Origin of the sequence: Undibacterium sp. Ji42W, assembly GCF_049340405.1 — a bacterium.
Lineage (GTDB): Bacteria > Pseudomonadota > Gammaproteobacteria > Burkholderiales > Burkholderiaceae_D > Undibacterium.
On sequence record NZ_JBMPOV010000010.1, the window covers coordinates 57,672 to 115,342 of the forward strand.

At 49.4% G+C, this 57,671-nt stretch carries 47 protein-coding genes and 1 pseudogene (2 of these 48 cut by a window edge); 20 read left to right on the top strand and 28 right to left on the bottom strand.

The genetic code is table 11. From position 1 onward, the window contains the following. The 8 genes and pseudogenes from ACO0LG_RS21220 to ACO0LG_RS21255 form a co-directional block, all read right to left on the bottom strand. Nucleotides 1–356: the 5' portion of an ADP-ribosylglycohydrolase family protein gene (locus tag ACO0LG_RS21220; RefSeq protein ID WP_423029555.1), read on the bottom strand. Its footprint begins 124 nt before the window's first position; 356 of the gene's 480 nt are visible here — the first part of the coding sequence; its start codon is at nt 354–356; its stop codon lies beyond the left edge, outside the window. Between the two features lie 93 nt (nt 357–449). Beyond that, complete coding sequence (locus tag ACO0LG_RS21225; RefSeq protein ID WP_423029556.1) at nt 450–1,016, bottom strand: hypothetical protein; 567 nt, start codon at nt 1,014–1,016, stop codon at nt 450–452. Nucleotides 1,017–1,179: 163 nt separating this feature from the next. Further along, a pseudogene (locus ACO0LG_RS21230) lies at nt 1,180–1,559 on the bottom strand (DUF6713 family protein). Nucleotides 1,560–1,697: 138 nt separating this feature from the next. After that, nucleotides 1,698–2,087 carry a hypothetical protein gene (locus tag ACO0LG_RS21235; RefSeq protein ID WP_423029557.1) on the bottom strand — a complete coding sequence of 130 codons (390 nt, stop codon included), beginning with the start codon at nt 2,085–2,087 and terminating at the stop codon, nt 1,698–1,700. Then, nucleotides 2,084–2,692 (bottom strand): glutathione S-transferase family protein, encoded by a 609-nt coding sequence (locus tag ACO0LG_RS21240; RefSeq protein ID WP_423029558.1) that lies wholly within the window; start codon nt 2,690–2,692, stop codon nt 2,084–2,086. Before ACO0LG_RS21240 ends, ACO0LG_RS21235 begins: the two co-directional genes overlap by 4 nt. A 206-nt stretch (nt 2,693–2,898) precedes the next feature. Next, on the bottom strand, nt 2,899–5,691 hold the full coding sequence (locus tag ACO0LG_RS21245) for an Ig-like domain-containing protein (protein WP_423029559.1): 2,793 nt from the start codon (nt 5,689–5,691) through the stop codon (nt 2,899–2,901). A gap of 523 nt (nt 5,692–6,214) precedes the next feature. Next, nucleotides 6,215–6,718, bottom strand: a complete 504-nt coding sequence (locus ACO0LG_RS21250; protein WP_423029560.1) for a protein-tyrosine phosphatase family protein — start codon at nt 6,716–6,718, stop codon at nt 6,215–6,217. A gap of 33 nt (nt 6,719–6,751) precedes the next feature. Then, entirely contained in the window at nt 6,752–8,539 is a 1,788-nt protein-coding gene (locus ACO0LG_RS21255; RefSeq protein ID WP_423029561.1) for a DUF885 domain-containing protein, read from the bottom strand. 213 nt (nt 8,540–8,752) lie between these two features. Here ACO0LG_RS21255 and ACO0LG_RS21260 point away from each other — a divergent pair, with 213 nt between their 5' ends. From ACO0LG_RS21260 to dut, 7 genes are all read left to right on the top strand, one after another. After that, the gene (locus tag ACO0LG_RS21260; RefSeq protein WP_423029562.1) at nt 8,753–9,901 is read left to right on the top strand and encodes a methyltransferase; all 1,149 of its coding nucleotides are present in this window, start codon (nt 8,753–8,755) and stop codon (nt 9,899–9,901) included. Nucleotides 9,902–9,975: 74 nt separating this feature from the next. Then, complete coding sequence (locus ACO0LG_RS21265) at nt 9,976–10,191, top strand: hypothetical protein (protein WP_110257360.1); 216 nt, start codon at nt 9,976–9,978, stop codon at nt 10,189–10,191. A 138-nt stretch (nt 10,192–10,329) separates the two neighbouring features. After that, complete coding sequence (locus ACO0LG_RS21270; protein WP_423029563.1) at nt 10,330–11,307, top strand: bifunctional riboflavin kinase/FAD synthetase; 978 nt, start codon at nt 10,330–10,332, stop codon at nt 11,305–11,307. A 64-nt stretch (nt 11,308–11,371) separates the two neighbouring features. Further along, on the top strand, nt 11,372–14,236 hold the full coding sequence (gene ileS, locus ACO0LG_RS21275; protein WP_423029564.1) for an isoleucine--tRNA ligase: 2,865 nt from the start codon (nt 11,372–11,374) through the stop codon (nt 14,234–14,236). Between the two features lie 93 nt (nt 14,237–14,329). Beyond that, entirely contained in the window at nt 14,330–14,857 is a 528-nt protein-coding gene (gene lspA / locus ACO0LG_RS21280; protein WP_423029565.1) for a signal peptidase II, read from the top strand. Between the two features lie 17 nt (nt 14,858–14,874). Next, nucleotides 14,875–16,080, top strand: coding sequence for a bifunctional phosphopantothenoylcysteine decarboxylase/phosphopantothenate--cysteine ligase CoaBC (gene coaBC / locus ACO0LG_RS21285; protein ID WP_423029726.1), 1,206 nt, complete (start codon nt 14,875–14,877; stop codon nt 16,078–16,080). A gap of 67 nt (nt 16,081–16,147) precedes the next feature. After that, the gene (gene dut, locus ACO0LG_RS21290; RefSeq protein ID WP_162040755.1) at nt 16,148–16,597 is read left to right on the top strand and encodes a dUTP diphosphatase; all 450 of its coding nucleotides are present in this window, start codon (nt 16,148–16,150) and stop codon (nt 16,595–16,597) included. A gap of 149 nt (nt 16,598–16,746) precedes the next feature. On the opposite strand, the gene ACO0LG_RS21295 is transcribed toward dut, so the two are convergent. Next, on the bottom strand, nt 16,747–17,271 hold the full coding sequence (locus tag ACO0LG_RS21295; RefSeq protein ID WP_423029566.1) for an NADPH-dependent FMN reductase: 525 nt from the start codon (nt 17,269–17,271) through the stop codon (nt 16,747–16,749). 274 nt (nt 17,272–17,545) lie between these two features. Here ACO0LG_RS21295 and ACO0LG_RS21300 point away from each other — a divergent pair, with 274 nt between their 5' ends. Together ACO0LG_RS21300 and ACO0LG_RS21305 are read left to right on the top strand one after the other, a co-directional pair. Further along, nucleotides 17,546–18,412: a pirin family protein gene (locus ACO0LG_RS21300; protein WP_423029567.1), complete on the top strand. Its 867-nt coding sequence runs from the start codon at nt 17,546–17,548 to the stop codon at nt 18,410–18,412. Between the two features lie 9 nt (nt 18,413–18,421). Further along, complete coding sequence (locus tag ACO0LG_RS21305; RefSeq protein WP_423029568.1) at nt 18,422–18,826, top strand: OsmC family protein; 405 nt, start codon at nt 18,422–18,424, stop codon at nt 18,824–18,826. Nucleotides 18,827–18,879: 53 nt separating this feature from the next. Here the strand turns inward: ACO0LG_RS21305 and ACO0LG_RS21310 are convergent, their stop codons facing one another. The 3 genes from ACO0LG_RS21310 to clpS form a co-directional block, all read right to left on the bottom strand. Continuing rightward, the gene (locus tag ACO0LG_RS21310) at nt 18,880–19,146 is read right to left on the bottom strand and encodes a hypothetical protein (protein WP_423029569.1); all 267 of its coding nucleotides are present in this window, start codon (nt 19,144–19,146) and stop codon (nt 18,880–18,882) included. A gap of 75 nt (nt 19,147–19,221) precedes the next feature. Further along, entirely contained in the window at nt 19,222–21,522 is a 2,301-nt protein-coding gene (clpA, locus tag ACO0LG_RS21315) for an ATP-dependent Clp protease ATP-binding subunit ClpA (RefSeq protein WP_423029570.1), read from the bottom strand. After that, nucleotides 21,519–21,827: an ATP-dependent Clp protease adapter ClpS gene (gene clpS, locus ACO0LG_RS21320; RefSeq protein ID WP_422942422.1), complete on the bottom strand. Its 309-nt coding sequence runs from the start codon at nt 21,825–21,827 to the stop codon at nt 21,519–21,521. Before clpS ends, clpA begins: the two co-directional genes overlap by 4 nt. A 397-nt stretch (nt 21,828–22,224) precedes the next feature. On the opposite strand from clpS, the gene ACO0LG_RS21325 reads away from it, so the two are divergent. The 3 genes from ACO0LG_RS21325 (at nt 22,225) to ACO0LG_RS21335 (ending at nt 24,649) form a co-directional block, all read left to right on the top strand. Next, the gene (locus ACO0LG_RS21325) at nt 22,225–22,428 is read left to right on the top strand and encodes a cold-shock protein (RefSeq protein WP_110257373.1); all 204 of its coding nucleotides are present in this window, start codon (nt 22,225–22,227) and stop codon (nt 22,426–22,428) included. Nucleotides 22,429–22,607: 179 nt separating this feature from the next. Next, entirely contained in the window at nt 22,608–23,975 is a 1,368-nt protein-coding gene (locus ACO0LG_RS21330) for a cache domain-containing protein (protein WP_423029571.1), read from the top strand. Next, entirely contained in the window at nt 23,972–24,649 is a 678-nt protein-coding gene (locus ACO0LG_RS21335) for a response regulator transcription factor (RefSeq protein ID WP_423029572.1), read from the top strand. The genes ACO0LG_RS21330 and ACO0LG_RS21335 overlap by 4 nt, the downstream gene beginning before the upstream one ends. A 175-nt stretch (nt 24,650–24,824) precedes the next feature. On the opposite strand, the gene ACO0LG_RS21340 is transcribed toward ACO0LG_RS21335, so the two are convergent. From ACO0LG_RS21340 to icd, 3 genes are all read right to left on the bottom strand, one after another. Further along, nucleotides 24,825–26,033 carry a hypothetical protein gene (locus ACO0LG_RS21340; protein WP_423029573.1) on the bottom strand — a complete coding sequence of 403 codons (1,209 nt, stop codon included), beginning with the start codon at nt 26,031–26,033 and terminating at the stop codon, nt 24,825–24,827. Between the two features lie 62 nt (nt 26,034–26,095). Continuing rightward, a complete protein-coding gene (locus ACO0LG_RS21345; RefSeq protein ID WP_423029574.1) occupies nt 26,096–28,966 on the bottom strand; it encodes a DUF3857 domain-containing protein in 2,871 nt (956 codons plus the stop codon). 358 nt (nt 28,967–29,324) lie between these two features. Beyond that, nucleotides 29,325–30,578: an NADP-dependent isocitrate dehydrogenase gene (icd, locus tag ACO0LG_RS21350; protein WP_423029575.1), complete on the bottom strand. Its 1,254-nt coding sequence runs from the start codon at nt 30,576–30,578 to the stop codon at nt 29,325–29,327. A gap of 385 nt (nt 30,579–30,963) precedes the next feature. On the opposite strand from icd, the gene ACO0LG_RS21355 reads away from it, so the two are divergent. After that, on the top strand, nt 30,964–31,509 hold the full coding sequence (locus ACO0LG_RS21355; protein WP_423029576.1) for a pseudouridine synthase: 546 nt from the start codon (nt 30,964–30,966) through the stop codon (nt 31,507–31,509). An 87-nt stretch (nt 31,510–31,596) separates the two neighbouring features. Here ACO0LG_RS21355 and ACO0LG_RS21360 read toward each other — a convergent pair whose 3' ends face one another. After that, nucleotides 31,597–31,827, bottom strand: a complete 231-nt coding sequence (locus ACO0LG_RS21360) for a hypothetical protein (RefSeq protein ID WP_423029577.1) — start codon at nt 31,825–31,827, stop codon at nt 31,597–31,599. Between the two features lie 234 nt (nt 31,828–32,061). Beyond that, entirely contained in the window at nt 32,062–32,325 is a 264-nt protein-coding gene (gene rpsT / locus ACO0LG_RS21365) for a 30S ribosomal protein S20 (RefSeq protein WP_423029578.1), read from the bottom strand. Between the two features lie 323 nt (nt 32,326–32,648). Here rpsT and ACO0LG_RS21370 point away from each other — a divergent pair, with 323 nt between their 5' ends. Then, the gene (locus ACO0LG_RS21370; RefSeq protein WP_423029579.1) at nt 32,649–33,218 is read left to right on the top strand and encodes a GNAT family N-acetyltransferase; all 570 of its coding nucleotides are present in this window, start codon (nt 32,649–32,651) and stop codon (nt 33,216–33,218) included. Between the two features lie 41 nt (nt 33,219–33,259). Next, the gene (locus ACO0LG_RS21375; RefSeq protein WP_423029580.1) at nt 33,260–34,429 is read left to right on the top strand and encodes a vWA domain-containing protein; all 1,170 of its coding nucleotides are present in this window, start codon (nt 33,260–33,262) and stop codon (nt 34,427–34,429) included. A gap of 106 nt (nt 34,430–34,535) precedes the next feature. On the opposite strand, the gene ACO0LG_RS21380 is transcribed toward ACO0LG_RS21375, so the two are convergent. Next, the gene (locus ACO0LG_RS21380; protein ID WP_423029581.1) at nt 34,536–35,363 is read right to left on the bottom strand and encodes a response regulator; all 828 of its coding nucleotides are present in this window, start codon (nt 35,361–35,363) and stop codon (nt 34,536–34,538) included. A 150-nt stretch (nt 35,364–35,513) separates the two neighbouring features. On the opposite strand from ACO0LG_RS21380, the gene ACO0LG_RS21385 reads away from it, so the two are divergent. Together ACO0LG_RS21385 and parC are read left to right on the top strand one after the other, a co-directional pair. Continuing rightward, the gene (locus ACO0LG_RS21385; RefSeq protein ID WP_423029582.1) at nt 35,514–37,505 is read left to right on the top strand and encodes a DNA topoisomerase IV subunit B; all 1,992 of its coding nucleotides are present in this window, start codon (nt 35,514–35,516) and stop codon (nt 37,503–37,505) included. A 51-nt stretch (nt 37,506–37,556) separates the two neighbouring features. After that, a complete protein-coding gene (gene parC, locus ACO0LG_RS21390) occupies nt 37,557–39,884 on the top strand; it encodes a DNA topoisomerase IV subunit A (RefSeq protein ID WP_423029583.1) in 2,328 nt (775 codons plus the stop codon). Between the two features lie 226 nt (nt 39,885–40,110). Here the strand turns inward: parC and ACO0LG_RS21395 are convergent, their stop codons facing one another. Both ACO0LG_RS21395 and ACO0LG_RS21400 read right to left on the bottom strand, forming a co-directional pair. Next, on the bottom strand, nt 40,111–40,842 hold the full coding sequence (locus tag ACO0LG_RS21395) for an SDR family NAD(P)-dependent oxidoreductase (protein ID WP_423029584.1): 732 nt from the start codon (nt 40,840–40,842) through the stop codon (nt 40,111–40,113). 2 nt (nt 40,843–40,844) lie between these two features. After that, nucleotides 40,845–41,942 carry a patatin-like phospholipase family protein gene (locus tag ACO0LG_RS21400; protein ID WP_423029585.1) on the bottom strand — a complete coding sequence of 366 codons (1,098 nt, stop codon included), beginning with the start codon at nt 41,940–41,942 and terminating at the stop codon, nt 40,845–40,847. 41 nt (nt 41,943–41,983) lie between these two features. On the opposite strand from ACO0LG_RS21400, the gene ACO0LG_RS21405 reads away from it, so the two are divergent. Together ACO0LG_RS21405 and ACO0LG_RS21410 are read left to right on the top strand one after the other, a co-directional pair. After that, the gene (locus ACO0LG_RS21405) at nt 41,984–43,177 is read left to right on the top strand and encodes a phosphatase PAP2 family protein (protein ID WP_423029586.1); all 1,194 of its coding nucleotides are present in this window, start codon (nt 41,984–41,986) and stop codon (nt 43,175–43,177) included. Then, complete coding sequence (locus ACO0LG_RS21410; RefSeq protein ID WP_423029587.1) at nt 43,174–43,794, top strand: CDP-alcohol phosphatidyltransferase family protein; 621 nt, start codon at nt 43,174–43,176, stop codon at nt 43,792–43,794. Before ACO0LG_RS21405 ends, ACO0LG_RS21410 begins: the two co-directional genes overlap by 4 nt. Here ACO0LG_RS21410 and ACO0LG_RS21415 read toward each other — a convergent pair. The 4 genes from ACO0LG_RS21415 to ACO0LG_RS21430 all read right to left on the bottom strand — a co-directional run bounded on the left by ACO0LG_RS21415 (nt 43,742) and on the right by ACO0LG_RS21430 (nt 48,664). Continuing rightward, nucleotides 43,742–45,544, bottom strand: coding sequence for a bifunctional alpha/beta hydrolase/class I SAM-dependent methyltransferase (locus tag ACO0LG_RS21415; protein WP_423029588.1), 1,803 nt, complete (start codon nt 45,542–45,544; stop codon nt 43,742–43,744). The genes ACO0LG_RS21410 and ACO0LG_RS21415 overlap by 53 nt on opposite strands. Nucleotides 45,545–45,570: 26 nt before the next feature. Further along, nucleotides 45,571–46,452, bottom strand: a complete 882-nt coding sequence (locus ACO0LG_RS21420; RefSeq protein ID WP_423029589.1) for a phosphatidate cytidylyltransferase — start codon at nt 46,450–46,452, stop codon at nt 45,571–45,573. A 175-nt stretch (nt 46,453–46,627) separates the two neighbouring features. Next, the gene (locus ACO0LG_RS21425; RefSeq protein WP_423029590.1) at nt 46,628–48,271 is read right to left on the bottom strand and encodes a diguanylate cyclase; all 1,644 of its coding nucleotides are present in this window, start codon (nt 48,269–48,271) and stop codon (nt 46,628–46,630) included. Then, nucleotides 48,272–48,664 (bottom strand): response regulator, encoded by a 393-nt coding sequence (locus ACO0LG_RS21430; protein WP_422951193.1) that lies wholly within the window; start codon nt 48,662–48,664, stop codon nt 48,272–48,274. It abuts the gene before it with no gap. Between the two features lie 438 nt (nt 48,665–49,102). On the opposite strand from ACO0LG_RS21430, the gene ACO0LG_RS21435 reads away from it, so the two are divergent. Continuing rightward, a complete protein-coding gene (locus tag ACO0LG_RS21435) occupies nt 49,103–50,770 on the top strand; it encodes a M28 family peptidase (RefSeq protein ID WP_423029591.1) in 1,668 nt (555 codons plus the stop codon). 123 nt (nt 50,771–50,893) lie between these two features. Here ACO0LG_RS21435 and ACO0LG_RS21440 read toward each other — a convergent pair whose 3' ends face one another. From ACO0LG_RS21440 to hutH, 4 genes are all read right to left on the bottom strand, one after another. Then, complete coding sequence (locus ACO0LG_RS21440; RefSeq protein WP_423029592.1) at nt 50,894–54,697, bottom strand: DUF748 domain-containing protein; 3,804 nt, start codon at nt 54,695–54,697, stop codon at nt 50,894–50,896. Between the two features lie 130 nt (nt 54,698–54,827). After that, nucleotides 54,828–56,051: an imidazolonepropionase gene (hutI, locus tag ACO0LG_RS21445; protein ID WP_423029593.1), complete on the bottom strand. Its 1,224-nt coding sequence runs from the start codon at nt 56,049–56,051 to the stop codon at nt 54,828–54,830. Beyond that, nucleotides 56,051–56,659, bottom strand: coding sequence for a HutD family protein (locus ACO0LG_RS21450; protein ID WP_423029594.1), 609 nt, complete (start codon nt 56,657–56,659; stop codon nt 56,051–56,053). The genes hutI and ACO0LG_RS21450 overlap by 1 nt, the downstream gene beginning before the upstream one ends. A gap of 91 nt (nt 56,660–56,750) precedes the next feature. Then, a protein-coding gene (gene hutH / locus ACO0LG_RS21455) for a histidine ammonia-lyase (protein ID WP_423029595.1) crosses the window boundary here: on the bottom strand, nt 56,751–57,671 show its 3' portion. Its footprint extends 621 nt past the window's final position; the window shows 921 of its 1,542 coding nt (coding positions 622–1,542); its start codon lies beyond the right edge, outside the window; it ends in the stop codon at nt 56,751–56,753.

Sequence of the window (57,671 nt, forward strand, 5' to 3'; positions counted from 1 at the left end):
CCATTACCATAAGACCCCTGCCCTTCAAAAGCACTGGCAACCACCTCTTGCCATGCCTCACCTGCGTCAATACGTGCCAGGACTCTGTGCATGGATGGACCATAGGCACGGTCATCGCTATAGTGCTTCGCAAAGCTTTTTGCGAGTATATCCTGATCAATTTCACCGTGATTACGCAATACACGTACGATGGACAAAGTCATCTCTGTATCATCAGTAAAATACCAGGGAGCATCAGGTAATTGTTTGCCATCAGCAAGCAGCAACTGATTTTCTGTCTGAAAAAAACACTGGCCAAAAGCATCGCCGATGGATAAACCTTCCAGTGACATCAGTGCGCGTTCTAATGATTTCATTATTCAAGTATTTTTTAATTGATGCGAAACAAAACTCAACATTAGCCTTTCATCTCGCACGTTTGTCATGCCAAGGGATAAGAATAAAAGAGGCTAGTCTTTGCAATTTCCCAGTACTTTGCGAATTCCCTCGACAAATTGTTCCACATCACGTTTGCCTTGGACATCAGTTTTCAGATGACTCATACGTAATTTGACAAAATTATTATTCAATCCTGTCAAATAAGTGTAAGACGATAATACCTTGTCCCCCATATCCAATTCATACGCTCGCCACATGAATTGTGGCCCGCATCCTTTCAAACTTGAAATAGTGCTACCACCCACTGCCATATTGACTGCCTTGACTTGGCCCATTGCTGCTAGCTGCTTGACTTCATCAATGACCTGGGCGAAGTGTTTATGAACGATAGGCGAACCAACACCAGTGGGAATTTGGCCAAGTCCAGCGTTATAAATATAAATCGATCCGATAACAGGGCCACTGCTCTGATAGCGGATATTCACTCCCAGTTCTTTCTTTGGAAACTCTTTCTTTTCACTGAAAGTCAGTGTCGCCACTTTATCGGGAAAAGTGACATTAATTGAATTTTCATAGACACTTGCCACAGCATTGGTAGCCGCGCAAAACAGTGCGAAAGAGAATAAATAACGATACATGATCTGACTCCCTTAATGAGAACATCTTGTTTGAAATATTGATTGAACTATTTCTTGCTTGGAAAACACTGGTCAAAAGCGTCACCGATAGGCTACCAAAACCACAAGACAGTAACAAGGAAATATGAATTACGCATGAATGTCTCAAAATTAAGGATGAAGCCTAGTCGCGGGCAACAATGTGAAGCTGGAAAAGTTGAGCGCTAGAAAACAAGCTCGTTGCAGTCAACAAGGCAATCGACACAGGCTGCAGGAATGCTTCATTCCCGGCAATAAAGAAAGCACCATGAATCGCCGCCGTTAGAAAACCCGGGCATGCAATGAGCTTGTAGTAAAAACAGAGCTTTTCGTATTCATTGCTACCCGCCCTTGTGCATATAATACCAGGGCGATAATGGGCAAATTCAATAGCAGGTTGAGCTGATTTCCTCCTGGAATATGAAATAGTTCCCACTCGTGCCAGTAAGCAGCGTCAATCTGATGGGTGATCAATACGGTGGCGTTGAGCATGAAGAAAATTTGCAGCCGGGGTGTCAGTAGCATTGCAGGTATATTCCAGAGTGTTTTACTAAAAAGCAAATAACATTTGGTCTAGCGCAGGCATCAGAATCACAGCGACCATACTGCACAGCACTGCCCTGACAGATATGCATTTGCATGAGCACAAGCATCATATTGATTTCAGATTTCTTGATCCTTGATGCTACATCCCGCAAGTTTCAAAATCGGCAGGCCGTCTTTTATAGTGAGTGTCTGGCGCGAAGCTTTCCAGCCTTGTTCCATGCCATCGAGAATCAGCAAACGCGCAAAGCTGGGGAGATGTAAATTGATTTTACCGATTCCAGATGTAAGCCAATTACCCGCCATTGCCGCACTGCTGTGAAAGTGGATATGAAGAGCAGTGGTCTTATATGCTTCAAGAAAGGCAGTGAATTTCACATGCACTGGATAGTCAATCATGATGGCTGCACGCGGCAGGTATGAGTCTTTTACAGTCCAGAGAAAACTGTCATTCCTATCTTCAATCGTCGTAATTTGGATTACGCCATACGCTTGCTTATAGTGACTCATGACACAACAGGGCAACTAAGTCTGATTGATTCATGACTCATTAAAAATTTCCAATAGTGTTCGTACTCAGGCAAATCACTGATTATCACCCCAAGGTCCACTGCCTTGCGATAGATGATACTGACAAAAATATCAGCCTGCGTGAATTGCGTACCAACCGCAAACTGACTGCCCAGCCATAAACGTGATTGCAATTTCTGCAGATTCATCGACAACCACTTTGCCCGTACCGGGCGCATCTGGTCCCTGCTCCAGTCTGGATGGAAAAATCGCACCGTGCTGCCGTTTTGCTGTGGATGGATGGATGAGTTAACAGCCTCGCAAACTTCACGCACCTGGGCGCGAGCAAAGGCTGCTTCGTATTGCAAAGGTGGATTGGGAGCGATCTCTTCTATAAATTCTGCCATGGCCATGGATTCGCTTAAGGCGACGCCATCAACTTCCATCAGTGGTACGCGGGCAAAGGGACTCAGCAACCTGACCTGTTCACCGACGTCGCCCAAGCCGACATCAATACGCTCGTAATCGACTTTTTTATAGTCAAGTATCCACAACAAGCGTTCGCAGCAATTTGCATCTGGTGCGTGATAAAACCTGATCTTCATTTTGATCCCCGGCATTCGTTAGGAAGATGGGATATCTTACCGCGAATTAAAGAAGCAAATTACAGACTCCAATTATCACCACTCTTTTTTGTCGCATGTCCGAGGCAATTCAGCAAACTCAGGGCAAGTAAAGGCAAAACACAAATGAAAAACCCGCCAGACTCGGCGGGTTTTCTCGTTTCTAATACTACACCACCTGACCGCGTTTATTGGGATATCAGCGATATATCGTCAAGCAGGAAAGATGTCGCTGTCACACTACCTTCAACGCCAACAAAGTACACGCGTATGGTCTGGCCTTTATAGCTGCTCAGATCAAAGGTTTTATTGACATAAGCTGTCCCTTTATTCAGGTTCGAATATGTCGCCAGTGTTGCCAATACCGTGCCACTGCTGTTTTGTATTTGCAGTTTAAGAGTATCGTAAGCCTGGGTAGTCGTGGTTTCATCCGAACTGACCTTCAACCAGAAACTCAGGCTGGCGGATGTTGCTGCGGCAGGGATAGTCACTTGTTGATACAGGGTGTCAGTGTGGGCACTGCCATAGCCATTGAGCCAGGCTTTGTAGCTGCCTGTGCGCGATGCTTCAGAGCCACCGGTACTGATAACGCCCGAACTGGCAGTCCATGAACTGGCACCACTCTCGAAGCCACCATTGGTAATCAACTGTGTGGATGTACTGTTGTTGACAGTAAAGCTCACTGCAGATGATGTACCAATATTATTGGCAGCATCATAGGCTTTGGCGACCAGGCTATGTGTCCCATTTGACAGCGTGGTTGAATTCAATGTTGTTGAATACGGAGAGGTCGTGCTGCTTGCCTTCAACGTACCGTCAACATAAAACTCAACTTTGGTCACACCCACATTATCTGTCGCTGTCGCTGACAGAGTTATGTTACCGCTAGTGCCACTTTCACTGGCCGACACGGTAGGTGCAATCGTATCGCTGACAGGGTTATTGATGGTGAAGCTGACGGCAGATGAAGTGCCGACATTATTGGCAGCATCATAGGCTTTGGCGACCAGGCTGTGGCTGGCGTTAGTCAGGCTCGTCGAATTCAGTGTCATGCTGTAAGGCGTGCTGGTGGATGTGCCTTTGAGTGCATTGTCGACATAAAACTCAACCTTGCTGACACCGACGTTATCTGTCGCATTGGCAGATAATGTGATGGTACCACTCGTGCCTGATTCACCTGCACTGACTGTCGGTGGCGTGGTATCGACGCTGTTTGACTGCGTCACCCAGATCGGTGCAGACCACAGAATATTTCCGTCATCCTGAGTGATCTTTGCATAATAAAAATGCTCGCCTACTGCCGGGGTAATTGTCGTCGTTGCAGTGCTGGACAATTGCGTGACTGTGCCATTGCGGCCTGGAACGCCTTCATAGATCACCACGGTAGAAACAGTACGGCCACTGGTGCTGGCAAAATTGCTGACCAGGGTCAATGGGCCACTATTGGTGAAACGCTCACCCATGATATGGCCATTCGCAGTCAGGATGATTTGCGAAGTTTTGTCCATCGTAGCAAAGATGCGGCGCGCCTTCATCGCATCGACGAAATTTGCATTATTCAGAGCAGCGCCGTTTGCCAATAAGATACCGGTGCGGTTGGTATAAGACGCACCCCAGTTGGCACAGTGATTATCCTGGTCGGTCGTAAATGCAACGTGGAAACCGGCTTCCAGTGCTTTATTACAGGCACCTTCATAGGTGCTGCGGCTGGTTTCTGTCTCTGTGGTATTGGTCGAGAAAGCTGAAGTATTCAAGACTTCGCAGGCGACCATGGCCTGATCACCATCTGCAGTGTAACCCAGGGCAGTACCATTGACGATGAACTGACCACTGCTCGATGGATGATTGAACTGCCCTATCCAGCCACGCTGGCGCATCAGGGTGTACAAGCCGGCATAATCATTCTTGGCCGTCAGTGTGTCTGCGATCAACTGATTGCTGCTATTGTATTCCCACCCCAATAATTCACTGGTGTTGAAAATATTCATGTGGCCGCCATTGTTGATAACGCCCCATTCCAAACCGTAAATCGCCAGGAAGCCAGCATGGCCAGAATTAAAACTGCTCGCTGCGGTCAGGCCAGATTGAAAAAGGTTTTTAGCAGTGACTGGATTAGCTGACGCATTGGTACTGTCAGAACCATCATACATATGGTTGTGCTCAGACGTCATCAGGAAATCCAGGCCCTTGTTCAAAGCAAACTGATAAGCATCTGTAGGGCCATAGGCAGCTGATTGTGGGTTTTGCGCACCTGTACATGAAGTCAGTTCACCACCACCATCACTGTGATTGGTCTGGCTGTGCAGATTGCCGTAATAGATAGTGTAAGGCAATGAACCTGTCGCCGCTGCTGGCGGCGGTGCCATGCCTGCTACAAATTTGGCTGAGGATTTAGTAGCAAGTGCCTTGCTGGCCTTGGTCGGCAAGGCGGCAAAGCTTGGCATTTTTGGCGTAGCAAGCTTACCGACTTGCAGCGGCCAGCTTTGTGTAATGATTTCTGTGTCGTGGACAGCCAATGCGCGCTCTACCGTGCTGGCAACATCAGTTGCCGGTGCAGCTTGCAGAGCAGATGTGTCCGTCGCCTTGGCAGTCAACCTGACTTGATAGACGCCATCTTTCAATGCCGCGCCAGTTGGGCCGCGGCCACTCCAGAACATTTGTGCGGTGACAGTTTTCTTGAACAGTTTTTCTGTGCCATACCAGCGGTCAACGACCTTGCCATCGCTGCCCAGCAACTCCAGGCGCCATGTGATGGTCTGTTCTTTGGTCACGTATGGGTATTCGAACTCCATCGTGAAGTAACGGGATTCGGCACCGGCTTTTGCATCCGAGCGATATGGCACATGCAAACTTGCGTCAAACTCATGATGATCGGGGATAGACGCGTAGGCTGCGCCCATACCTGCAAAACTGACTGTGAAGATAAGACCGAGTTGCAACGCCAGCACTTTTAGCTTGCCGGCTTTTTGTAGACCTTGCATAAAAATATTCCCCCTGAATGATTGTTCATTAGTATTGATCTATGTGGCCTTCTCACACATATCTTCATTCAGATGAAAGCATCAAAGCAGAGTCCAACTTTGCCTGCACGTATCCCATCAGGAACACGCCCCCCTCGCTTCTTTTTCTTCAGCCTTTTGTTCAGATATCCGTAAGCAGCCATTCTTGTACAGCTTTACTATTCTTCTTACCACCATGCTGTCTGCAGCTTTCCAGAAACGAGATTTAACGACAGTTATATTAAGCAATCGTTTGCGCAAACGATTACTAGATTAACATCCGCTTATGTCAGTTTTGTTACCAAGGTTTGACTTTTTTTAACAAATTTGTGAAAAAACCACTCTTGCTTATCTGTTTTGTGCATTTCTATGACTTTTGCACCACAATTTTTGGTGGCGCACCAAAACAGACAAGTGAATGTTTTTCCCGAGGGAAATTTAAATTCCACAGTGGAATATTTATCGACAAAGATGAATAGCAAAATCTGCGCAGAGCAGAATTTTGCTATTTCATGCACGCAATGCGGCCTGATACTTGTTCAGCCAAATCGATTTGTTCTTCGGTATCGGGAACGGTAACAGCGCCTGCCTTGCTGATCATTGCCAGCGCAGCATTAGCAGCAAGCCCGTATCTTATCAATACTGCTGCGGCAAGCAGGCCAATCCGCCCTATCCCGGCGCGGCAATGAATGACGTTATTATTTCCATGGAGAATGTCATCATGCAATTGCACCACCAGTCTCTGCGTGACAGAAAAAGACGATGGCAAGCCTCTGTCCTTGATGGGGTAATGCATGAATTTAATTTGATTTCCAGCGCATAAATCTGGCGCGGTCAGCAACCCCAGATCACGTACTTCATGGGTTTCCAGCAGCGAGACCATCCCGCTAATGCCGAATTGCGCAATCCCGCGAAATTCATCTTCTATCCATTCGCCCGCAACAGGCTCGGCCATGACGGCCAGGAAACCCTGGCCGATTTGGGTAACTTTATAAATATCAGGGCGCATGGATAGAATTTCTTACTATAAACAGCTCAGTTTCTATTTTGCGGCATCCTTCAACATCAGCTTCTTGATCATCCCCACAGGCGCACTACCATAGCTCAGGAATTGCTCATGGAATTGCTTGAGTTTGAATTTATCGCCCCGGTCTTTCTTAAGCTGTTCGCGGAATTCAAGTATCTCGCTATAACCACTGAAATAACTGGTGAGCTGCACGGATGTATATTGCACGCGCAGCCATTTCCCATCAGCCTCTGCCTTGGTCTGGAAAGCCTGATTCATCAAGAAGTCTTTGGCCTCTGCCTCTGTCATGCCAAGTACGTGCACCTGATAATCAAGGATGGTATTGCAGACCGCACGCAAGTTCCATTTGTAATACATAAGCCAGATCTCGGGCGTATTGCCACCGTAGCCTGACTCCAGCATCATGCGTTCGCTATACACGGCCCAGCCTTCTACCATTGCGCCATTGCCAAACAGGGTCTTGATGACTGAAGGGGATTTATTCGCATGCTGCAGTTGCGTGTAATGGCCTGGAATGGCTTCGTGGATGTTCAATATCTGCAAGACCCAGTAATTGTATTCACGCAGCGTGCTTTCGATTTGCTCAACAGGTTGTCCATCAAAAGGGGTAACATTGTAATAGGTTTTATCGTTGGGCCTGAAGATACCCGGTGCTTCGATAGAGGCAAGGCTGACGCCGCGTTGATATTCTGGCGTCTCGCGCACGATCAGTGGCTTTTTCAGATCCAGGCTGACCAGGTCATGCTCACGTATCCATTTTTCCAACTGTGGCAATTGTTTGCGGATTTCAGGATACAAGTCTTTTGCATCTACATGTTTTTCAGAAAGCTTGTCGATGACCATCGCAATCTTCTTGACACGGTCAGCAGGCTTGGCTTGCGCGCCCATGGTTTTATCCCATAGCTGATCTGCCAGTTTCTCCATATTATTGTGCGCTTCATCCCTGGCGGTCAGTGCGCGCTGGTAAGTTTGTTCGGCACTTAATGAGGACTGAATGTCGGCAGTAAATTTGCCTTCATATAAGTCCTTACCTATGCGAAAAGAGCGGGCCGTTGCCGGATCAAGTTTCTTTTCCAGATTTTCCAGAAATTGCACATAGTCATTGACCGCAGCACGGGCATTTTTCAAGCCTTCTTCCAGCGTCTGCTTGTCTTTTGTTGCGAGCCTTTCCTGCGATGCTGCTTTCTCCAGATCAGTCAACACCGAAATCGCGCCTGCACTTTGCTTGATCGCCAGATGGGTGTGCTCGGGCGTAGGGTTTTTGATGCTGGCTTTGGCTGCTGCATAATAGGCAGGCACTGCTTGCAGGCGCTGCATTGCTACCTGCACCCGTTTTGCTTTCGGCGCGAAGTCCGTATTGAGAATGGCATCAAAACTGCCCGCAATGTTATGCTGGGTAGGGTTCCATTCAAATTCGCGGAACTGCGTCAAATACCATCGCGTGCCATTCAGATAATTGCGTATCAGCGCCAGGTCAGTCTGTTCTTTGGCGGACAAAGCCTCTGCACTCACCTTGTTCAACTGCGCCAGCCAGTTATCGGTGAATGCGACATAGGCATCGCGGGTAGCCTGATCTGGCAACACCAGTTTATTGGCATCCGCGTAACGGCCTGCTGCCATCGCCATATCCGGGTCCTGTTGCCACAATGCGCTGAGGAAGGCTGTCTTGATCTGTGCAAAACCCAGGTCTGCCTTCTTGCTTTCGACTACGGTCGAGGGAATGGCAGCCAGGCTGAGAGGAGCAGCAATAATCAATGACGACAACAAAGTCGCAAGCACAACAGGACGAAATTGGATAGGCATAGTGAATATCTCGCAATCTTAATATATTAAGAAGCATGAGGTTAACATAAGATTGTGCTTACCAGCTGTATTTTTTACTTTATCCCACAAAGGGAAATTCGCTTGCAAAACACTGTACATCCTCACAGAGCCCTCATCCAGTCGGCATTCTTTGTTACACTCCAGCCTTGGCCAGCTACTGGCAAACCCGGCACTATCAACAAAAAGAAAAATATGAACACCCCCGATCCCGCTCTGCAATTGCACTGGACAGAAAACGACGAAGCGCGCTCATGCCGCTGGCATTCCGAGAGTGGCGCTCCAGCACCCAAGCGCGTCCAGATTGCGGATGACCGCATGAACGTCGAAACCGCCTACAAGCTGGCCTGTGAAGGTACAGCCCTGCTATGGCGTGGTGATTACCACAATGCCAAGCAGCTATTGCAGGCACTGGCACGCCGCATAGATAAAAAACCAGCCAGGGCCAGCAAAAAAGCGAAGGTGCCTGAATCTGCGAAAGAAGCATTCAACCTGCATCGCCAGGCGCAATCGCAAAGAGCGCGCGTTCTGGCCATGCTCTTGATACCCTTTGACGCTGATTACCGCATCACCCTGCGCCGTGCACCAGATGTAACGCAAGCCTGCAAGGAAGTCTATGGCGAACCAAGCACTGCCTTTGTGGCTTCCCTGCGTGAATTGCTGGGTTTGATAGGTGCCCACGAATGGCGCAAGAATGGCGTAGAGATCGCCGCTCTGGGTGCGAAAATTCATCCTTACTACGGTGTGTTCTCACCTGTACGTGGTGAATACATCGACTTGTTGGCAAAAGCCCCGCTGCCATCGACGACACTGGCTTTTGATATCGGTGTGGGCACTGGCGTCTTGTCAGCCTTGCTGGCAAAACGTGGCGTCAAAAAGATAGTCGCGACGGACCAGGACGCACGCGCCCTCGCCTGCGCCCGTGAAAACATAGACAGACTGGGTTTGGCTGGTCAGATTGAATTGGTGCACGCAGACCTGTTCCCGCCTGGCCGTGCACCCCTGATAGTGTGTAACCCGCCATGGTTGCCGGCACGCCCCAACTCGCCAATAGAATATGCAGTGTATGACCCTGACAGCCGCATGCTGCGTGGTTTTTTGGCTGGTGTCGCAGAACACCTGGAACCTCAGGGAGAAGCCTGGCTGGTCATGTCCGACTTTGCCGAACATCTAGGCCTGCGTACTGCGGCAGAATTGCAAGGCTGGATAGATGCAGGTGGCCTGGCAGTAGCTGGCAAGATGGAGATCAAACCGCGCCATCCCAAATCCACCGATGAAAACGATCCCTTGCATGCAGCCCGCGTCAAAGAAGTTACTTCGTTATGGCGTTTGAAATTAAAATAGTATCTGTATTTGTGGTCAGTAGCTGCCAAGGTGCTGACCACCAGAATTGATTAATCGTTTAGAAAATTAGCATCATGATCAATAAACCCGCCCGCATCCTGACTTTTAAATGCAAAAACTGCAGCAAGTCCGTCCAGGTCTTCCTGCAAAAAGTTTCTGCCTGCTCGCATATCCAGCCTTACCAGGGCATATGTAATTGCGGCGAAATCATGAAACATGCGACTGGCAACAAGGAAGCTGTTCAGTCTTATCTGAGTTCCAATGATGTTTTGTGGTCACATCATCATTGATTTATGCGTCAAATGCTGAGAAATGAGATGATTTCACAAATTAATCCCTTGTGAAATTTGCATTTCCACCTCAGATCAGGTCTATAGCCAGAAGAAAGCATTTATAATCTACGGCTTTGCAGCAGTTTTCTGGAAACAATGAAGGTATTTCGCGGACTTCCAAATGCAGCCTCCCGTGCACCCTGTGCGCTGGCGATAGGCAATTTTGACGGCGTACATCTGGGCCATCAGACTTTGCTTGCCCGTTTGCGGGATGCTGCCACACGTCTGGGCATAGAAGCTGCCGTGATGACATTTGAACCACACCCGCGTGCATTCTTTGCCCAGATGATGGGCGACTTGTCGAAAGCACCTACCCGTATCGCCAATTTGCGTGACAATATGGCATCGCTTCAGGCTGCTGGCGTTGACCGCGTCATCGTTGAACATTTCAACGCCCATTTCGCCGCATTGTCACCCCAGGATTTCATCGAAAAAGTGTTGGTTGATGGCTTGCATGTGAAATGGGTCATGGTCGGTGAAGATTTTCGCTTTGGTGCCAAACGTGCTGGCGATGTCGCTACCCTGACCGAAGCAGGCTTGCGCCATGGTTTTACCGTAGAGACGCTGCCCTCAGTACAAAACAAGGGCGTGCGCATATCCTCGTCTGCAGTGCGCCTGGCCCTGGCCAACGGTGACTTTGATGAGGCAGAAGCCTTGCTCGGCCACCCTTACCGTATCTCCGGCCATGTAGTGCACGGCCAAAAACTGGGCCGCACCATCGGTTTCCCGACACTGAACCTGCGTATTGCCCATCATCGCCCTGCCCTGCATGGCATCTTCATCGTGCAGGTACATGGCCTGTCTGATCAGCCTTTGCCTGCCGTTGCCAGCCTGGGCGTGCGCCCTACTGTCGATGACAGTGGCCGCGTGCTGCTGGAAACCCATGTATTCGATTACAGCGGCCATGCTTACGGCAAAGTCGTGCAGATAGAATTTTTGAAGAAGCTGCGCGACGAAGAAAAATACATAGACCTGCCTACCCTGACTGCGGCCATCAACAAGGACGCTGAACAGGCTCGTGCCTATTTTGCTGACAGCCATCGCCCTGCCCGCTCTGCCACTGACCGAATTTGAAGCTTACACATTGTTGTAATCGCTTGTGTGACTTCATCCCGATTTTAAAAATAGAAAACTCATTATGTCTGAAAACAAAGCGGCAAAAACTGCCAGTAAATACCCGGTCAACATGACCGAAACAGCTTTCCCCATGCGTGGCGATCTGGCCAAGCGCGAACCCAAGTGGGTCAAGGAATGGCAAGACAAAAAAGTGTATGAGCGTGTTCGCAAAGCATCTGCCGGCCGTCCTAAATTCATCCTGCATGACGGCCCACCGTATGCCAATGGTGATATCCATCTGGGTCATGCCGTCAACAAGATCTTGAAAGACATGATCGTCAAAGCCCGCACCATGGCTGGCTTTGATGCGCCGTATGTGCCAGGCTGGGATTGCCATGGCATGCCTATCGAAATCCAGGTAGAAAAACTGTTTGGCAAAAACCTGCCCGTGGCCGAAGTGCATGCCAAGGCACGCGTGTATGCAAATGAACAGATAGAAAAACAAAAAGCCGGCTTTATCCGTTTGGGTGTTTTGGGTGAATGGGATAATCCCTACAAAACCATGGCCTTTGGCAATGAAGCAGATGAATTGCGTGCACTCGGCAAATTGCTGGAAAAAGGTTATGTCTATCGCGGCCTGAAACCGGTCAACTGGTGTTTTGACTGCGGCTCTGCCCTGGCAGAAGCTGAGGTCGAATATGAAAACAAGCGCGATCCATCCATCGATGTCGGTTTCCCGTTTGCTGAACCAGAAAAATTGGCAGCCGCCTTCAAGCTCGACAAACTGCCACTGGACAAAGGCTATTGCGTCATCTGGACCACAACGCCATGGACCATCCCGTCCAACCAGGCGCTGAACATGCACCCTGAAATCACTTACGCACTGGTCAAGACCCAGCGCGATGGTGAAGACATCCTGCTGATATTGGCTCAAGACCTGGTTGAAGCCAGCCTCACCAACTACGGTTTGACAGGCGAAGTTATCGCGACTTGCCTGGGTGCGGAGTTGTCTGAAATCAAATTCAAACATCCACTGTCAGCACTGGATGCGGGCTATGACCGTTTTTCTCCAGTGTACCTGGGTGAATACGTCAGTACAGAAACCGGCACTGGCGTGGTCCACTCTGCGCCAGCCTACGGCATAGAAGATTTCCAGTCATGCAAGGCGCATGGCATGAAGGACGATGACATCATCGCCCCAGTCATGGGTGACGGCAAGTTTGCGTCCAGCCTGCCCTTCTTTGCCGGCATGACAATCTGGGAAGCATCAAAGCCTATCTGCGACAAGCTGCGTGAAGCAGGCACCCTGTTCGCGTTCAAGATGTTTGAGCATAGCTACATGCATTGCTGGCGTCATAAAACACCGATCATCTACCGCGCCACTTCACAGTGGTTTGCCAGCATGGACAATACGCCCAAAGCGGGCGGCGACAGTTTGCGCCAGACAGCATTGAAAGCCATCGACGACACCGCCTTCTTCCCGGCATGGGGCAAGGCCCGTTTGCATGGCATGATCGCCAACCGTCCTGACTGGACCTTGTCGCGCCAGCGTCAATGGGGTGTGCCTATGGCCTTCTTCCTGCATAAGGAAACTGGCCAATTGCATCCACGTACGCCAGAGCTGCTGGAACAAATCGCCCTGCGCATAGAAAAAGAAGGCATAGAAGCCTGGCAAAAAATCGAAGTCGCTGATTTGCTCGGCGATGAAGCTGCCATGTATGTGAAAAACCGCGATACGCTGGACGTGTGGTTTGATTCTGGTGTGACGCATCAGACTGTCTTGCGCGGCTCGCACAAGCAACAACTGCAGTTCCCGGCAGATTTGTATCTGGAAGGTTCCGACCAGCATCGTGGCTGGTTCCACTCTTCGCTGTTGACAGCGTCCATGCTGGATGGCCGTGCACCTTACAAAGCCTTGCTGACACATGGTTTTGTCGTCGATGGTCAAGGCCGCAAAATGTCCAAGTCCTTGAAAAATGGTATGGAGCCGCAAGAAATCTCCAGCACCTTGGGTGCTGACATCCTGCGTCTGTGGGTGGCGTCGTCTGATTATTCAGGTGAACTGTCGATCTCTGACGAAATCCTGAAACGTGTGACGGAAGCTTATCGCCGTATCCGCAACACCCTGCGCTTCCTGCTGGCTAACACCTCTGATTTTGATGCAGCAAAAGATGCCGTTGCGATCAATGAGTTGCTAGAGATAGACCGCTATGCCATCGCCAATATGGCAGCATTGCAAAAAGATATCCTGGCACATTTTGAGGCATTTGAATTCCATCCTGTGGTCAGCAAATTGCAGTCATTCTGTTCAGAAGATCTCGGTGGCTTCTACCTCGACATCCTGAAAGACCGTCTGTACACCAGCGGCGCCACTTCGCATGCGCGCCGTTCTGCACAAACGGCGATCTGGCATATCACGCAATCATTGCTGCGCCTGATGGCACCGATGTTGTCTTTCACGGCAGAAGAAGCATGGCAATTCTTTGCAGCTGCCGATGCCTACAAAGACAGCGATGAAACCATCTTCACGCAAACCTATTACAACTTGCCAGAAATCGTCGATGCAGAAGCCTTGCTGACCAAGTATGCCGCCTTGCGCGCAGTGCGCACGGATGTGACCAAGCAACTGGAAGAAGTGCGCGTGGCCGGTGGCATAGGTTCATCCTTGCAGGCAGAAGTGACGATCAAGGCAAGCGGCAGCAAATTCGATGTACTGAACAGCTTTGCCGATGACTTGAAATTCACCCTGATCACTTCAGCAGCAGGTGTGGAACAGGTTGCCAGCGAAGCAGAAGAAACTGTTGTCGTCACGCCATCCAAATACGAAAAATGCGAGCGTTGCTGGCATTATCGCGCGGATGTGGGCAGTAATGCTGAACACGCTGGCCTGTGTGGCCGCTGTGTCAGCAATCTGTTTGGCGCTGGTGAAGCACGTCGCTTTGCATAGTAAAAATGTAGTTGTAATGTAGTTGCGAGTATGGAGCAGGTGCAAACCTGCTCCTTCTTGCATTAATCAAGACTTCACAAGAGTTCAATATCCATGGCGACAAAAAAACGTCCTGCTGCATCAAATAATTCTTCAGGCGCCAAGTCATCTGGTTCTAGCCTGATACCCTGGCTGGGTCTGGCCGCCATCATTATCTTGCTGGATCAGGTCACAAAAATCACGATCAGCAAGGCCTTTGCCTATGCCGAAACCCTGAAAATTACCTCATTTTTCAACCTGACACTGGTGTACAACAAGGGAGCCGCTTTCAGCTTCCTGGCCGCAGAAGCAGGCTGGCAGCGTTATTTTTTTACTGCCATCGGTTTGATCGCAGCCGCCTATATCACTTACTTGCTGAAGCGCCATGCAGGACAAAAACTGTTTTGTACTGCACTGGCGCTGATCATGGGTGGTGCGCTCGGTAATGTCATTGACAGGGTGCTGTATGGCCATGTCATTGATTTTCTGGATTTTCATTACCTGGAAATTTACCATTTCCCGGCATTTAACATCGCTGACAGCGCGATTTGCGTAGGTGCGGCATTATTCATATTAGATGAATTACGCCGCGTCAAAAAATAAGGAATAGCATCATGAGTCTGCGACTGGCTGGTAAAAAGATTGTTCTGGGCCTGACTGGCGGCGTCGCCTGTTACAAAATTGCAGAACTGACGCGCGCACTCGGCAAAGCTGGGGCCGATGTACAGGTGGTGATGACAGAATCTGCCACCCATTTCATCACGCCAGTGACCATGCAAGCCCTGTCTGGCAATACGGTCTATACCGACCAATGGGATGCGCGCGTCAATAACAATATGCCGCACATAGACCTGACGCGGGATGCAGATGCCATCGTCATCGCGCCTTGCAGTACAGACTTTATCTTCAAGCTGGCGCATGGTGCCTGCAATGATTTATTATCGACCTTGTGCGTTGCCCGCCCAGCTCACTTGCCGTTGCTTATCGCTCCGGCAATGAATGTGGAGATGTGGCAAAACCCTGCCACGCAACGCAATGTGCAACAGATCAAGGCGGATGGCATACATCTGCTGGGTCCGGCTGCCGGTGACCAGGCTTGTGGTGAAACCGGCATGGGTCGCATGCTGGAACCCGAGCAGTTACTGACAGAAATCATTGCCTCTTTCCAGGCCAAGACATTGGCCGGCAAACATGTACTGATCACTGCCGGCCCTACGTTTGAACCGATAGACCCGGTACGCGGCGTCACCAATCTGTCGTCCGGCAAGATGGGTTATGCGATTGCGCAAGCCGCCTGGGAGGCTGGTGCCATTGTCACGCTGGTGTCTGGCCCAACCGCGCTGGATGCGCCGCATGGGGTGCGACGCGTCGATGTACAAACTGCGCAGCAAATGTTTGATGCGGTAGTGGCTCAACTGAAGCAGCACAAGCAGGATGTGTTTGTCGCCGTTGCCGCTGTCGCCGACTGGCGTGTTGCAAATGCCAGCACGCAGAAACTGAAAAAGACCAATGAAGGCGATGCGCCGCAACTGCAATTTGCGCAAAACCCTGACATATTGGCCAGCGTTGCCGCCATGCCGAATGCACCTTATTGCGTAGGCTTTGCCGCAGAATCAGAAAACCTTTTGCAATACGGCGCAGCCAAACGCCAAAAGAAAGACGTGCCCCTGCTAGTCGGCAATATCGGTCACCATACCTTTGGCAAGGATGAGAACGAGCTGGTGCTGTTTGACGTACATGGTCACACTGTACTGCCGCGTGCCAACAAACAAGCGCTGGCTCAACAACTCGTGGCAGAAATCGCCTTGCGCTCCAGCCTGATTTAAATCTTCCATTCATGCCCAGTGGCGAAAGCTTCTTGGGCATTATTTTTTGCTTTTTTTGCACAAGCCCATGAAAAACATAGACCTGAAAATTCTTGACAGCCGCATGAAAGACATGCTGCCAGCCTACGGCACACCAGGCAGCGCCGGCCTCGACCTACGCGCCTGCATAGATGAAGCAATTACCATACAACCCGGCCAGACAGTGTTGATCCCTACCGGCCTGGCGATACACATAGCTGACCCAGGCTACGCCGCCATGATCTTGCCGCGCAGCGGCATGGGCCACAAAAACGGTATCGTGTTGGGTAACCTGGTTGGTCTGATTGATTCCGACTATCAAGGTCAGCTTATGGTATCGACCTGGAACCGTGGTCAGTCAGAGTTCACGCTACAACCGATGGAGAGACTGGCGCAACTGATCATCGTTCCAGTGTTGCAAGTAGGCTTTAATATCGTCGATGAGTTTGGTCAGAGTGAGCGTGGCGAGGGTGGGTTTGGGAGTACGGGGAAGCATTAAAAACATTTGCCTGACGGTGAATGCCCTTTTCAGTCAATCTACGGCAATCACCGCTTCGTCGTTCCAGCCTGCGCTGGAGCGACGAAGCTAAGCCTACCGTAATTCAACTGCTGTGCACATCAAGTAATCAGTGTTGCAGTTGTCGCAATTTAGGCTAAGGTGGCCAATGCTGCCAGCAATTTAGCTTTCAACTCCTCATTCTTCAATTCTTGCTTCTCCACATCAAAATTCTCATAAAACGTCGGCACTGACAAGCTGGCCTTCAATTCCGCACCAAAAAATGGAGCAGATCCTGTTGCTGTGGCCAATACACTGGCACCACCACGCGCGCCTGGCGAAGTGGACAGCATGACCACAGGCTTGCCCTGGAACACCTTGCCATTGGCGCGTGAGCACCAGTCAAACAGGTTTTTATAAGCAGCGCTGTAAGAACCATTGTGTTCAGCAAAAGAAATCAGGAGGGCATCGCTGGCCGCGATCTTGTTCAGAAACGTCAGCGCCAGTGCAGGTTTGCCAAGTTCAGCTTCTCTATCTACGCTGAATAATGGCAATTCATAGTCATTCAAATCCAGCACGTCAATTTCTGCACCTGCCACCAGATTCGCAGCGTAAGTGACGAGTTGCTTGTTAACGGATTTTTTGCTGCTACTGGCGGCAAAGGCGAGTAATTTCATGATGATATCCCTGGTTAAAAAATTTGATGCAGATTGCGCATAAATCCGCTTGTCATATTGTAAATCAACTCATTACCTGACTCTATGATAAAACTAGATCAGCATGGGTAAAACTATAATCAACGATCTGGATTAAAATGCGAACCATAGCATCACTCAAACAGCATAATCACAATGTTAGTGTTTCATATTCCTTGGACATCCTTCACTGCCTCGAATACTGAATTGTTATTGCGATTGAAGTCTTTGCGCAAATCTCCATAGAAAGACAATTATGAGCGTCATCAGCCTGACCATCTCCGCACGTACGAAAGACCTTGGCGGTTTTACTGTCGGTCGCATTTTGCCATTTGCCAAACGGCATCTGGTTGGCCCTTTCATTTTTCTTGACCATATGGGTCCGGCACAATTCGAGGCCGGGCAAGGCATGGATGTGCGCCCACATCCGCATATAGGCTTAGCGACCGTCACTTATCTGTTTGAAGGCAGCATGTACCATCGGGACAGCCTGGGGTCAGAACAAGAGATACTGGCGGGTGCAGTCAACTGGATGACTGCCGGTAGCGGCATTACTCACTCAGAACGCAATAGCGATTTGCAGCGGGCGCAGACACGTACTGTGCATGGCCTGCAAAGCTGGGTAGCCTTGCCGAAAGAATTTGAAGAGGTTGAACCTTCATTTCATCATTATGCGGCTGAAAGCCTGCCTGTATTTGAGATAGACCAGGTGGCACTGAAGCTGATTGCTGGCTCTGCCTATGGGCACACCGCTCCCGTCAAAATTTTCAGCCCGCTGTTCTATGTAGAAGCAAAAATGCCTGCGGGTACACAGTTGCAAGTACCGGCAGAATATGCGGAACGTGCTTTGTATCTGATATCCGGCCAAGTGAGAATAGGTGAAGAGCTTGTACAGGAACGCACCATGCCTGTTTTTGTCGAGGGTGCAGACGTGACTATTACGGCGACCAGCGATGTCCATCTGGTGTTATTGGGCGGTGCAACATTGCCTGAACAGCGCTATATTTTCTGGAATTTTGTCTCCACTTCAGAAGCACGCATAGGGCAGGCAAAAGCGGAATGGAAGGCTGGGCGTTTTGCCAAAGTACCGGGCGACGACGAATTTATTCCATTACCAGAATAGGACCACAGTATGTCAGATAAAATCATTTCCGCCCACGTTGTAGAAACAGGCGAAAACGCCTTTGCCGTGGACATCAATGTTTCCGGCCATGTCATCAAAGGTGACGAACCGCTAGATGCTGGTGGCGGCAATCTTGGGCCCGCCCCTTTTGACTTATTGACGGCAGCGCTAGGTGAATGCACAGCCATGACAGTGCGCTGGTATGCCAGCCAGCATCAATGGCCTTTGGATAAGGTGGAAGTCAAATTGACGCATCACAAGGAAGGCGTGCAGGATATCTTCAAGAAGCAGGTTATCCTGCATGGTGACGACTTAACTGAAGAACAGCGTGCCAGACTTATCGCCATCGCAGCGAAATGCCCTGTACATAAGACCATCACCAGCTCGCCCATCATAGAAACCAGCGCTGGCTGAAAAAGCAAAAGCCCGGTTCAATGCTATCTGATCCGGGCTTTTTATTTGTACAACTACTTTTTCAGTTTGCGGCTGCGCCCCGCAGATTCACGCAGGATAGTGTAATTCCAGTCGTCATCATGAGAACCTACCGAGACGCGGAACATATCACTGTCGCCTTTCAGTCGCTTGCCAAGTGCGACATGCTTCTTGCTGACATCGCTACGTTCATAGACATCAACCTCGACTTCACTTCCTTCCAGGGCGGCCTGGGACAGCACTGCGTCTATGGTCTTGGTTGTATATTCAAGTACATATGTGGGAAGTGTCAGGCCTGCCATACTTGTCTCCATCACGCAAAAATATACAAAATTAATGAAAAACCCCGGCCGTAGCCGGGGCAGACAAGGGTGGAATTATTCTACTTCTACCACCTCTTGAGATGCCTCAGGTGGGGTGGCATCGCCTTCAGAAAATTCCAGTTTGACCTGGTCTTTATCATCAAGATCGACAATCACACGTCCGCCTGTCACCAGCTTACCGAATAAGAGCTCATCCGCCAAGGCTTTACGTATCATATCCTGTATCAGGCGTGCCATAGGGCGGGCACCCATCAAAGGATCAAAGCCTTTTTTGCCGAGGAACTTGCGCAGGTTTTCAGTAAATGTGGCTTCAACTTTTTTCTCATGCAATTGCTCTTCAAGTTGCATGAGGAACTTGTCGACCACACGCAAGATGATCTCTTCGTCGAGTGCACGGAAGCTGATAATGGCATCCAGACGGTTACGGAACTCGGGCGTAAACATGCGTTTGATATCTGCCATTTCATCGCCAGCTTCTTTGCTGTCGTTGAAACCGATAGAACGTTTTTGCAAACTTTCAGCGCCCGCATTTGTCGTCATGATAATAATGACATTGCGGAAATCTGCCTTGCGACCGTTGTTATCTGTTAACGTGCCATGATCCATCACCTGCAACAAGATGTTGAAAACATCAGGATGGGCTTTTTCAATTTCATCCAGCAACAACACGGCATGTGGTTTTTTGGTGATGGCCTCAGTCATCAAACCACCCTGGTCAAAGCCCACATAACCCGGGGGCGCACCGATCAAACGGCTGACGGCATGACGCTCCATGTATTCAGACATGTCAAAGCGGATCAGCTCTATACCCAGGGTAAAGGCCAATTGCTTGGCAACCTCGGTTTTACCAACACCGGTAGGACCGGAGAACAGGAAGGAACCGATAGGTTTGTCTGTCTTGCCCAAACCAGCACGCGCCATCTTGATTGAAGACGCCAGCGCCTCAATTGCAGGCTCCTGACCAAACACGACATTTTTGAGGTCGCGTTCTATGGTTTGCAACTTGCTGCGGTCATCCTGATTAACGGTTTGCGGCGGAATACGGGCGATTTTCGAAATGATGTCTTCGATATCGGCCTTGCCTATGGTTTTCTTTTGCTTGGACTTGGGCAAAATACGCTGCGCAGCACCAGCCTCGTCGATGACATCAATCGCCTTGTCGGGCAAATGACGGTCATTGATAAAGCGTGCTGACAGCTCAGCCGCAGTCGTCAGCGCCGAGGCTGAATACTTGACATTATGATGCTCTTCAAACTTGGATTTCAAGCCGCGCAAAATTTGCACCGTTTGCTCAACCGTTGGTTCATTGACATCAATCTTCTGGAAGCGACGTGCCAGCGCATGGTCTTTTTCAAAGACGCCACGGTATTCTGTGTAAGTGGTTGCGCCTATGCACTTCAGTTGTCCGCTGGACAAGGCCGGTTTCAACAGGTTGGACGCATCCAGCGTACCGCCCGATGCTGAGCCAGCACCGATAATGGTATGGATTTCATCAATGAACAAGATGCCGTTGGGCGTGTCTTTCAACTGCTTGAGCACACCTTTGAGACGCAACTCGAAATCACCCCGGTATTTGGTACCAGCCAGCAAAGCGCCCATGTCCAATGAATAGACGACGGCATTATTCAAAATATCCGGTACATCATTTTGGGTGATGCGCCATGCCAGACCCTCGGCGATGGCTGTTTTGCCAACACCGGCCTCACCTACCAGCAAAGGATTGTTTTTGCGGCGGCGGCAGAGAATCTGGATCACGCGCTCTACTTCGTTGTCGCGGCCAATCAGCGGATCTATCTTGCCTTCAGCAGCAGCCTTGTTGAGATTCTGGGTAAACTGATCAAGCGGATTTTCCTTGGCTTGCGCTTCCGCCTGGTTTTCTTCCGTGCCTTCGGGCGCTTTTTGTGGCTCGTTATGACTGTCTTTCCGCACACCGTGCGAAATAAAGTTGACCACGTCAAGACGCGTCACACCCTGCTGATGTAAATAATACACAGCATGCGAATCTTTTTCACCGAAGATAGCGACCAGCACATTTGCGCCAGTCACCTCTTTCTTGCCATTCGATGCCGACTGCACATGCATGATGGCGCGCTGTATCACACGCTGGAAGCCAAGTGTAGGCTGAGTATCAACCTCATTGGTACCAGGTACGGTAGGGGTATTATCAGTAATGAAATTACCCAGGGTTTTGCGCAAATCCTCAATATTCACTGCGCAGGCTCTCAACACCTCCGCAGCAGAAGGGTTATCCAGCAAGGCAAGCAACAGATGCTCAACCGTGATGAATTCATAACGAGCCTGCCTGGCCTCGACAAAGGCCATATGCAAACTAACTTCCAGTTCTTGCGCAATCATACTTCCTCCATCACACATTGCAGGGGGTGTCCTGCCTTACGGGCGTGCGTTAAAACGAGTTCCACTTTGGTCAGCGCAATATCCTTGGAATAAACACCACATATCCCTTTGCCATCCCTGTGTACCTTGAGCATGATCTGCATGGCAGTCTCACGATCCTTGTTAAAATATTCCTGAACGATCGCCACCACAAACTCCATAGGAGTGTAGTCGTCGTTGAGTAAAATTACCTGATACATGGAAGGCGGTTTTAACTTCTGCGCCTGCTTTTCCAGTATCGTACCGTTTTCTTGCTTGTTTCCCATACGTATATTCTAGTACGTTGATTCATTTCAGAGACAAATAATAAGCGAATAAAAACGGCTTAGTTCTCTCGCTAGTCAATGTTACGCGTTTTCTGCTTTCCTCGCAGATGGTGATCAATTCCTTTAGATCAAGTTTCAACAGCAAAACTATTTCTCTATGCCAAATACAACAGTATTTTCTTGTCATTAAGTAAAAATACAACAGTACTGCAAAACTAGGCCATATGTAACCAGAAGTTTCTTGACTTTAGCTTTTTTTCCGCCAAGAATGATATTTATTGACAAATAAAGTAGTAAATCGTCAATATGAAGTGAGCAGGTCAAGGGGGAGGTAGCGTAGTGCTAGGTTTCTTGCTTTTACGGCTCGTGTGATTAGTTTTTATTTGAAAGATGCATTATGGCAACAGGTACCGTCAAGTGGTTCAATGATTCCAAAGGTTTCGGCTTTATCACTCCGGATGACGGTGGTGAGGATTTGTTCGCCCACTTTTCCGCAATCCAGATGAACGGCTTCAAGACCCTGAAAGAAGGTCAAAAAGTTTCGTTCGAAGTCACGCAAGGCCCTAAAGGCAAGCAAGCTTCTAACATCCAAAACCCTTAATCTTAGATTCGTCACTGATTTTGGTTTTTTAAAAAGCCCCGCAATTGCGGGGCTTTTTTTCATCCTTCTCGATTTTGCCCTTCCCGCCATTCCTCATCCATCAAATTATTAAATTTTGCTTTCAGTGAGTTCAAGGCTACAGTAGATGCCTTTAGAGAACGCAGGCCCAGATTTTCCACATGAAGCTCAGGCATAAAATCATCTTGTTGGCGGTTGCTCCCCTGCTATTGGCATTCGCCGGTATTGCATTGGCGGTGTTTTATCAAGCCACTTTTTTGGCCAAGCAACAAAGAAGCACGGTAGAGCAAGCCTACATCGCCAGCAAGGAAGCCGAACTGAAGCATTATGTCACGCTGGGCGCAGCGGCGATTTCCCATCTGTATAACGGCAAACAGCAAAGCCCTGCCACGCTGGAAGAGGCAAAAAAAATCCTGGCTGCCCTGGATTTTGGTGATGATGGTTATTTTTACATCTACGACATGCAAGGCAAAAACCTTATGCACCCACGCCAGACTGACCTGGTCGGCAAGAATTTATGGGGCATGACAGACCCACAGGGCAATTTCACCATTCAGGATCTGATCAATAAAGCCAAATCAGGTGGCGGTGCCATACGCTATATGTGGGAAAAACCATCGATGCAAAAGGTCATGCCAAAACTGGGTTATGTCATACAGTTAGAGAAATGGGGCTGGATGATGGGTACCGGCATTTACCTTGATGATGTTGATAGTGCCCTCAATAAAATTGACATACAAGTGGCGAAAAACATACAAAGCACGATGTCATGGATCGCTGGCATCGCCATCATCAGTGCGCTACTGATCGCCTTGTCTGGTCTGGCCCTGAATATCACTGAATCACGTCTGGCCGAAGCCAAGCTCAAGGTACTCGCGCAAAGCATAGTCAGCTCACAGGAAGATGAACGAGCCAGGCTATCGCGTGACTTGCATGATGGTCTGAGTCAATTGCTGGTCTCGGTCAAACTGCAAATAGAATCTGGGATGGTCAAACTCAGCCAGGCATCGGCAGGGCCCGAGGCAGCCAAACTGTCCTTTGCCCGCGCTACTGATCAATTGAATAAAGCACTCAGCGAAGTCAGACGTATCTCGCACAACCTGCGCCCCGCCCTGCTGGATGACCTGGGCCTGGTTGCTGCCTTTGAGCATCTGGCAGATGAATTTGAAAATGCCAGCGGCTTGCCAGTCAGCTTCCATGCCGCCGGAGATTTTCATGTACTGGATGAAATCAGCAACACGGTCTTGTTCCGGGTAGCGCAAGAAGCACTGACAAATATCCATAAGCATGCCCAGCAAGTCAGCCATGTCCGCGTGCAATTACTCAGCGATGCCGAATCTGTCAATCTCGTTATCGCGGACGATGGCGGCGGATTCGACATCAAGGGAGTGGCCAACCACCCGCACCGCGGCATAGGGATGAGCAATATGCGCGAACGCCTGGCAGCGATCAATGGCAGTTTGGAATTACAATCAGGTACCAGCGGCACCACAGTGACAGCGCGCATACCCAACGGAGACAACAAATGATTGATCATATGACTGATCAGGTGGTCGATCACGTCACCGATCAACTCCCGGTCCAGCCAACGCGGCAAATACATTTATTACTGGTGGATGATCACCCGCTGGTCAGGGACGGGCTCAGGGCAAGGCTGGAAACCATCGCCAGCATCAAAATCGCTGGTGAGGCGGGCACCACAGAGGAAGCACTGGCAATCGCCGCCAGCAAGCCTGTAGACCTCATCCTGATGGATATCAACCTCGGCACAGGAAATGGCATCAGCCTCACAGCCAGATTCAAAAACGATTACCCCGACATTGCCGTCATCATGTTGTCCATGCACGAAAAAACTGAATACGTGAACCAGTCCATGCAGGCAGGGGCCCGTGCTTATGTACTAAAAGATGCACCTGCAGTAGAAATTATCGAGGCAATTGATAACGTTGTCGCTGGCGGGACCTATTTCAGTTCTGGCTTGAAAAAACAAACCACGATCAACGAAAGCCATGAGGTACTGACGCAACGAGAAAAATCTATCTTGTCATGCATCGCCACCGGCAAGTCCAACAAGCATATCGCCAAGGAACTGGGCCTTAGTGTCAGGACTGTGGAAACACACAGGCTCAATATCAAACGCAAGCTCAATATTGAAGGTCAGGCTGATTTAATACGTTATGCATTAAATAATGTGATTGCATAAAAATTAGCCCATCGCAGCAAACAATCTGGCTGCACCTGGTAAAAAGCCAGCAGGCTGGCTTTTTGTCTTTAGGACTTACGCAAAACTGCCCAAGCTGCGTTGCGGCTCCTCGCCTTACTAAAGTACTGTCTTCGTCGCTACGCTTTGCTGGAGCAATTTTGTGTGAGTCCTGGTCTTATTTCTTCTTGAAAGTTTCCAATGAACGATTGCGATAATCCCAATCCTCTTTGTCTAAATCGTGTAAGGCTCCAATTTCAATATTGATTTGCTTAATCATTGCATTATATTGATTCATGTCCTGATCATTTTCAAACATCAATGAATTCGCTTCAAACTTGATTTTTCCAAAGCGATTTTCACAAAGGCTCAAGATTTGCTTGACCAATTCAATGTAGGTTCGCAAGTGCTCGTTACGTCGCAACCGAAAATCAAGAATTCTTTCCATGGAATTCCGGTTACTTATTGCAAGCTCTTCTCTTTTTTGAGCGGGCATGGCAATTTTTTCGAGTGCCGTTGTATATGCTGCCCGCAAACTATCAAAACGCTTGGAATTATTATCAAACATCGTCTCTGTTGCCAGAATCGATAAATTGCTATTCTCCAGTCCCTGACGAGTAGTCAAACTCAGTGGTAACAAAACCTTGTCAAGCTGCAGTGTTTTCAACTCTTCAGAAAATTGCAAATTCTGTTTGAGGTTTGCCCTGAGATAATTCAGTGTCAGGCGTGATTCCTGGTCAAATGAGCGTAGGCCCGTGAGTGGAATACGGTCTGACAAATTAAGGTTATCAGGATTTTCTTCTTTTTCAGCTTTTAACCCGCGCTCCATTAATTCGGCAATCACTTTGCGCGCAGACTGTACCCGGCCCTGCAATTCTTCTCTTGACCAGTTACCCAGCATTTCCTTGCGTTCTTCCAGACTATTAGTCAGCGCATTGAGCAAACTCAGGTAAGTCGGCGAAGTGCGGAATTCATTGACAGATTTTTGATCTGCCGGGCTCAGTTTCTTGAATTCTCGCCTTGCCACATCTGTGTTCTGGTTCATTTCAAACTGGGCGATACGCGTAGAATTTCTGCCCGCAGGCTTGGGTAATTCTTTCAAAAGCTTTTGCGCATAGTCGTTTGACAAATATTTCGCCATGACTGTAGAGACATGGAGATTGATTGCATCAACAGTAAACGGGCGCATAAATACGTCCACATCCAGATACGCTTCTGGTTTGGTGGTGTTGGTATTTTCAACATCCCGGCGAATTGCAGTTTGTATACTTTGATCAAAACCGATGATACGCACGATTTGCTGCATGTCATCCACTTTCGCGGGGTTGCTTATCGGTATCCCCGCAGCACCCGCTACTAAAGTCACACCTGCCAGCAGCAGGGCCATCAAAAATCGAACCACAAACATTTACTACTCCCTCATTCAATTTATATTTTTTATTTGATTTTTTATTTGATTTTTTTCAAACGCTCTACTTCGTACTCCGCCAGGGGACGATATTCCCCGGTCAAAATATTTTTTTCAACTGAACGCTGCGTGTAGACCAGGGTTTTGAGCTTGTTTCCATTCACAACATTTAATTGTCCAATATAGAAATAAGCTTCTGCCAAAGCTGCATCAAGTTCGTCTCCGGTATGCTTATGCACCTGCTGCAAAACCTGCTCTTCAGGTTTGCCGCTTATCATGGTCGCTGCGAGCATGGCATTGAGCCAGTCGTCACCATCATAAATTGCAGCTGGCAAGCTGGCTTGCGGATTTTGGCGCCTGAGTGCGAGGTGACGCATGATGCTGGCGCGTAATTTAAGTTCTGTGGAGCTGCTTTGCTCTGCGGAAGAAGTAAAGCTTTCAGCAGCTTCGCGCCATTTACCCAAGGCGTATAAAGACATGCCACGCAGCATCGACACATCGCTATCAGTCCTGCCCTGGGCCAGAAACCGGGCACTTTCACTTTCACTATTCTTGAAGTCGCCAATGGCGAAGTAGATTTTTGCCCGGCAACGCAGATACTCCTGGGTATCCATACCCTCTTTTTGAATAGCCTGCAGATCTGTGCTGGCTTCAGACTTGCGCCCCAGCTTTGCATACGCCAGGCCGCGCTCACACAAAGCGACACCGGGATGATTGCCGTTTGCCCGCGCTTCATTGATTTGCCTGGATTTGTTGCGGATACTATCTTCAAGTTGCTCTTTGATTTTTTGCCTGACAGGCAGTGCCACATCCGGCTGTTTGCGGTCAGCAAGCACCTTCACATCAGTGCTGCGTATTTGCACAGAACCTTCCAGCATGGCACTGACCTTACGCGTGTCAGCCATAAAATCAACTACTTCTTGTGGCTGGACACGGTCTTTCAAACTACGTAGTTCAACAGAAGCCCTGAAGACATTTTTCTTGAAAGTTAGCACTTCATTTGCCTGGAATGCAGCGTTCTCGATTTTAGCCGTCGATGGGTTATAGTTGGCATTTACCTCTTCTGGCAAAATAACTTCCAGCTCATAGCGTAGTAGTGGCGGTTGCGTAGGTGTTGTCAAAGGCTGCTTACGCTTGGGATTTTCTGGCAAGAAGAAACGCTCACGCATATTTGAAGCCTGATAACGCATTTGCCAGCCTATGGAATTCTTGGTCAGCATCGCCGGTATCTGAAAATTCAATTCAATATTAAGCGTATTTGCCTGGCGATTGTCGGTGACGGTTGGGCCAGACTTCAGCTCTGCGTTTGGGTAGCGTCGCAAGACCGATGCAATATAGTTATTCTTTAACTGCTCCTTACTTTGTCTGGCGAGATAAAAACGCGCATGCTCTGCATCTATCCCTGCATATTGATGGGTCACCTGAAACTCCGCCACGCCATCCAGTTTTTCCAAACGTACTGTCTCCAACCGGCCTGTCACTGTGGGTGTGCCGTCTTCGTTCTTTGGGATGCCTGTCAGATCGTACGTGTCCTTTTGGATGACGAGTACTTGCGCCCCCTCATGTGCCTGTCCCATATTCACCAGTGGGCCATATTGGGCTGCCCTGGTAGGATCGAGATAATATAATTTGCCATTGACCTTTGCCCTGACAATTGCATGATCAAATGCCATAGGCGTTGGCAACATTTTTGTCGGCATTGCTGGATTAGATGCAGAAATTAATACAGGGGAAGCTTCTATACCCAGTTTGCGTAAAAGCGTGGCCAGCAGTAAAGACTTATCCTTGCAATCACCATACCGTCGCGCCAACACTACTTCAGGCGCAAAAGGTTTATGAGAATTCTCACCGATTGAAATCGACAGGTAGCGTATCTCGGACTGCACATAGGCCAAAGCCCGCTGGACAGTTTCATCTGTGTTGGCAACACCACGCAAACTGGCTACCACCTTGTCGACCTCAACACTCGCGGTATTCACATCGAACAGGGATTGTGCCCACTGATTGACTTGACTCCATTGTGAAAATTCAGAAAACTGTACGAATCTGAACTGGAATACATCACGGGGAACATAGGGTTCAAATTCTATGGCTTTTAATTGTTCCGCCGAAAAAGTAATCATTTTCCGGCCTGCGGCCTGCTCTTCTTTGATCTGGATATTGCCATCACCCTGACCGAGAAGGCGGTATTTGATGGGCCTGCTGATAGGAGAACTAAGACGTATGCGCTTGCGTAAAACGGGATAGACATTGTCCCATACCATCGACTGGAAAAAATTTCCGTCAAAAACCGGGTTCTGGCCTGTCGTAGAATAGGCAACATCAACAATGTCACCAACACGGATATCTTCAATAACGATGGACGCAGTGACTGAACCGGTGAAGATACCTGAATCCAGTTCGCTTTCCATTTGCAGATAGCGGATATCTGCTGTATTGGTCTTGTCAAATATCTGGCTACCCCGTATCACCTTGATACTGTGCAAACCCACTTTTTGATATTCAGGGTGAAATGAAATTTCAATCCGGCCCACTTGCGTCAGCATTGATGCTTCATTCGCTTGCATCATGCGATGCACATACGTCGTTGCTTGTTTGTCGACAAAAATCTGAACGTCAGATAGACGCACGACTATGGGCGCGGCAGTATTGGTATCGGCGATTTGCCGGCCATTATCCTGATCCACCCAGGCAGGCACCGCCTCGCTACGCGTCAGGTTTTTTTCAAATCGCTGGAAGTCTTGTAATTTGACATTTGCCTGTCCCTCTGCTTGGTCAGCGGATGCAGAACTGCAACACATCCAGGCTAACAAAAACAGACAAATGTGCACGAGGAAGGTGCTGTCATATTTTTTAGTCAGTCTGATCAATTTGATCAACTCAGATGGGGCTTGTGTCGTAAATGGCGTCATAAATATGCAAAGAAGGTATCACTCGCTTGAATTCATGATCAAGAAAGTGAATAGCATCCTTCCATCAAAAGCCATGTGAACACAGACCAGAACGGTCGTATCCGGGTCTCGAAGCAATGATCCAACACACTATCCTGCCTTGAAAATCAACTTCGAGATTTGTTTTTCTTCTTGATTTTATCAGAATGAAATGTCTCTTTGGTAAAACTCTACAGAAGAAACGCTTCGAAATTGCCGAGTTGCACAACAAAAAATAGCCCCGTCACAAAAGAAAAAGCCCCCTGTCTTAAAACAGAGGGCTTTAACTGTCTCTTTGTATCTGACTAAATTTCTTTAAGCCAGAATAAAAGAATCAAATTTACATGTTTTCAATCATGACATCGCCAAAACCAGAGCAAGACACTTGTGTAGCGCCTTCCATCAAACGAGCGAAGTCATAAGTAACTTTCTTGGCTGTGATGGCTTTTTCTGTTGCGCTGATCAACAGATCAGCAGCTTCCAGCCAGCCCATGTGGCGCAACATCATTTCTGCGGACAAGATCAGGGAACCTGGGTTCACATAATCTTTACCAGCATACTTAGGTGCCGTACCGTGAGTTGCTTCAAACATCGCGATAGAGTCAGACAAGTTAGCACCTGGAGCAATACCGATACCACCAACCTGAGCTGCCAGCGCGTCAGAGATATAGTCGCCGTTCAGGTTCAGTGTAGCGATAACGCTGTATTCTGCCGGACGCAACAGGATTTGCTGCAAGAATGCATCAGCGATAGAATCCTTGACGGTGATTTCTTTACCTGTTCTTGGATTCTTGAATTTGCACCATGGGCCACCGTCGATCAGTTCAGCGCCGAATTCTTTTTGCGCCAAAGCATATGCCCAATCGCGGAAGCCGCCTTCGGTGTACTTCATGATGTTGCCTTTGTGGACGATAGTCACAGATGGCTTGTCATTGTCGATTGCGTACTGGATGGCTTTGCGTACCAGACGTTCTGTACCTTCGCGGGACACTGGTTTGACGCCGATACCAGAAGTTTCTGGGAAACGGATTTTCTTGACGCCCATTTCTTCAGTCAGGAACTTGATCAGTTTTTTAACCTGCTCAGAGCCTTCAGCGAATTCGATACCAGCATAGATATCTTCAGAATTTTCACGGAAGATGACCATGTCTGTTTTTTCTGGCTCACGCACTGGAGATGGCACGCCTTTGAAATAACGCACTGGGCGCAGGCAAACATACAAATCCAACTCTTGACGCAAGGCCACGTTCAAGGAACGGATGCCGCCACCAACTGGCGTAGTCAACGGACCTTTGATGGAAACTACGTAGTCTTTCAAGACTTTCAGTGTTTCTTCTGGCAACCAGACATCAGGGCCATATACTTTCGTCGATTTTTCGCCCGCATAGATTTCCATCCAGCTGATTTTGCGTTTGCCGCCATAGGCTTTTGCTACGGCCGCATCAACGACCTTGATCATGACCGGGCTGATATCAACGCCAGTACCATCACCTTCGATGAATGGGATGATAGGATTGTCAGGAACATTCAATGAAAAATCAGCATTGACGGTAATTTGTTTACCTTCAGCAGGTACTTGAATATGTTGATACATCGTTTTCTCCGTAGTTGGGCGATCAAGCGGGTCACGCTTTTCTCATCATCTGCCTTGCGTGTTTATATTTTGTAGAGTAATCACTCTTCTATAAGACACAAGACCATCTTTTCGTATTATGCACTACTATTTTACCGTATGCCATCAGTTTGTCAGCTTTGCTGGCCTCTTACAGGCTTCGGTTCTCACGTACTACACTATTAAAAATACAAAATGGCAAGCTTCACGACAATCCCGCCCATGAAGCTTGCAGCCTGGCGGGATTAAAAGCATTTCATCAGCCATTTCTTTCAGCGTGACGAGGTGTCAGTCAGAGCGGGCCTGGCTACCGGACAATCCTCAGCAAACTCCTCATTTCATTGTATTTTACGGTTACCATATTGCCATGAAACTGATTTTACTTAACAAACCATTTAATGTGATGTGCCAGTTTTCGGCACATCCCAGCCGCCCGACCCTGGCTGACCATATCAAGATACCGCATATCTATCCCGCTGGCAGGCTTGATGCAGATAGTGAGGGACTGATATTACTGACTGATGACGGCCAGCTACAAAACCGTATCAGCCATCCCGGTCACAAACAGCCAAAAACTTATCTGGTGCAAGTCGAGGGCACACCCACACGCGAAGCACTGGAAAAACTGCGTCAGCCTTTGGACCTGGGTGATTTCGTGACCCAACCCTGCGTCGCCAAACACATATATCCACCTGAATGGCTGTGGCCGCGCAATCCGCCAGTGCGTGACAGGGCCACGATACCAACGAGCTGGTTAAGTCTGACTTTGTCAGAAGGGAAGAATCGCCAGGTCAGGCGCATGACGGCAGCAGTTGGTTTGCCAACCTTGCGCCTGGTGCGCATCAGCATAGGTGGGTATTCGTTGGAAACCCACCCTTTACTACCCGGTGAATGGCAAGAAGTTAAAATTTAAATAATGTTTGCACAGAAATTCAGAAAAAAATCCATAAACCTTATAAATTAATTAGAATTCTTGTCAACGCGCCATTCCCTGGCCGCGTTATTTGCCTTGATTCAACTGAATCGCTCTTAACCAATACTTTATGAAGGACACCAAAATGAAAAAATTGATCGCCGCTCTGGTCGTAGGTCTGTTTGCTTCTGCTGCTTTCGCCCAGGCACCTGCTCCTTCAGCATCCGCTGCTGCTTCTACTGAAGCTTCCAAACCAGCTAAAAAAGCGAAGAAAGCTAAAAAAGCTAAAGCCGCATCTGCATCCGCTTCTGCATCCATGTAATTCTGCCCCTTTCCAGGACAGGATCAAGGCAGGCTTACCACCTGCCTTTTTTTACGTCCAAAATTATCTGCCCCCAGTTTTATTTACGCCAAGCCGCAATGTAAATTTACAGAAGCATTTACAGGATAGACAGGATAGAAAAAAAACAAAAGCCGCAATAAATTGCGGCTTTTTTCACTTCAGGCTTCAGTACAATAATACTGAATTACAGCTTTAGAAGCCGGCTTAAATTAAGCCAGTGCTTTCAAAGCAGATGCCAGGCGGCTCTTATGGCGAGCTGCCTTGTTTTTGTGAATGATTTTCTTGTCAGCGATACGGTCGATAACCGATACGGAGGTTTGGAAAATTGTTGCTGCAGCAGCTTTATCACCAGCTTCGATTGCTTTACGAACAGCTTTGATCGCTGTGCGCAGCGTAGAGCGCTGGCTGGAGTTGTGTGCATTCAGTTTAACTGCTTGACGAGCACGTTTGCGTGCTTGTGCGGTATTTGCCATGAGATTTCCTAAACGTGGTCAAAGCGACGAGGTCAAAACATTTGATTCAAATGCCACGCCGCAAAATTCTATACAGCTTTGCAGTATAACCGGATTTATTTTTGATAGCAAGCTTTCCTGTTGATTCTTGCAACAGGCAGATATATTTCTGCTGTTTCATCGAAATTTACGCAACTGTCATGCTCAAAATCTGCAGGACTGTATCTATGCGCCTGAGCGTGGGGATGCAAAACTAGCCAATATTCAGATTGTACTACCAATGCCATTTCTCTGCCGACACCACAATTACAAGGATGAACATGCACTGTAACGCTATTACTTTAATGGGAAAACACGTCACTCTGGAGCCGCTGCAACAGCATCACCTGGCAGATATCCAGGCCGCCGCAGTTGATGGTGACTTATGGAAGCTATTTTTTACCTCAGTCCCCTCTCCCGATAATACCCAGAACTGGCTACATATCGCCCTGGACATGCAACAACAGCAAAAAGCTCTCCCTTTTGTCGTCCGTGAAAATGCAACTGGCCAGATAGTCGGCGCCACCAGATACTGTAATATGGATATCAATAACAAACGTCTGGAAATTGGCTACACCTGGTATGCGCAGCGTGTGCAGCGCAGCCCGGTGAACACCGAGTGCAAGTTGCTGTTACTGGGCCATGCCTTTGAAGAATTTGGCTGCATCGCCGTTGAGTTCCGCACAGACTGGTTCAACCGCCGCTCACAAGCAGCGATAGAACGTCTCGGCGCCAAGCGTGACGGCGTCTTGCGCAATCACATGATTTTGCCTGATGGCCGCATCCGTGATACGGTGGTATACAGCATCCTTCATTCTGAATGGGCGGGTGTGAAAAAGAATTTGCAATATATGCAGACCAAATACGAAGCGTAATGTACGAAGCGCAATACTAGTAAGCGAATGGAGAATGACAAGTGCTGATCGATTTTTTCTTTACCCTGAAAGACGCCAAGATCCCGGTATCCATCAAGGAATTCCTGATGCTGCTGGAAGCCATGGAAAAAGGCTTGATCAGCATGTCACTTGACGACTTTTATTTTTTATCGCGCACCATCATGGTCAAGGATGAAGCGCATTACGACAAATTCGACAAAGCCTTTGGCCTGTACTTCAAAGGCATAGACACGATTTTTGAAAAGCGCCCTGACATTCCGCTGGACTGGCTCATGAAGCGCATAGAGCGTGATTTGAGCGATGAACAAAAAGCCGCCATAGAGAAATTTGGCTATGACAAGCTGATGGACAGATTACAAGAATTACTCAAAGAACAAAAAGAACGCCACGAAGGTGGCAGTAAATGGATAGGCACAGGCGGCACCTCCCCCTTTGGCAATGGCGGCACCAACCCCGAAGGCATACGCATAGGTGGCAAAGGCGGTGGCCGCAGCGCTGTCAAGGTGTGGGAAGCACGCGCCTTCCGCGACTATGACGCCGAGCGCGAACTTGGCACCCGTAACATCAAAGTCGCCCTGCGCCGCTTGCGCAAGTTCGCACGTCATGGTGCAGAAGAAGAATTGGCACTCGATGCTACCATCAAGGCCACCGCGAACAATGCCGGCTACCTCGACATCAAGATGCAACCTGAACGCAAGAATAATATCAAAGTACTCATGCTGCTGGACGTAGGCGGCACCATGGACGACCACATCGCCCAGACTGAAGAATTATTCTCTGCGGCCAAGACAGAATTCAAAAACATGGAATTCTTTTATTTCCACAATTGTGTCTATGACTACCTTTGGAAAAACAACCGCCGCCGCCATGCAGAAAAATTCCCGACTTGGGATGTCTTGCGCAAATACACACCTGACACCAAGGTCATCTTCGTCGGCGACGCCACTATGAGTCCCTATGAAATACTGCAGGCTGGTGGTTCTGTCGAATACAACAATGAAGAAGCTGGGGCGACCTGGCTGCAACGCTTTACCTCTGCTTTCCCGAAATACATCTGGCTCAATCCCGAGCCTGAAGGGCTGTGGCAATACCGGCAATCTATATCTGTCATCAAGCAGATTATGAGTAACCGCATGTTTCCTGTGACGATAGAGGGTTTGGAGCGGGGGATGAGGTTGCTAAGTAAATAAGGGCAACCGAAAACAAGCCTTGCCAGGCTGAGCAGGCAAAGCTTGTTTTCATCACTTCATTGACATGGGGATTAAGTAATAAGCAACGATATGTCTTGCACTACTTTCATCGCAGGTGCAAAAACTTCTGTATCGTCGACAAAACCTGTTTCCTGGACAAAGGCTTGGTCAAGAACCCTTCACACCCTGCCTGTTGCCCATTTACAACTTTATAATTAAAACTCTTATCGACCAAAAAGATCACTGTTGTCCTGCGGTCTGTATTTTGCTTTTTCAATTCAGAACACAGGCGATAAGGATCAATATCTGGCGTAGAAGAATTAATCATCGTCATGGCATGGCGATTATTTTTATCAAGCATCAAAGCGCTGCGCTCATCTGTTGCCAGTGTCACGGTAATGCCATATTTATCCATGATCATGGCGACATATTCGCGAAAACGCATGTCCTTGTCGACGATCATGATGCCGCCCTTGGGTACGCTGGGCCTGCGCATCTTTTGATATTCGCTGGGGTCGGTCAGGTCAAGGTCAAGGCGCTCTCGGCGACGACGTTCAGGCACGGCTACTTCGCCGAAGGCGCTTAACGTCGTCAGCAAGAGCTGGCGGCGGTCGATTAATTCGTCCAGTACATCAAACAGTTTACGCCAGCGTATAGGGCGTGGCATGGACTGGTAATGTAAATTGACATTGGTCTTACCAATGAGCAATACTGGCTGCGCTCCGCCCAGATTGAGGTCCGACAGTGTCGCCAGTGCTTTTAAATCCTCTGCGTTGACAATATGAATGTCAGGATCTTGTAGACTACCGGCTTTTAATACCAGATAGCGATAACCCTTCTCGCGGAGAACAGCAAGAACGGTTGAGAAGGTTTCTTCCTCTTTTGGAGAAAATCCAAACAGTCGGATCGCGATCGTTGGAGTTTTTGTTGGCATCGTTTTTCCATCTTACACATTGCAGCTTCGATCATTGCAGCTACAATAGCTGCAAAAACGCTGCAAGAATACAGCTTAATTCTGACAGCCTCGCAAAAAAATTGCAAAACATCATCAAAAAATTAACCAAAACAACAGATTTTCATTCGCATGGCCACTAAAAAAAATACTTCTCCGTCTGACTATAGCGAATCATCCATCCGAGTACTCAAAGGCCTGGAGCCGGTCAAACAAAGACCGGGGATGTATACCCGCACCGAAAACCCCCTGCACATCATACAAGAGGTCATCGACAATGCCTCGGATGAGGCGCTGGGCGGGCATTGTAAAAATATTCTGGTGACCATCAATGCTGATACCAGTATCACCGTAGAGGATGATGGTCGTGGCATTCCAGTCGGCTTGCACCCAGAAGAAGGCGTGCCGACTGTGGAAATCGTGTTTACCCGTCTGCATGCTGGTGGCAAATTTGACAAAGGTTCTGGTGGTGCCTACGCCTTCTCTGGTGGCTTGCATGGCGTGGGTGTGTCTGTCACCAATGCCCTGTCCAAACGCCTGGAAATCACGGTGTGGCGCGAAGCTGGCCTGCACCAACTGACTTTTGCCCATGGCGATGTCATCGAACCGCTGCGTAGCCAGCCTCTGACGCGCGGTGATAAGAAGAGCGGTACGCGCGTCACCATCTGGCCCGATGCCAAGTATTTTGACAGCGCCAATATTCCGCAAAGCGAATTACAGCGCCTGTTGCGCTCAAAGGCAGTGTTGCTGCCGGGCGTCAAGGTCACACTGACCAACGCCAAAACCGGTGAAAGCCAGACCTGGCAATATGACCAAGGCCTGCGTGGCTATTTGACTGAAGCTTTAGCCCAGTCTTCCCACGGAGAACCTCTGATCCCCTTGTTTGAAGGTGAGCAATTTGCCAATTCCGACAGTGACGGCTTTGCTGAAGGCGAAGGAGCATCCTGGGTAGTGGCATGGACTGAAGAAGGCAATGTCGTCCGCGAATCCTATGTCAACCTCATTCCTACTCCTGCAGGTGGTACGCATGAATCTGGCTTGCGTGAAGGCCTGTTTGGGGCCGTGAAGAGTTTTGCCGAGATGCACTCCTTGCTACCAAAGGGCGTCAAGCTCTTGCCAGAAGACGTATTTGCGCGCGTATCGTTCGTCTTGTCAGCCAAGGTGCTGGACCCGCAATTCCAGGGGCAGATCAAGGAAAAGCTGAATTCACGCGATGCCGTGCGTCTTGTGTCATCTTTCACCAAGCCACCGCTGGAACTGTGGTTGAATTCCCACGTTGAATACGGCAAGAAACTGGCTGAACTGGTCATCAAGCAAGCACAATCGCGCCTGCGTTCTGCCCAGAAAGTGGAAAAGAAAAAATCTTCAGGCGTTGCCGTCTTGCCAGGCAAGCTGACGGATTGCGAATCGAATGATATTGCCCGCAACGAAATTTTCCTAGTCGAGGGTGATTCTGCGGGTGGTTCTGCCAAGATGGGCCGAGACAAAGAATTCCAGGCGATTTTACCCTTGCGCGGCAAGGTCTTGAACTCATGGGAAGCAGAACGCGACCGCCTGTTTGCCAATAACGAGATTCATGATATCGCTGTCGCTATCGGGGTAGACCCGCATGGCATGAATGAGATCGTTGACTTTACCAATCTGCGCTACGGCAAAATTTGCATACTTTCTGATGCTGACGTTGATGGCTCGCACATTCAGGTTTTGTTGTTGACACTATTTTTTCGCCATTTCCCGCAACTGATTGCGCGTGGTCATATCTGCGTAGCGCGCCCGCCCCTGTTCCGCGTTGATGCGCCTGCTCGTGGCAAAAAGCCAGCGCAGAAAATCTATGCGTTGGATGCTGGTGAGCTCATCGCCATTGAAGACAAATTGCGCAAGGATGGTGTCAAAGATGGCGCATGGGCGATTTCCCGCTTCAAAGGTCTGGGTGAAATGAATGCCGGCCAGTTATGGGAAACCACCATGAACCCGGACACACGCCGTCTATTGCCAGTCTCGCTAGGTGAGTTTGATCAGGCCTTCTCTGAAGGCCGTTTCAATATGCTGATGGGTAAAGGTGAAGCCGCCGCCCGCCGTGCCTGGATAGAAGAGCATGGCAATGCTGTTGAAGCTGACATATAAAATATCTGACCTTACAGACCATAAAAGAATACGAAAAATACGAATAGAATCATGAGCGAACAAGCGAATTTATTTGATCAAACCCCACCGCCACCAGGCGATGGTGAAACCTTGACCCTGGCGACCTTTGCTGAACGCGCCTATCTTGACTACGCCATCTCGGTTGTCAAAGGTCGCGCCCTGCCTGATGTTTGTGACGGTCAAAAACCGGTACAGCGTCGCATTTTGTATGCGATGAATGAGCTGGGCCTGAACTCTGCTGCCAAGCCACGTAAGTCTGCCGCCGTTGTGGGTGACGTACTCGGTAAGCTGCATCCACATGGCGACCAATCCGTCTATGACGCGCTGGTGCGCATGGCGCAGGATTTCTCCTTGCGCTATCCACTGATTGATGGTCAGGGTAACTTCGGTTCACGCGATGGTGACGGCGCTGCGGCCATGCGCTATACCGAAGCACGCCTGACACCGATCGCCAGATTGCTGATGGATGAAATTGATCAGGGTACGGTCGATTTCCAGCCGAACTATGATGGTACTACCGAAGAACCCAAGCTGCTGCCGAGCCGCCTGCCCTTCGTCTTGCTGAATGGTGCATCCGGTATTGCAGTCGGACTGGCGACAGAAATCCCTTCGCACAACCTGACTGAAGTCGCCAAGGCCGCCGTTGCCCTGATACGTAACCCGGCCATGAAGCATGCCGAGTTAATGGAATATATCCCCGGCCCCGACTTCCCTGGTGGCGGGCAAATCATTACGCCCACATCCACTATCGCCGATATGTATGCGACTGGCCGTGGCAGCATGAAAGTGCGTGCACGCTGGAAGATAGAAGAGATGGCGCGCGGCCAGTGGCAAGCTGTGGTCACTGAATTACCGCCTGGTACGTCGTCACAAAAAGTGCTGGAAGAAATCGACGAGCTGACCAACCCCAAGATCAAGTTAGGCAAAAAGACGCTGTCACCAGAACAGGTGGCATTGAAACAGGTCATCTTGTCTGTACTCGATACGGTGCGCGATGAATCCGGCAAGGATGCGCCTGTGCGCCTGGTGCTGGAACCAAAATCCAAGAATCAGGACCAGGCCGAGTTCATGCAAATGCTGCTGGCACATACTTCACTGGAAACCTCGGCATCGATCAACCTGGTGATGATAGGTGGCGATGGCCGTCCACGCCAGAAAGGTTTGCTCGACATTCTCAGTGAATGGATAGCCTTCCGCTTTACCACCGTCACACGCCGCACCCAGTTTCGCCTCAAGAAGGTCGATGACCGCATTCATATCCTCGAAGGCCGTGAAGCGGTCTTGCTGAATATTGATGAAGTCATACGCATCATCCGTGAATCTGATGATCCCAAGCCGGCACTTATCACCGCGTTCAAGCTGTCAGATATCCAGGCCGAAGACATCCTCGAAATCCGCTTGCGTCAGTTGGCTCGCCTGGAATCTATCAAGATCCAGCAGCAACTTGACGAATTGCGTAAAGAAAAAGCGGGCCTGCATGACTTGCTTGAAAACCCTTCTTCAATGAAGCGCATGCTCATCAAGGAAATCGAAGCTGATGCCAAACAATTTGGCGATGCCCGCCGCACTGTCATTGAAGAAGCCGCCAAAGCATCGATAGAACAAAAGGTCATCGATGAACCGGTCACGGTAGTCATCTCCGAAAAAGGCTGGGTACGTGCACGTACCGGTCATGGCCATGACAATGGCCAGTTCACTTTTAAAGCGGGCGACAGCCTGTATGGCACCTTTGAATGCCGCACGATAGACCAAATGCTGGTGTTTGGCTCGAATGGCCGCGTGTATTCTGTCGCTGTGTCTGCCCTGCCCGGTGCCCGTGGCGATGGTGTGCCTATCACTACCCTGATCGACCTGGCCGCTGGCAGCAAGATTTTGCATTACTTTGCTGGCAGCGCCGACATCAATCTGTTGCTGTCATCGACTGCTGGCTATGGTTTTACGGCAAAAGTCGGTGACATGGTAGGCCGCATGAAAGCCGGCAAAGCGTTCATGACACTGGAAGAAGCTGACCAGCCATTGCCGCCAGCCGTAGTCACTGACGACGCCAGCGCGATTGCCTGCCTGTCAGAAAAAGGCCGCTTACTGGTCTTTGGTCTGGCAGAAATCAAGCAACTCTCCAGCGGTGGCCGTGGCGTGATCTTGATGGAACTGGAAGACAAGGAAAGTCTCTTGTCAGCCCAGGCCATCAGCCAACGCGGCGTGCGCGTGCTTGGTATAGGCCGAGGTGGCAAACCTCAGGAAGTCAATCTCAGCGCAACTGGCCTAGGCATCCACATCGGCAAACGTGCGCGTAAAGGTAAAGCACTGGAAGCCAGGATCAAGGCTAGTGGCTTGCAGAAAATTACGGCAAAAGAGTAATAGCTGTTTGCGTTTGATCAGTAGTATTCGCTGAATGTGACATTAAAAAATCGTCCATGACCTGAGTGTCATGGACGATTTTTCATTGCAAGCTGCTTAAATTGAATATCAAAAGAATTTCACTTGTTGTATTACAAACGTCGCTGGATTCCAGCCAAAATCATGCCGGAATGACGTCTGTAAGATTGCCGTCATTTGAAACGCAAGAATTCAGCATACGACACTCTTACTTCCTCAACTTCAAGACCCACCTAGGCAACAAATTCAATGCCGTAATCAGCCATTTCATCTGCCACGGAAACACCAGCCTGTCGCACCGTGCGGCAATAGCCTCTACAATCAAGGCCGCCGCCTTTTGCTCAGTCATGATAAAAGGTTTATGGCTGGCGTCGCCCTCATTCAAAGCCCGCAGTTTTTCGGTATCGATATAGCCAGGCACTATCGCTGTCACGGCAATGCAAAAAGGCTTGAGTGCAATACGGTAGGTATCGCACAAACTCAAGACACTGCGCTTGGTCGCGCTATAGACGGACGCGCCGGGATAATCATGCAGCAAACCCGCAACCGATGAGATGGCCACCAGTTGCCCGGACTTTTGCAGCAGCATTTTTTCGGTTGCCAGTTCAAACGCATGGCTCAGGCCACTGACATTGGTGCGCAGCATATGCAGGGTGGCAGCCTCATCGAGTAAATGGCTGCGGGTATTGTAATAAATACCGGCGGTAACGATGAGCATGTCCAAGCCCTCCCCAGCAAAGTCATCGATGGCTTGCGACAGGGTAGCACGGTCGGCAATATCTAACTGGTAGCTGACTATACCAGCCAGACCATGCACGTCAGCTGGCAGGCGCTGCACGTCTCGTCCGCAGACAGCGACCCGGTCACCGCACTGCAGATAGTGGCGCGCCAGGGCCAGGCCCATGCCACTGGTGCCGCCTATGACCATAATGCTCTTCATGCTCAGGCCATGCCCCGGCTGTATTTGTCGCTGCTGCGTATCATGGCAGCTTCGTCATACGCAGCTTGACGGGTAAAGGCTTCCATGCCGCGTGCATAACCATATTGCCATTGGGCTTCCATATAGGCAGCATAGGTAGCATGGGTTTCTGGCATGCTCAGGCGTATGCGGTTATTGCGCCAGTCCAGTTTCTTTTGTACCGATTCCTTGGCCAATACCGTCGCCACATCGGACGTATCGATACGGACATCAACTGCCTGGCCATTTGCATAGCGCAAGCGCGCATTGCCATCGAGACCCAATACCGTACGCCATGCAGGGATGGAAAAAGCCTGGTCAAAGCTTTGCTTGAATTCCATCATGACTTCATCGGCCAGGCGCTTGGCGATCTCTATGGGGAACAAGTCCAGAACGCCACCAAAATAATTGCCATCAGTATGAGTATGACAGCGGAAATAAAACATGTCGGTGATAGAAATACGTGCAGCCAGACTCGTTGGCGTTTGTACATCGCACAATAACTGCTCTGAAATGGCATGCTCACCCCAACGCTGATCTGCCAGTGGCGAAGCCATACCGTCCAGCAGCGCTGCAGTTCTTGGATCACAAAACACGGTTTCTGCAAATAATTTGCGCTGGCCACGGGCTTGGCCGACTTCGTTTTCATCAAACAGCAATTTGCCACCGATGATGGCAGTCGCTACTGACTGCTCGCTTGCCGCCAATCGTGGCAAGGGCAGATCGGCCGGGATTTCAAACAGGTATTCATTGAATAGGTCAGGTATGGTGCTGGCAGAGTCACGGCCAAAACCGCGTTTGGCGGCCAAGGCCAAGGCGCGGACGATGCCTGCTCTGGGAGACGATTTCAAGCCGCTCCAGTAATGATACATTTCTTCAGAGCTTAACCATGCCTTGCGTTGCGCATCGTCAGGAAACCCGGCAATGATGCTTGCCGCAATCGCGCCGCCGCAGCTGGCCAGCAGTATATCTGGCGCACGGCCAGCTTCGCAGGCGGCTGCGTACATTCCCAGGTAAATACCAAAACGAAATCCACCACCCGCCAATACCATGCAGCGTTTATATTTTTTAACTTGATTCATCCTGCTAAAATATCACACTGTTAAGGCTAAACATATATCAAATGCCATCCACTCCTGCAACTGTGCAACACCGCTTGCGTCACTGGTTGCTGAATTCACTGGCGTTTGGCTTGTGCTATCTGGCAGCCAATATGCTGGCGCAACAGCAAGGAGTGGTAAGGCACGCTGCCCTGTCATTTGAGGCTGGCATCCCGTTTTTGCAATGGATGATACTGCCCTACCTCAGTTCAGGCCTGTTTTTTTGCCTGACATTCTTTGTAGTGCGCAGCCAGGATCAATTACGCCTGCTCAGCCAGCGCCTGTTACTGGCAACAGTCATTGCGGCCTTCATCTTCGTGCTCTACCCTCTGCAATTCAGTTGGCCCAGGCCTGCCATCTCCTCTACATGGTGTGCATATTTATATGATTATCTGGCACTAATGGATAAACCATATAATCAATTACCCTCGCTGCATGTTGCTTACTGCCTGTTATTCTGGAGCGCCTTGCGCGAGCATGTCCGCACAAGGCCGCTGCGCATGGCGCTGGCTACATGGTTACTTCTCACAACTGCCTCGACGGTATTCACTTATCAACACCATTTGCTGGATGTGCTGGGCGGCAGTTTGCTGGGATTGTTTTGCCTCGTCTTTATCAAACCGAAAAGAGCAGAACCACATGTGGCGTTTTATTACCTGATATTTGCCAGCATATTTTTTATCACAGGCTTCATCTTTGCCCATAGCTGGCTGGCTTTGTATATAGCATGCGGTCTTGCCCTGGTCAGCCTGGCTTATTATCGTAACGATGTTCACTTCCTGCATAAAAAACAGGGGCAATATCCGTGGTGGATATGGTTCATGTATGCCCCTTATTTGCTCGGTTACCAGCTTACCTGGATGGCCGTTGTCTGGCGTGAGAGGCGCAAACCCGTCATCATCAAATTGACAGATCAACTCTGGGTGGGGCGCCGCCTCAGTAGCCGGGAGGCAAAACAACTACCGCCAGATTGCAGCATCATCGACCTGGCAAATGAACTCAGCGAAACGCCTGCCTTGCGCAAGCACGCTTATAGACATTTTCCTCTGCTCGATCTGCTCAAGCCGGGCAAACAGGTGAGCGATGAAATTTTGCAATACATGCGCCAGGAAATTGAATCGGGCAAAACAGTTTACCTGCATTGCGCCATGGGTTATAGCAGATGTATATTGCTGGCCAAACTGTATATGTCACAAGGAACAAACAGCAAACCATGAGTTTTTCTATTTACCAACTGAAGCCGCGCTTCCAGCAATTGCTGCAACCTTTGCTGGCTGGCCTGGCGAAACGACATATCACGCCAAATCAGGTAACTTTGCTGGCGATGGTTTTGTCCATCGCCTACGGCATTGCGCTGGCTTGTTGTCCGCAGAATAAAAGCTTGTGGCTGGGCCTGCCGGTCTTTATGTTCGTGCGCATGGCGCTGAATGCGATAGATGGCATGCTGGCCAACTTCACCCAGCAAAAAACTGCATTTGGAGCCATCCTCAATGAGCTTGGCGATCAGGTTTCAGATGCTGCCCTGGTCTTGCCTTTTGCCCTGGTAACGGGGATACAAGTACCTTTGCTGATTACGGTAGCCATGCTGGCACTGTTGACAGAGTTTGCAGGAGTTGCAGCCTTGCTGGCAGGTTCAAAACGCCGCTTTGATGGCCCCATGGGTAAAAGCGACCGCGCTTTTGCCTTTGGTTTGCTGGCCCTGCTGGTAGCATTTCAGCTACCAGCGATCTGGCTGAATGCCGTGTTGCTCATCGTCCTGCTGCTCTTGTTCTGGACTTTGCTCAATCGGATAAAACGGGCACTGCCGCATCGCGCTGCGCCACCGACACCGTAAATATCCCCGCTATACCGAGTTGAGTAGCAATTTTTTTGCAACCGATGCTGGCGACCAGGGCATCCATTTCTGCCTGTGGACGTGGGCGCATTTGCCATGACTGGCCGCGATGGCTATTCAGGGTCTTGGCGATCATCAATAACTGCGGATGCCATGGCTGGCCGGTGTATACCAGGTGACCACCCATTTTCAATTGCTGCTGAATGCCACGCAGGGATGCCAGTACCAGCACATTGTCACTGAACAGCTCGTACAAACCAGAGACGATGACGATGTCATAGGTATCTTCTTCTACCGGATAACTGGTCGCGGCAAAGGCATCGCGGCATTGGTAGCTGGTCTTGTTTTTTAACTGCAAACGCTCTGCCAGCAATTTGGCCTGATCCAGATTGGCCTGGTCAAAGTCGCGCAGGCTGATTTCTATATTGCGGTTCTGGAAGCGCTTGATGGTTTCCAGTACATAGCGACCACCTCCAGCAGCAATATCTAGTATGCGCAGAGGCTGGTCCGCCGGGTATTGCTGTATCAAGTCAGACAAAGTCTGCTGCATTTGTGCCTTACGTTGGCGTATACCGCGCCAACCTATCGCATCCAGATAACCACGGTCTATCATGCCGCCTATCAGCAAACGGCCACCTGCCTGGTTGCGATAGACATAATCGAGTGATGCGCCGGAATCAAAACCGTGTTGCAAACCTATCGTCATGCCATTGCTGAGTCTGCCCAAGTGACCGAGCATGAATTTTTGCATGCCGTAAAAAGCGTTTTCCAACGCACCACCCAATTTGCCTTGTTGCAATGCCTGGTATTGGCGCGCACTCTGGCTTAAGGTATCTGCCTTAAAGTAATGCGGCAGGGGTAACAGCTCTTTGGCATAACATTCATTGATAAAATCTTTTGCTGCCTGTATGGCTTGCTGCACCTGGCTTTCGCTCTCGTAAAAAATCGCGTGATGGCAGTTTTGTATGAGTACATAGCGTTTCAGTGTCGAAGAGATGCTCTCAAAAAATTGCTTTTGCGGCGCCTGCTTGACGACATAATCCTTGTCAGCGACCAGCATCAGCACGGGTGCATCGATCGCCTGGGCATCCTGCACTACCCGCTTTGCGGTATCTGCAAGATCGAGTAAAACACGAGCAGAAATATTCTTGGTAATCAACGGGTCGGCGTCATAAGTCTTGGCCTGCTCTACAGAATGCGTGAGCATGGAGGAGCGTATATAGCTGGTGACAAACAAGTCGGGTTTAAAACAAGTAGCAAAGCGCAGAGCCGGCTTGGCCAGCGGCACATACAGATTGATATCAAATGCAGCCGCCGCCATGATCACACCACGCACACGCGGCGCATAGTCATGCAGCCAGGTTGCGGCAATCACGGCACCCACACTGTTTGCCACAATGAGCATGTCTTCTTTGGCGATACCGTAGGTCTGATGGATATGATTGATGAAGCTGTCAAAATCACGCACCATGGTTTGGAAATCAGGTGCATCACCGCGTTCACCTGGCGAATTGCCATGGCCGCGTGCATCCCAGGCAAAAGCCCAGTCCTGAGTAAAACCAAATTGCTCTACCAATGGGCCTATACGGCCAGAATGCTCATGGCCACGATGTAAAAATATCAGGGCTTTTTGAGGCTGATCTGCGGGAATAGCCAACGGTTGCCAGACGCGATAAAACAAGCGGGTACTGTCATGGCTGTCAAAGCCGGATTCACTGCATAGCCATTTCGTTTGCAATTCTGTTGTCATGCATAGTCCTTATTAAATTCTTTTCTTCAAAATAGCAATCCCAGATACAGCAAGGGTGCGGTCAGTACCAGGCTATCTACCCTGTCCAGTATGCCGCCATGCCCGGGTATCAACTCAGAAAAATCCTTGATCTTCAAGTAGCGCTTAGCAGCTGAAAAAATCAGGTCACCGGCAAAACCACCCAGGGATAGTAAAATGCCCATCAACAGCAGGTAAGTGAGGCTGGCCAGATGCAAGTACACGCCCAGTGCAGCTGACACCAGCATAGAAATCACAACGCCACCCATCAACCCTTGCACGGTTTTATTCGGACTGATAGTGGGGGCGATAGTTTGCTTGCCAAAAATTTTCCCGCTGACAAACTGAGCAATATCGTTGAGGGCAGTAACGACAAACAGGTAAAAAAACCAGGCCAGCCTGACTTCATTTGAAAATGGCAGCGTCAATAAATTCAGCATGAAGCTCAGGCCATAGCAGAGCAGCAAAAACAGCATGAGAAGTAAATGATTGCGTTGTCGCCAGATAAAAAACTGCAGCGCCTGCAGGCACAATAAGACAGGCAAGATCAGGCTGGAATCAAAACTGTCCACATATTGCAAGCCCATCTGCAACGCTACCAATATAAAGCAAGGCAGCAGGAAGCGCCAACGGGGGCCAGTATAGTGCAGGGACAATTCGCGCACTGCCAGCAATACGATGAGCAAGGCCATCATCAATGGCCCCAGTGGATATAAAAACAGGCTGAGGCTGACCACAGGAAAAATAAACCACCAGGCATTCACTTGTTTGCGCAACTGGCTTTCGGGTGAGCTATGCCTGCCTACACCAACACTCGCAAACGCCAGCAGCAGGTAGAGCATCAACATGGCAGCCAAGGTCGAATTGCCGAGAAGTAATTTTGAAAACACTAAGCAACCTGAAACAACAGTAAAGATGCTCAAGTGTACACCGAACTTTGTCTGCCCTTGCTTTTTCAATATGTAAGCATAAGAAACAAGAAGGCCATTAAACCATGGCACAAAAAAACAAGCTGCCTGAAATTCATTTCACCTCAAGGAAGCTTGTTGTAAACACTAGTCAAGTTCAAGCCAGACTGATGCGATTGCGCCCTTCCTGCTTCGACACATACATGGCGGCATCTGCAATATCGAATAATTCATCAGCATCAAGGCTAGATTCAAGATCGGCCACGCCGCCAGAAAAACTGACCGAAAAATGTCCGCCCTCGCAATGTTGCTGTATCTTGGTGAAGGCCAGCCTGACCTGATCAAGAACGCGGCGCGCCGTGCTGGCATTGGTATCAGGGAAAATCACGGCAAACTCTTCGCCACCATAACGGCCAACAATATCGCTGCGACGCAAGCGCTGGCGCAATAGTCTTGCCAGGGTACGCAAGACCTGGTCACCAGCAGGATGGCCGTAAGTGTCATTGATCGTTTTAAAATTATCCAGGTCTATCATCGCCAGGGCCAACGGCGAACCAGTGCGGCCCGCCTGGGAAATCTCGGACGCCAGTTGTTCCTTGATCGCCGTATGATTGAACAAGCCTGTCAGACCATCACGCATAATCAGTGCGCGCAAGGAACGGTAGCGTTCAGCCCTGGAAGCAATCGAAGATTTCAGGTATTCAGGCGCTACCGGCTTGGTAATGAAGTCATCCGCGCCTGCCCTGACTGCATCAAGCTGTTTGCTAAGGTCTGCTTCACTGGATAGAAATACGATGGGCACATCGACATAAGAATTATCTTGCCTGATCAGGCGCGAGAGTTCAACACCACTGCAGACTGGCATATAAATATCCATGAGCAGCAATTCAGGACGAAAATCCGTCATCACTGTCAATATCTGCGTAGGGTCATTGAGCAGATAGACATTCATGCCAGCATCACGCAGGATTGCGCCGTAAAACTTGGACGTCACGGCATCATCATCAATGATAAGCACGCGATAACCTTTGTTTTCATCGAGTTGCAGCAGGGATTCTATGCGTTCAGTCAGCGCAACAACATCGACAGGCTTGGTGAAATAGCCGTCACCACTGGCGCGCACAGCCAGCAAGCGCGAATCAAAGCTGCTGGAACGGGATACGAACACGGTGGGAATGCGAAAACGCTCTATCTGCTTGATACGCGAAATTTCTTCAGCACCAGCGACCTTGCCCTCAGGGAAACTCAGTTCTATAACGATGACATGTGGTCTGCGGGTAGCCACCGCCTTTGCCAGCGTAGCCAGATGATTGATGCGCACCACTTCATAGCCAAAATGCTCAAGCTGAGTGGTAATTTCCTGATTTTGCGCTTCGTCCTCATCCACCAGATAGATCAGATGGGGGTCGCTAAGCTCGCGCTCCTCCTCCTGCACGCTCTCTGCGACACCATTGATTGGCTTGGTGTCATGCTTCAAGGCATATTCAAAATAGCGCTTAACTTCTTCCGAATAGGCTTGTAATTCTGCCAGGTCCCAGGCTTTTCCTGCAAGATGCGGTTTTAAGGTAGATTCAAATACCCTGGCCTGCGTACCTATGTCAGCAAAACCAAAAGTACCCGCCGAACCTGCCATGGTATGCAGGTGTCGGTGCAGGACAACCATGGACTCTTTGTCATCCGGACATTCAACAACCTTTTGCAAGGTACTGGTTATCTCTTCAAACTTTGACGGCAATTTTTGCAAAAAAATTGCTTCGAGAGCAAGCAATTTTTCTTGCAGGCTATCATTTTTGTCAGACATTTAAGCCTTCTCCTGCCATAAACCTCGCACCTGGATAGACAGTTCCATAGGGTCAAAAGGTTTTGCAATGACGCCTATAGCGCCCAGCGACTTATAAAAATCCATTTCGGATGACTGCACCTTGGCAGTCATGAAGATAACCGGTGTAGAAGCAGTGCCTGGTAATTTACGTAGCTCTGCCAGGGTGGTCGGGCCATCCATATTCGGCATCATGACGTCCAGCAGCAGCAAATCAGGGACAAAGCCAGCATTGACTTCAGCAATAGCTTGCGCCCCTGAACTACAGGTTTTTAAACTGAAACCACCGACAACTTCCAAAGCAATTTGAGCCACGGTTTGTATATCAGCATCGTCTTCAACATACAAAATGCTGGCGAGCGTTGCAGAAGTCATTACTACTCCTTATTGCGATAGATAAAACAGATGGCTTCAGGATAAATCAAGATTACTCGCAAAACAACAATAAATCCTGTTCATTATCAGAATAATCATCACGCACATAGTCCTCGACAACAAGTCAGGGCGTAAATCCTACTTTTACATCCACGTAAAATGTATTTTTTGAAATAATTTTCATTTAGCCGTCAAACATTCAAAATAACAATTACTATAAGGCAAGTAATTAGAGGGCGACAGTTTTCAGCTAGGTTGACCTGATATAGTTCATAGGCATGCTAGCGCCTGTGCCAAAGACTGCCTGTCTTGTACCGCAACAATCATGGCTGTTTTGTTGTTGTAGATCCTTGATATCTATCGCTAAGAAAAGAACATCTGCTTTGCAATATGATCTGGCGCAAATCAAATCAATTTTTAGAAATGATAGGAGTACTGATGCGCCTCGCGTCGATCGCCATATCCAGCGTAGTTTTACATTTTGCACTGCCTTATCATCTGACTCAGGCCCAGCAAATACAAGAAGCACCTTTGCGTGCGCATCTGGCATTTTTATCTGACGACTTGCTGGAAGGACGCGGCACCGGACAACGCGGTGGTGATCTTGCAGTGCGCTATCTGGAGGCGCAAGCGGCAGCCATGGGTTTGGTGCCCTTACCGGGTGCAAACGGCTATCGGCAAACAGTGAGACTGGTAGGCAGCCAGACACTCAGCAGCAGCCAACTGCGTTTTGAAACAAACAAAGCTACTCTCTCGCCAACCCTGGGGGCTGAGATTGTATATGGATCGTCCAACGGCAAAGCCGACAATGATTTTGATGCGCCCTTAGTATTTGTCGGCTACGGTGTGCGCGCACCAGAAGAACGTTGGGACGATTTTAAAGCTGTTGATCTGAAAGGCAAATTGCTGATCATGATGGTCAACGATCCCCAGCCGACCGTGGCAGAACCAAATCGTTTTGCAGGAAAGGCACTCACCTATTATGGCCGCTGGACCTACAAGTTTGAAGAAGCTGCACGGCAAGGTGCAGCGGGTGTGCTATTGATACACACTACGCCGTCGGCCAGTTACGCCTGGAACGTGCCACAAACATCTTTTAGCCACGAACGCTTTAGTCTTGGCAGCGATGGCGATAACGGCAATGCACTGGAAGGCTGGATACAGGAAGATACTGCCAAAACGCTGTTCGCTGCGGCTGGACAAGACCTGGATGCGTTGCGTGCACAAGCTGAGACCCGTGAATTCAAGCCAGTCGCAATCGACGCAAAGATCCATGTCGCATTGCGTAGCACCGTGCGTAAAGTGGAGCAACAAAATATCATTGGCATGGTACTTGGCAATGATGCGAAACTTAAGCATGAGGCAGTGCTTTATTCAGCGCACTGGGATCATCTGGGCATCGTGCAAGAACCCGGCAAACCTGCACAAATCTGGAACGGCGCCGTGGACAATGCTTCCGGTGCGGCTGCGTTGCTGGCCATGGCGCAAGCTGCGGTGACACATCCTGCGAAACGCACTCAAATTTTCTTATGGCCTGCTGCGGAAGAACAGGGCTTGCTAGGCAGCGCATTTTACGTTCAACACCCATTGTGGCCATTGGCAAACACTGCGGCTGATCTCAACTTGGACAGCATGAATTTTGTTGGCAAAACCCAGGATATCGGCGTCGCAGGCAGTGAACACAGCAGCCTGTTTAACAGCGCCACGTCCGTTGCCAAAAAAATGGGCTTACGTATTGCACCATCCGTTGCCGATTTAGGTGGGGCCTTCTTTCGCGCCGATCATTTCAATTTTGTGCGGGCCGGTGTTCCGGCGTTTAATGTCGGCTCTGCCGTGTTTTCTGGTGATGGATCATTTGCCTTCGATCACGATGCCGAACAAGAGGCTGCACAAATGAAAGCGTTTAAAAAAGACTACCATACCCCGCGCGATCGCTACAACCCGGCATGGGATTTAAGCGGCATGCTACAACAGGCGCAATTTACCTTGAATCTGGGCCATGCCGTGGCTAACGATATCTCGATGCCAGTCTGGAAAAAGGGGGGTATATATAAGCGAACAGCAAAGCGAACAGCAAAGCGAACAGCAAAGAGCCCAGCGCAGTAACAGGACTGCAGCAGCGCTCATGTACTAATCTCTGCTGCGATTGCTGCGGCAGAGTCAACGCGCCACCTCATTACAGCAGGCAATCACTTTGCGCTGCCTTTATCTGGGTTAAGCTATTTGAAGTTATTTCAGCGAAAAATCCACCCGGCTCGGACTGCCCTTGTCTTTGATGCCGTCGGCATTGAGCCTCGGAGCAATCAGGAATAATCTTTCGCGTTCAATGCCAGAAACATCTTCCAGATAATCACGTACATTATCTGCACGTTTTTGCGCCAGACTGCGCAAAGCATCCGGCGTGACCTGGGTATTAGCGAGTATCATTTTCTCGGCTTCTGCTGTTGGCAGGGTTTTGGCCAGGCCAATCGCATTGCGAGGCTTGGTGAATTTTTCTGCCTGATAAACTTCTTCTACATACCTGGCTTTTTCAGCATCTGTAATGACGATGTCTTCTTTCTTGATCGTGCGGTCTTTTTGATGCACGTCTTTCCATTTCAATTCGCGCATTTTTTGCAGCAGCAATATCTGCCGTATACCGTCACTGTCAGTCGCTGGCTCTACCCGGCCTATGATGTCCAGTTTCAAGGCGCTGCGATTTTTAAGTGCCTTTGCCAGATTATCAAGCTTGGCTGTTGCCTCGGGAGTCAGGCTGGTTTGACCTGGCAGGAATTCGGTATAAGCAAGCTCCTCCCCACCACCAAACATGGAACCCAATAAGGCGAATGGCGAAGTCACTGCCTTGGTGATCACGTTCATGAACACCTTGAAGATAATGCCACCAACTGAAAATTGTGGATCAGACAGGGACCCGGTAATCGGTAAATTAATATTTATCCTGCCCTGGTTGTCGCGCAACAAAGCCACGGCCAGCATGACGGGCAATTTGGTTGCTGTCGGGCTGTCCACTCTTTCGCCAAAAGTCAGTTGATCAAGACGCACATCATTTTCTGCCTGTAATTGCTGGTTCTCTATGCGGTAAGACACCTGCATGGACAACTTACCTTTTTCTATGACATAGCCAGCATACTTGGCGGCATAAGGCGTCAGCCGCGTCAACTCCAGACCATTGGCGCTGGCCTTGACATCCATGAACATGGGGCTGGCCAGAGGATTGAGGCTGCCCGATATCACCAAGGGAGCATCATCATCTACCTTGCCATTCAGTTCTATCGTTGCGGGTTGCGGATTATCAGATGCTATCGCACCTATGGTACCGGCCACGCCAGTCAGGTTGGCCGTGTAATTGGGCTTGACGAAGTTGTCACTGAAATTGATATTGCCACCCTTTAGCGTGGTCTGGGCTATGCGTATCACTACAGGATTGGTTTTTTCTGCCTTGGCTGGCAAGGGCACGGTAACGATATTCGTCGTTGTCGTTTTGCTGGTAACGGCTTTTGCCGCAGCATCATCAGCCTGCGCCACTGGCGACGTTGCAATGGTGGCTGCATCTGCATCTTCCGCATCTGCTTTCTTGGTACTGAGGATAGTTTGTATATTCAGCTTACCCTTGGCAGACAAAATGGCGCGCGCATAAAAATCATTGAGTGCGAGTTTTTTCAGGGTGACCAATTGCTTGTCGCCACCGATCTGTGCACTGATGCCATCCATGGCGATGTTTTTCCATTCCAGGAAATCTTCTTCAGCACCATTTTCCAGTAGATGAAAATCATTCAGTGCCAGCATACCTTCGTAATTGATCTGCCTGTTGCTGTCGAGTGCATTGGTCAGGTTCAATTTACCTTTGATATCTGCCCGCCCACGAGTCAGCGCAGCATTCACATAGGGTGATACATAAGGGAATAAGGCAGATACTGGCAAGCCTTGCCCATCCAGATTCATGCTGATATTTTTTAACTGACTAGATGCTGTTGCGTCTAAAGTCAGTTTGGATTTTTTCCCTATATTGGTTTGCAAGGTCATTTTCACTGGCTGCGACATATCGCTGCTGAGTTTTTCTGCATGCAAATTAAAGGCATCCAGCGTCAGCTTTACTTCTGGCGACATGGATTTATCGTTAAAGCTGACAGTACTGTCCTTAAAATCAAGGCTGGCAAGATTGACTTTCCATGCATTAGTATTGCTCGTAGTAGTTGTTGCGGGTACGCTGACAGCCATACTTGCAGCCGCACTGTCAACTGCTGAAGGTGTCGCTGATGACACAACACTGGTCGTTGTATTAGCAGTTGCACTGGATTTCAACCATTTCTTCAAGTTCAATACAGCTTGCTCATCACGCTGCACATCGGTCACCAGGCCATCAAACACGACGCTGCCTATATTGATTTGCTTGCTCTCCATGTTCAGGGTAAGCTTATCTACCGCCAATGCTTTCAGATTGAAACCGCCATCGCCAGCAGACTTGGGTTTAATCGAAAACTGGCTGAGCTTCATACCCAGGTCATCGATTTGAACCAGACCTTTTTGCACCTGCAATTGCGCATTCACATCAAATTGACCGCTGACACTCGCGAGCAGATAATTGCTGAGTAAAGGCTGATAAGTAGCCAGTGACCATGAACTGATAGCCAGTTGTGCTTTTGCTGTGCCATTCAAAGCCTGAACTTCACCTTCCAGTTTCAGGCGCTCATCTTTCTCGCCACTTAATGAAAGTTTGAATGTTGCTGCCTTGGCGTCTGCTGCAGACGACAGCCCATGCGCATTGAAGCTGATGTCTTTCCAATTGACTGCCTGGGCAGGGTTGGCATGTTTGGCATCGCGGAAGTGCAGTATCCCTTTTGACATCTGCAGTTCTGTCAATTGTTGCAATATTGCAGGTGATTTTGCTGTCGTTGTTGCTGAAGATGCTGCACTTGCTGCCACTGGTACCACTGGTGCCACAGCAGATTTACTATTTGTTTTGCTGTCTGCTTTGCCGGTAGCTTTATCCAACGTCGCCAGGCTGGCCCAGTTCAATTGTCCCTGCTGATTGATGTCCAGCCAAATTTCTGGTGAAGCCAATTCCAGTTTGCTGATGCTGGCTGCGGCTGTCATGACATTCACTTGTTTGATCTGGGCGTGCAAGCTGCCGATTTTCAGCAAGGGGCCACCTGCCTTATCGTTGACACGTACTTCATCCAGATGCACATCACCGGCCAAGAGCAATTCGGCATGGACATTCTTGCGGCTGAAAATTAAATCCAGTTTGGTCGACAATTTTGCGCTCTTGATTTCTACTGGCAAGGCCACAGGCACATAGGGCATATATTGCGTCAAATCCAGTTTATCGAGATCAATTGCGAGAGAGGTATCCAGATTATTGGTAAATGGCTTGGCCCTGCCCTTGAGGACAAAGTTTGAACCATTGATCTTTGCAGACAGCAGAGGCTCTACAAAGCTCTCTACCTGATTGGGGAAGTTGGACACAAAGGGAACGCCGATTTGCAGTGCTTCTATCTTGAATTGTTCATTGACGACCTTGTCGTCTATCTCTATGCGGCCACCGGCAAGTTGCAGGTTTGCCAGTGAAAAGCGTGCAGGCGAATCGCTCTTGGGTATGGCTGCAATTTTTTCGAAGATATCGCTGAAGTTATAGCGCCCGTAGCCTTCCCCCGGAGTACGGACAATATGCACGTAAGGCTCAGTGAGCCGGACTTCATCAACGATCAGCGCCTTGCGAAACAACGATGCCAGCGACAGATTCAGCACCAGTTCCTTGATCTTGACTGCAGGCGTACGCTGATCGACTTCATACAGGATCAAGCCATCTATTGTCAGCGCCAGTTTGAAAGGTGAAAAACGGATATCTGTCATATCCAGTTTGCGGCCTATCTGCTGCTGTACTTGCTCAACTGCAGTACGCTTGACGATGCCCGGCAGAAAAATCCAACTCAAGGCTGCCAGCAAAAAAAACATCCCGACCAGGCCTGCTGCCCAGCGTCCCAGATGCCAGCGCTGGTTTGCATTGGTGAGTTTTTGTTTTATTGTCGTCATATCAAAGCCTGATGGTTCTGTTGCGTTTGTGTATAGCTAAGCAAGATTATAGTCTTCAACGACTGCGATCAAAAGAAAACCCCGGCTAAGCGGGGTTAAAGAATGTCAATCAGAAAAAATTTCGAATACGCTAGGCTAACAACTTACCCGCAAACACCTTCGCCTGTGAAGGATTACCCGCAATATGATAAGCCAGGTCTGCTGGCCTGGCGATATCCCACAACGCAAAATCGGCCGCCTTGCCAACTGCCAGGGCACCCGTTTCTGCACTCAAGCCTAATGCTTTTGCCGCATGGCATGTTACACCTTGCAGCGCTTCCAGCGGTGTCATGCGGAACAGGGTGCATGCCATATTCATGGTCAGCAGCAGTGAAGTCATGGGTGAAGTACCGGGATTGCAATCAGTTGCCAGCGCAATCGGCACACCAGCCGCCCGCAATGTAGATACAGGTGGATATTTAGTTTCGCGTAAAAAGTAAAACGCACCCGGCAAAAGCACGGCCACCGTACCACTATCTGCCATGGTGGCTATTCCTTCATCCGACAAATATTCCAGATGATCGGCAGACAAGCCTTTATATTTTGCCGTCAATGCTGCGCCACCCTGATCAGATAATTGTTCAGCATGCAGTTTGACTGGCAAGCCATGCGCTTGTGCTGACTGAAACACCAGCTCAGTCTGGGCGGGCGTAAAGCCTATTTTTTCACAGAACACATCAACAGCATCGACCAGTCCTTCAGCCACCAAAGCTGGCAACATCTGTTCACAAACCAGCTTGATGTAATCATCAGCACGCCCTGCATATTCTGGCGGCAAGGCATGTGCGCCCAAAAAAGTGGTTTTAACGCGCACAGGAAATTCACGCCCTATGCGTCTGGCTACGCGCAATATGCGTGCCTCGGTTTCCAGGTCCAGACCATAGCCGGACTTGATTTCCAGCGTAGTCACGCCTTCGGCAAGCATCGCATGGAGACGCGGCAGCGTGGCGGCCAGCAATTCATCTTCACTCGCTCCACGGGTGGCACGCACGGTGGCGTTGATACCACCACCCTGCCTGGCGATTTCTTCATAAGCGACGCCATTCAAACGCGCTTCAAATTCATTGCTGCGGTTGCCTGCATACACCAGATGGGTATGGCAATCGATGAGGCCTGGTGTCAACCAGCAGCCCTTGCCATCATGGGTTTTGGCCGCAACATACTCTACAGGCAATTCGCTCCGCGAGCCAAGCCAGGCAATCTTGCCATTTTTCACGGCAATGGTTGCATCACTGATTTCGCCATAGCCATCAGTCATGCATGCGAGGTGGACATTAGTCCACAGACTGTCCCAGTGTAAAGCTGTTGAAGTCATCAGCTGTCACCCATACTTAAAAATTGTATGCGTATCAGATAAAGTATCGAAGCTTCATCGGCATGCAAGTTCAGACGAATACCCTGATGTTCATGCTCTTCTTCAAACAGACAACAATCATAGTCTTGCAAAGTTTCGCCCGTCGTCAGTCGCGCACTGCCCCTTGCACAAAACAGCAAGAGCTGCTGGGCATCATTGGCTTCGATGAAATGCTTGCCAGCTTCCAGCCTTTGCATGTGATGGGTACAGACATCGCGTCGCGTCATCATGTTCAAATCCAGGACCGTACCATGCAAGAGTTCGGCATTGATGGGTGTCTCCCCCCTGAACTGATGCGGCAGGCTGTCTTGTTTGAGGAAGACACTCTGGCCATGAACCTGCTCGCTGTCACCATGCAGTATCAAGCCTTCACCAGACAAAATCGCCAGCGTCCTGTCTGTCTGGGCGAAATGTGAAAACGGGCCATTGCTGCTGACTTCAGCCGTGCTCAAGCGCCAGACGAAATGATCCAGGCTGGCGTCAGTTGGAAATATCGCCAGCTCGGTCGTGCTGCCGCCGCCATTTTTCCATGGCATGGTTTGATAGTCTTGTCGTGTCCACTTGCGCATAGTAATCAACAGCTTTCAACAAAATACAAAAATGGCCCTCCCAGATGAGAGAGCCACTATCTTAATACAAACTGCTCAGGTTCAAGCAGAATCAGGCCAAATACAGATTCTGATACAACTGCTGGCATTGTGCGCTCAAATGACCTTCGACGACCAGTGCTTTTGCTGCTTCTATATCAGGAGCAAAGAATCTGTCTTTGTCATAGAAAGCCACTTTTTCGCGCAAAAGCGTGTGAACCTGCTTCAGCATGGCCGATGTTTGCAGAGGCGCATGAAAATCCACACCCTGTGCCGCCGCCAGCAATTCTATGCCGACGATGGTCGCTGTATTGTGGGCCATTTCATGCAAACGACGCGCGCCGTAAGTCGCCATGCTGACATGGTCTTCCTGATTCGCAGAAGTCGGGATACTGTCCACACTGGATGGGTGAGCATGTGATTTGTTTTCAGAAGCCAATGCCGCCGCTGTCACATGGGCGATCATGAAGCCCGAATTCAAGCCGGATGAAGGCACCAGGAAAGGTGGCAGGCCAGAGATTGATGAATCGATCAGCAAGGCAATGCGGCGCTCAGAGATGGAACCGATTTCTGCAATTGCCAACGCGAGCGTATCTGCTGCAAAAGCCACAGGTTCGGCATGGAAGTTACCTCCAGAAATGACTTCACCAGTTTCCACGAACACCAATGGATTATCGGTCACAGCATTCGCCTCTATCAACAAAGTGCGTGCCGCATTATTGATGATGTCAAGGCAGGCCCCCATGACTTGTGGCTGACAACGCAGGCAATACGGATCCTGCACGCGCTCATCATTGACGAGATGTGACTGACGGATTTCACTACCTTGCAGCAGACTGCGATAAATCTGTGCTGTCGCAATTTGGCCAGGCTGACCACGGCTGCTATGAATGCGGGCATCAAACGGTGCATCACTGCCCTTGGCAGCATCGACTGACAAGGAACCGGTAACAGTCGCCGCCTCAAGCAGACGCTCTGCCAGGAACAGACCATT

Bases quoted from the DNA above. Each gene is read 5' to 3' on its own strand.
- ACO0LG_RS21225 (WP_423029556.1), bottom strand. From the start codon at position 1,016: ATGTATCGTTATTTATTCTCTTTCGCACTGTTTTGCGCGGCTACCAAT.
- ACO0LG_RS21235 (WP_423029557.1), bottom strand. From the start codon at position 2,087: ATGAGTCACTATAAGCAAGCGTATGGCGTAATCCAAATTACGACGATT.
- ACO0LG_RS21240 (WP_423029558.1), bottom strand. From the start codon at position 2,692: ATGAAGATCAGGTTTTATCACGCACCAGATGCAAATTGCTGCGAACGC.
- ACO0LG_RS21245 (WP_423029559.1), bottom strand. From the start codon at position 5,691: ATGCAAGGTCTACAAAAAGCCGGCAAGCTAAAAGTGCTGGCGTTGCAA.
- ACO0LG_RS21250 (WP_423029560.1), bottom strand. From the start codon at position 6,718: ATGCGCCCTGATATTTATAAAGTTACCCAAATCGGCCAGGGTTTCCTG.
- ACO0LG_RS21255 (WP_423029561.1), bottom strand. From the start codon at position 8,539: ATGCCTATCCAATTTCGTCCTGTTGTGCTTGCGACTTTGTTGTCGTCA.
- ACO0LG_RS21260 (WP_423029562.1), top strand. From the start codon at position 8,753: ATGAACACCCCCGATCCCGCTCTGCAATTGCACTGGACAGAAAACGAC.
- ACO0LG_RS21265 (WP_110257360.1), top strand. From the start codon at position 9,976: ATGATCAATAAACCCGCCCGCATCCTGACTTTTAAATGCAAAAACTGC.
- ACO0LG_RS21270 (WP_423029563.1), top strand. From the start codon at position 10,330: ATGAAGGTATTTCGCGGACTTCCAAATGCAGCCTCCCGTGCACCCTGT.
- ileS (WP_423029564.1), top strand. From the start codon at position 11,372: ATGTCTGAAAACAAAGCGGCAAAAACTGCCAGTAAATACCCGGTCAAC.
- lspA (WP_423029565.1), top strand. From the start codon at position 14,330: ATGGCGACAAAAAAACGTCCTGCTGCATCAAATAATTCTTCAGGCGCC.
- dut (WP_162040755.1), top strand. From the start codon at position 16,148: ATGAAAAACATAGACCTGAAAATTCTTGACAGCCGCATGAAAGACATG.
- ACO0LG_RS21295 (WP_423029566.1), bottom strand. From the start codon at position 17,271: ATGAAATTACTCGCCTTTGCCGCCAGTAGCAGCAAAAAATCCGTTAAC.
- ACO0LG_RS21300 (WP_423029567.1), top strand. From the start codon at position 17,546: ATGAGCGTCATCAGCCTGACCATCTCCGCACGTACGAAAGACCTTGGC.
- ACO0LG_RS21305 (WP_423029568.1), top strand. From the start codon at position 18,422: ATGTCAGATAAAATCATTTCCGCCCACGTTGTAGAAACAGGCGAAAAC.
- ACO0LG_RS21310 (WP_423029569.1), bottom strand. From the start codon at position 19,146: ATGGCAGGCCTGACACTTCCCACATATGTACTTGAATATACAACCAAG.
- clpA (WP_423029570.1), bottom strand. From the start codon at position 21,522: ATGATTGCGCAAGAACTGGAAGTTAGTTTGCATATGGCCTTTGTCGAG.
- clpS (WP_422942422.1), bottom strand. From the start codon at position 21,827: ATGGGAAACAAGCAAGAAAACGGTACGATACTGGAAAAGCAGGCGCAG.
- ACO0LG_RS21325 (WP_110257373.1), top strand. From the start codon at position 22,225: ATGGCAACAGGTACCGTCAAGTGGTTCAATGATTCCAAAGGTTTCGGC.
- ACO0LG_RS21330 (WP_423029571.1), top strand. From the start codon at position 22,608: ATGAAGCTCAGGCATAAAATCATCTTGTTGGCGGTTGCTCCCCTGCTA.
- ACO0LG_RS21335 (WP_423029572.1), top strand. From the start codon at position 23,972: ATGATTGATCATATGACTGATCAGGTGGTCGATCACGTCACCGATCAA.
- ACO0LG_RS21340 (WP_423029573.1), bottom strand. From the start codon at position 26,033: ATGGCCCTGCTGCTGGCAGGTGTGACTTTAGTAGCGGGTGCTGCGGGG.
- ACO0LG_RS21345 (WP_423029574.1), bottom strand. From the start codon at position 28,966: ATGACGCCATTTACGACACAAGCCCCATCTGAGTTGATCAAATTGATC.
- icd (WP_423029575.1), bottom strand. From the start codon at position 30,578: ATGTATCAACATATTCAAGTACCTGCTGAAGGTAAACAAATTACCGTC.
- ACO0LG_RS21355 (WP_423029576.1), top strand. From the start codon at position 30,964: ATGAAACTGATTTTACTTAACAAACCATTTAATGTGATGTGCCAGTTT.
- ACO0LG_RS21360 (WP_423029577.1), bottom strand. From the start codon at position 31,827: ATGGATGCAGAAGCGGATGCAGATGCGGCTTTAGCTTTTTTAGCTTTC.
- rpsT (WP_423029578.1), bottom strand. From the start codon at position 32,325: ATGGCAAATACCGCACAAGCACGCAAACGTGCTCGTCAAGCAGTTAAA.
- ACO0LG_RS21370 (WP_423029579.1), top strand. From the start codon at position 32,649: ATGGGAAAACACGTCACTCTGGAGCCGCTGCAACAGCATCACCTGGCA.
- ACO0LG_RS21380 (WP_423029581.1), bottom strand. From the start codon at position 35,363: ATGCCAACAAAAACTCCAACGATCGCGATCCGACTGTTTGGATTTTCT.
- ACO0LG_RS21385 (WP_423029582.1), top strand. From the start codon at position 35,514: ATGGCCACTAAAAAAAATACTTCTCCGTCTGACTATAGCGAATCATCC.
- parC (WP_423029583.1), top strand. From the start codon at position 37,557: ATGAGCGAACAAGCGAATTTATTTGATCAAACCCCACCGCCACCAGGC.
- ACO0LG_RS21395 (WP_423029584.1), bottom strand. From the start codon at position 40,842: ATGAAGAGCATTATGGTCATAGGCGGCACCAGTGGCATGGGCCTGGCC.
- ACO0LG_RS21400 (WP_423029585.1), bottom strand. From the start codon at position 41,942: ATGAATCAAGTTAAAAAATATAAACGCTGCATGGTATTGGCGGGTGGT.
- ACO0LG_RS21405 (WP_423029586.1), top strand. From the start codon at position 41,984: ATGCCATCCACTCCTGCAACTGTGCAACACCGCTTGCGTCACTGGTTG.
- ACO0LG_RS21410 (WP_423029587.1), top strand. From the start codon at position 43,174: ATGAGTTTTTCTATTTACCAACTGAAGCCGCGCTTCCAGCAATTGCTG.
- ACO0LG_RS21415 (WP_423029588.1), bottom strand. From the start codon at position 45,544: ATGACAACAGAATTGCAAACGAAATGGCTATGCAGTGAATCCGGCTTT.
- ACO0LG_RS21425 (WP_423029590.1), bottom strand. From the start codon at position 48,271: ATGTCTGACAAAAATGATAGCCTGCAAGAAAAATTGCTTGCTCTCGAA.
- ACO0LG_RS21430 (WP_422951193.1), bottom strand. From the start codon at position 48,664: ATGACTTCTGCAACGCTCGCCAGCATTTTGTATGTTGAAGACGATGCT.
- ACO0LG_RS21435 (WP_423029591.1), top strand. From the start codon at position 49,103: ATGCGCCTCGCGTCGATCGCCATATCCAGCGTAGTTTTACATTTTGCA.
- ACO0LG_RS21440 (WP_423029592.1), bottom strand. From the start codon at position 54,697: ATGACGACAATAAAACAAAAACTCACCAATGCAAACCAGCGCTGGCAT.
- hutI (WP_423029593.1), bottom strand. From the start codon at position 56,051: ATGACTTCAACAGCTTTACACTGGGACAGTCTGTGGACTAATGTCCAC.
- ACO0LG_RS21450 (WP_423029594.1), bottom strand. From the start codon at position 56,659: ATGCGCAAGTGGACACGACAAGACTATCAAACCATGCCATGGAAAAAT.